Source organism: Enterococcus ureilyticus (genome assembly GCF_001730315.1).
Classification (GTDB): Bacteria; Bacillota; Bacilli; order Lactobacillales; family Enterococcaceae; genus Enterococcus_L; species Enterococcus_L ureilyticus.
Genome location: NZ_MIKC01000039.1, coordinates 173015 through 225960, shown reverse-complemented (window position 1 = coordinate 225960; position 52946 = coordinate 173015). Strand labels below are relative to the sequence as shown.

Genomic DNA, 52946 nt, shown 5'->3' with positions numbered 1-52946 from the left:
CTTCTTTCCCAAATAATTGATAGGAGTGTTTCCAATTGTAAATTAAGGCATTTGATGGGAGTCCGTATTTTTTAGCCAAGGCTCGTCCGCCCAGAGGGCCTTCTAGGTACTCTTTCACTAGCTTTAATTTGAATTCTACCTCATAATAACTCATAAAAAATAACCTCCAAAAATTGTATTTTCCACGTACAACTTTTGGGGGTCACATCAGGAGTGTTTAATCCCGAGAAATAAGAAGGAATTCACGAAAATTGCTCTTCAAATTTTTGTGAATTTCAGCTTATTTCCGAAGCCTTCAAATCTTAGTGCTTTAGCACTTAGAATTTGATGTGATCGAAGCGAAGCGTAGTGATTGCTTCTGCTCCCACCGTTTATACGGATTCCTTGAGTCTGAGAGATAACTCGTAGAGCTATGTCCCAGACTCTTTTTTGTTACTTTTTCAACTTAAACGTCATCTCAACTGGATTATGATCTGAGTTTTTAAATTCAGCATCTATTACTTTCCCATCAATGTTTTCGACATTATCTGAAATGATAAATCCATCAATCAACGCTACAAATGACTCTCCTTTTTTATAAGGTTTATCTAAATTACGAACAGATGGTACTGGCGTTTTTCTTTCACTTAATGCCGCGACTTGTAAATTTTCTGGTAGTTCTTTTTTAGGAAAAGGTTGTAGCCATGTGTATTCTGCTGTTGTGTCATTTTTAAATGTCTCACTCGAAGAATTTAGTAGATCATGATTAAAATCGCCACCACAAACGACATAATTTCCTTTTTTGTATTCATTTTCCATATGATCGAATAATTTATGCACTTGCTCATTTTGGATTTTTTCGTCTTTGATGTAGGCCGATAAATGAACATTATACAGCATTAGATATTTACCGTTCTCAACTGGAATCTTTGATACAGTAAACGCACGATCTAAATCAAAAAATTTATTGAAATTCGTCTCGATTGGTAAACTATAGCGTGTGCTTGTTTCAATTTTGTTATTGCTTAAAGTCAAAATACCTGATTTGGATTTACCAATTGGATCTAGCACGGGATACATTAAGAAAGCTGAATCATAATTTGTCGCAAATACGCTAGAATAATTGGGAAACGCTTGATTGATTTGTAGTACTTCATCAACACTGTGACTGCGAGTCGCTTGTTTATCAACTTCTTGAAATAAGGCAAAATCTGGCGCTAGCTTTTTTGTCAGTTCATTCACACCGGAAATATTATCGATAACACTCTCTTTGCTCACAGCTTTTGACTGCTTACCGCCGTCCATGAAGAAAGTATAGTCTGGTGTATAAGAACCATAACCAACATTAAAGGTTGTGATTTTGTATGCTTTATTGGTAGATGCTTGATTTATTTCTGCCTTTTGAACGATTTTGACAGCTAACTCATCAGTGATTCTAGAATAACTAAAATAAACATACCCCACGTACGCTAAAATAATGATCATCAATATAGATAACATACTCAGTAAAATCTTGATTTTTCTCTTCATTCTTTCTTTTCCTCTTTCTTTTACGATAATCATTAACTAGAAAATAGACTGTACTCATTATACAATAAAATGAGTATCAGTCTATTTTTTAATGTGCTACTTTTTTTCGTGTTCTCTATTCATCTTATTGATCATTGCTGTTGTTTGAGGCAATAATTCATTGTAATAATCATCTAGCTTCCTATCGATTGTGGTCAATCGTTCCTGAAGTGATTCAATCTTTGCTGTGATTCTTTCCTGTTCTTCTTTCAACAAACATTTTCTGGCTTCGATCGTACTATCACCCAGATTCGCTAAACGGACGTACTCGATGATCATTTCTAATGTCATACCTGATGCCTTTAGTTTTAAAATCGACTGGACCCACTCAAGATCGATTGCGTCATAATCGCGAACGCCATGGATCGTTCGCGTCACAGAAGGAATCACACCGATTCTTTCATAATATCTTAACGTGTCCGCAGAAACACCTACTAATTCTGCCATTTCTTTAATCGTCATATTATTTCCTCATTTTTTTAAAATCAACTGATTTTGATAATTCTTTATATTTTTCTGTTATCTGAATTTTTTGATTCGACATATTTAATGCTAATTCATATGCATCACTTCCAACCATCAACTCTAAAGGCGGCTCCTCCATTGCAACAATTTCCATATATAAGTCAGCAACTTTTTCTGGATTTCCCGCTTGATGTCCATTCATAGCAGCAACAAATCCAAGACGCTCTTCTACAGATTTTTTATAAGGTTCGCTGATTTCTTGAGATATTGAATAGGAATTATCAGATAGAAACTCAGTGCGTAAATAGCCTGGTGCAGCATTGATTACATGAATACCAAAAGGTTTGATTTCTTCTGCAAATGCTTGAGTGATCCCATTGATTGCAAATTTCGTTCCAGCATATGTTGATTCAAAAGCCCCTGCGTAAAGCCCTGATATTGATGAGGTATTGATAATATACCCTGATTTTTGCCTTCTCATAATGGGCGCAACCGCTCTGAGCATGTTCAATGTACCAAATACATTAATATCAAAACAGGCGCGAACTTCTAAATCTGTTAAATCTTCAACAGCTCCCGCTACCATATAACCAGCATTGTTTACCAAAACATCGATTTTGCCAAACTTTTTGACAGCTAATCGAATTACCCGTTCAATATCTGCTTCATCTGTCAATGATAAATCAACTGGTAAAAATGATGCACTTTCAACTCCTATTTTTTGGATCAATAGTTCCTTTGTTCGGCTCGTTGTGACTACCTGATGGCCGTTTTCCAAAAGTTTCCTTGTCAAAGTCACCCCTAAGCCTTTAGAGCCACCTGTTACGAACCAGACCTTTTTATCCTGCATACTTACTTTACTTCCTCTCTGTTTTCTGTTGTTTGATCGATCAACAAGGAAAGTATAAACCTTGGAGGTACCTCCAAGACAAGCATTTTTTCAATTATATTTCTTTATTAATTCTGCTAACTTATTGACCGTATTCGCATTTCTGATTGTCACTCTTTCATGATACGCAACTTTTTCATATTCCACTTTAGCTTCGCTTACAGATACAAAGACTTCCTCTTTAACGTCTCCTAATTAACCTGTTTACATAGATTATACCGTACTAAAAAGCTATAAAGAAAAGAATAGAACACTGAACACACACCTTATCTAATTTCTCTAAAGTAAATAGTTTCTTCAAAGGTCATCCTATATTATACTAAAGAAAATTGCAGCAATCACTTGCAGGAAAGAGGCAGTAAAATGAAAGATCTCAATGAATTTTTCTCAAGTACCAGTAAGCCTGAACATCGGTTTCGTTTAGAAGATCTCTTTGAATGGACTAAGCAAAATTATCCCCAATTCAACGTCGTGATCAAATGGAATCAACCGATGTTTACAGATCATGATACCTTTATTATCGCTTATAGTTCATCTAAAAAACATCTTTCCGTTGCTCCTGAGACTGTAGCGATTAGTGCGTTCAAAGAAGCTATTGAAAAAGCTGGCTATCAGCATACGGAGAATATCATAAAAATAACCTGGGACCAAGCTATTGATTTCGAGCTATTAAAAAAGATTATTGATTACAATGTTCAAGAAAAAATTGCCTATACAAAATTTTGGCGTGAATAGTCTGGAGTAGTTCACTAACCATTCAAAAAAGTACTATCGATAAGAGTTTATTGAAGTAGCATTTTTAGACTAAATCTATTATGATTTAGTCATAAGAGTAATGTGTTTATCTTCCCCAAAGATAAATCAAAAATTGATCCCACCTCAACTGAGGTGGGATTTTTTAGACAAGACATTTTTTATGGATTAAATTTTTCTATCATTACAACCATCAATTCATTGCAATATTCCCTGTGTTTAATACATCAACTGACTCTTGGTTTTCAATTTCAAATCTTAGCTTACCCTTCTACTTCTCATCTTTTTATTGAAGTTTATTTTAGTTCATAATCATTTTAAGACAGATAACGATATATTTATGTGCTTCACTTAGAATTGATGAGCCTCTTTCTAAAATACGAACACTTTATTCTAAAATCGTTGTATATACAGGAATCATGTAAGAGAAACGATTTCTGAAAAACGAACAAAAGATTAAGAATTTCTTTAGTGTCAAATTAAAAAGGCTCCTAACTATCAGCTTTCCTTTTTACTCACTTCACATTTTTTTTACTATTTCTAAAATCCCATTGACTGTACTCCTATCTTTAAGTTAAGATAATATTACAAAATCAAATAAAAAAAGGCGCTCTGCAGGAGGACAGCAAATCATCCCGCAGAGCCCTGTATTATCAGCCAGAACTAATAATACAAGTGCCTCCGTCAATAGTTTATTGACTATTTTCATTGTACTAAAAGTAAGAAAAGATTACCAGTCTTTTTTGTGCAATAAGTGAATTTAGTGAATATTTATTTAGCGAACGCTCATGGTATTAGTTGCTGACTAATACCATTTTTTGATTTTCACATTGCTATTGGTAATTAGAACGAAAAACAAAATAAACAGGCACTCTGTAAGAAGACAGCAAATCCTCTAACAGAGCCCTGTATCGTCAGCCAGAACTGACAATACAAGTTGCCTGAGTCAATGTACATTGACTTATTCATTTTACCTAAAAATTGTAAGAAATACTAGTGTTTTCTACAATTTTTAGTAATTTAGATAGTTGATGGGTATTTATTGCACTCTTGCGCGGTATTGGTTGGTGACTAATACCGCATTTTTTCGTTCTTTTTATAAATAGTAAATACCAAGTTCTCCTTTTTTCTTGACACGATTTTTCTAAAATCACTTGGTATTTACGAGCTGACATTACTAGCATCAATCACTCACCAGTTTTTTCATTCAGTCTAAAAAGGTTGCCGAGTCAATGCGTACAAAAACAAATAATTTCTTAGATCTACAACACTGAATGTTAAAAACAATGAAAGATGCCGTGTGTGTCAGTAATAGTTAGAATTTATCTGGCGGAGGAGAATTCTAACTTCCTAAAAAATAACAGGTTAGCAGAGTCTGTTATTTCAATCAGCTATTTATCAATCATGCTATTCCTTTTTAGTAAATAACAAACCCAACCATTTTACCAACATAATGATAAATAGCTGGTTGTTTTATACTTATACTCATATTTGTAGCTCCTCTATAAAATATTCAGGATAGTTTTCCCAATAGTCTTGATAGACTCTTTCTTGATCATCATCGAAATTTAATTGGTACAATCTAAATGTGACACTAATATTTTTGGGTTGCCATTGTTCTACGTAGGAATACTTGTAGCTCATTCCAATTTTTCCCATGACCTTACCACTGGCGATGTTATGAATATCGTGGGTAGCCGTAACATACTGCCATCCCTTTTCTTTTAAAAAGTGAACAACTGCAAGACTAGCTTCTGTTATCAGCCCATTTCCCCAATACTCTTTTAACAAACCACAACCAAAATCGTGACTGTCATCCTCGCTCACAGAGATATAACCAATTGTATGATTGTGTTCTTTAAGAATAATCATAAAATGATACCCATTATTTTTTTGCCATTAAGATTAATCTTAGCTTTGTAAAACTTTTTGGTCTCTTCTATATTTTTTACTGGATATCATGGAAGATACTTATTAACCGTTTCATCAGATAATATCTTGTACAATGCTATCATATTAACTTCAGTTTCTCTAATCTTTCGGATAGCCAAACGCTTGGTTTCTATCATAAATATTCTCCTCGTTTACGATTTCTCTGTTCTAATCAGCAAATAATTTGTTTACGCTTGATACCTAATCGATTATGATCTTTAAGCTTCTGTATTTTTGTGGCAGGATCAGGTAAGCGACATCCTCTTGTTGCCAGGGTTATTTCGATCTCTTTTATATCTGCAGCAGTTTCTAATGCTATGTCTGTTAAGTTTGTATAGTAGCTGCCTACGTAAATAATAAATTGATTCATACTGTATCTAATCTCATTAGGAGCCGTATGGATTTCTTTTTTTAACCGTTGCAAAAGTTGTTCAATCTCCACTTGAGCAATTTGATCATCGGACTGGATGGAAAGGTATTTTCCAAATGTCAGCCAACCAACATTTTGCGATTTTGAATCCGACATAGCTAACCATTCTCGCGCAAGCTCCAGGGCAAAAGGGCTTTCTGCAGCAACGCCAGCTACAATTGTCTCATCAATTGCTGACCAGCTACTTTGCCTTAACCATGAAGTGATTTCCACCTTTGTCATTTTTTTTGAATCAATTGCAAGGCCGGCTAAATATTGCGCATCTGAATTTCCAGTAGCGAAAAGTTCTAAGCAAAGTTCATGATGATCCTTTACTTTTTTTAGCAAATATTTCTTAAGATCACCAATTTTAACGCCGTAGCAATTGGTAGGTGCACCATGTGTTCTGAACGTTTTACGTGTTTGGGCCGTTCCAAGTTTTTCTAATTCACCCATTATTTCAACCAAAGACATTTTCTATCATCTCCATTATTCATTTTTCAAGAGTGTAATTACTCCAAATTTTCCTTCAAATAATCAATCATTCATATTTACTCTCTTCAGTGTCACCAAAATTCTTCTGAATTTTTGGTTAATTTAACTTTTTCCATTAATGTGATACTAGACTTCCTGATTATTATATCAATTTTTCTGAGTAATCGCTTTTTCTTGCTCCAAGATGAAATGATTCCCTCTGTATGCTTGTATTCATTGGTTTGATAATGAATCAAAAGTCAGGTTTATCTAACTGTAGATAAACGCATATTATTTAAACTAAAGTAACAGCTTGTCTTTATAAAAAATTTTCATATACTCGTTTCAAGTAAACAATTGCTTCCATCTGATCTTGCTGATTCGTTCCTAAGACTATTGAATAAGGATCCGCACGTTTAAAAGACAGCTTTTTATAGTAAAACGTTTCATAAAGAATATCTTTTCTTTGTGTTTCATTAAATACTTTAACCTGTAGAACATTTTCTAAACTACTAAACTTAGCAACCTCGACAAATTTGCTTTCTTTATGATAATACTGGTATTCTTTGACCGTTTGATCAATGCAACTGATCTCAATTCGGTCCTCATAATACAAAGCAATCGGGTGTTTTGTATAGCTGCACAACTGGATTACATCTGTTAATTCCTCTTTAGGAAGGTAACTATTTCGGAGTATCTTATCTTGTAAAATTATTTGTTGTCCATTTAAACAGATGAATGTGTCCAATCTTAAATCAATTGATTCTTTTAAGAGCACATAAGGTAATTTACTAATAACTACTGGTAATGATTGTTGTTGCTCGAATAAATGATCAATTTGCACTTCTCGTTTGAATAGAATAGATTCATCGATAAAAATAAGTTGTTTGTTCACTAAAGTCCCACCCTTCTTGTTCTTTCAAGTTAGGATAGCATTTGAAGTGCACTCCAAGTCAACTGAAATTGAACATAGCATTAATTTTCTATTTGACCTTGAGTCGACTCTAAGTGGTAAAATAAAGGAAATAATAATCAGAGAGGATTTTTTTATGACGTACAAAATCCACGAATTTTCAAAAATGACTGGCCTGACACCTTATACTTTGCGCTTTTATGAAAAAGAAGGCTTGATCACAGTGAATCGCGATCAGAATAATATTCGGATTTATGATGATCGAAACAAAGAGTGGATCGACTTTTTTCTTCATTTGAAAAAAACTGGAATGACGATCGAAGACTTGAAACAATATTTAACTTGGTGGTATGAAGGAGATTCTACGAATCAGAATCGATTAGATTTACTACAAAAGCAAAAGGAACTTGCTCTGAAAGAGATGGAACAAATCCAACAAGGAATTGAGGTTCTTGATTATAAAATCGAGGTCTATAAAAAAAGAGTAGCCGACCAAAAGAAATAACTTCAAATCACTTTAAATACAAAAAGAACCCGAAACAAAATGATTATTTCATTTTGTTTCGGGTAATAGTTCGTATAGAGCTAAAAAAAGCTCCTTCAGTTAGAATCAGTTCGTTATTTATTATAAATTTTTGGACCTTTACGCATATTTTTACGGTCATTTTTTGGCGTCTCCATTTGTTTCGAACGACCACCGCTTTGTTTTTTCTTGATTAGTTCAAGCATTTTCTTTTTTGTATCCATTTTACACCGTCCTTGTTAACAAAGTGACTGACTCGATATGAGTTGTTTGCGGGAAATTATCCACTGGTTGGACTTCTTTGACTTCAAAGCCTCCTTCAACAAGTAGGGCAAGATCACGTGCTAATGTTGCTGGATTACAGCTTACATAAACGATCCGTTTGGGCTTCGTTTCGATCAACGTTTCTACCAAACTTGCTTCTAACCCTTTACGCGGAGGATCAACGATGACAACATCTGGTTTGATGTCATTTTCGATCATTCGCGGTAAGGCTTCTTCAGCTAACCCTGCTGTAAATGTCGCATTTGTGATGTTGTTTAGTTTTGCATTGCTTTCAGCGTTTTTTGCAGCTTCTTCAATGACTTCCACACCATAAACATGTTTAGCATCTTTCGCTAAAGTTAGTCCAATCGTACCAATTCCACAATAAGCATCAACCACTACTTCTTCACCCGTTAATGCTGCGTATTCTTTGACTTTATTGTACATCACTTCTGTTTGTTGGGGATTGACTTGGTAGAATGAACGAGAAGAGATTTCAAATTTCAAATCAAAAATCGTATCGATCATCTTGTCTTCTCCGTGTAACAGAATCGTCTCATCTCCAAAAATCACATTTGTCTTTTTGGAATTGACATTTTGAACAATGCTGACAACTTCTGGCAAGGCTTCTAAAATATCAGGAATGATTTTACTTGTTGGGAATAATTTAGCGGTTCTCGTAATTAAAACGATCATCATTTCTCCCGTATGGTACCCACGACGAACAACGATATGACGCAAGTTACCAGTATTATCAGATTCGTTGTAAGGTTTAATACTATAACGTCTCATGATATCACGAATCTTGATGACTGCTTCATCAATGCTAGGATCTTGGATGTAGAAATGTTCTAAGGGAATCAAATCATGGCTATTTTTTCTGAAGAAACCAGTTTGCAGCTTGTCATCGATTTTTCTGACTGGAATTTGTGCTTTATTACGGTAACCCCATGGATTATTCATACCTAATGCATCCAATACTGGAACGTCTGGTAATTTTGCTACACGTTGCATCACGTTTTTCACTTGGTCTGTTTTAAATGTCAATTGAGCACCATAGGCTAAATGCTGTAATGGACTGATCCCAACTTTAGTAAAATTTGCGTCTTTAACTGGTACACGATCTTCACTTGATTTTAAGATAGTCAAAACTTTCCCATAGCCGAAACTTTTACCGACTTTCAAGACTTTGATTTCGATTTTTTCACCTGGCAAAGCATTTTCTATAAAAAGCGGGTAGCCATCAACTTTGGCAACACCCATTCCTTCATGTGTCAGATCAATAATATCAACTTCGATTGTTTCATTTTTGTTCACTGGAAAATTATTCATAAGTCGCTCCTTCTTTAATGCACTTCTCTCATTCTAATGAAAAAATGCTAGAAAAGCAATAGAGAGATTGTTTCTACAATGAAAAGAGTTAAAAATTAATCTTTCCATTTAATTGATTTCAAGAAGTTTATTTTCGATAAGCTGGATCACCTGTTTTTTGGCTGTTTCACTCTCGATAAAATCATACTTATCTCCATCAATTTGGATTTTTGGGCTCTCATTGTATTCTTCAAACCATTTTTCATAACGGCTATTTAATTCTTTATAGTAATCATATAAAGCGGGATCTTGTTCAACTTGCTCATAGGGACGTCCACGTCTTTGAATTCGCTCCAACATTTTAGGAAACGATATTTTAATGTGCACTAATAAATCAGGACGTTTTTTATTTGCTGCATAAGGTAATTCTTGTAACATATTCTCTAATAAGGAATCGTAAACTTTTACTTCTGTTTCATTTGCTCTACCTAAATCAGCATTTAAATGAAATAATAAAGAATCTTCGTAGATTGAACGATCTAATACATTATTTTTATGAGAAAGTGCTTGTTTAATACTATCAAACCGTTTATTTAAAAAATAAATTTGTAATAAAAAAGCATATTTTTTAGGATCTGCATAAAATAGAGGTAATACTTCATTATCATCAACTGATTCATAAAAAGCCTCTGATCCTAAATGTTCTGAAATGATTTCTGTTAAACTAGATTTTCCTGCACCAATGGTACCTGCTAAAACGATCACTGCCATCGAACTCCCTACCTATTGTTAATTATTTTCAGCCAATAAATCGTAACTCCTATCAAATGAAAAACCTGCTTACCTTGTTTATCATTTTTTGAGAGATGCGACTTATTTAATTTACTCTTATTTCAATTACAAGTCAATGTGAATACATCTCATTAATCGATTATGAGACATTTTTTATACAACATATCGTTTTTTTTGATTACTAAACACTATATACAGTGTTTAGTATTTCATTTCATGATTCTTCTAACAAAAATATACGTAACCCTACTACAACAAAAAAGTATCTAAGACGCGTGTCTAGATACTTTTTTGCAGTTATCATGAATCAACCGATTTTTCCATTATTATCAATGTCTTCTTCGGTCAAACGTTCTACTTCTTTGACGAATTCTTTACTAGTTTCATGATATTCGTCCTCTTCATCTGAAGTCCCATCATAATCATCCAAGACAGAACCCATGATTGCATTAGACGGAATCGCATCAGCATTGGCAAACATTTCAATATGCTGATGTAAATTAGTGAATTCCATTGGTGCGTCTCCACCATATTCACCATCTAAATTGATCATCATACGACTATTTTCTTCAAGCGTCTGAGCATGCAGATGACTAGTTTTTGTATAGATCAAGCGATTGTCTTCTATGTGTTTTCCACCGTTAAGCATCAAGGCAGCTAAATGGAGAATTTCAAAAACATTCGCAGTTTTCACAATAATCAAAGAAAATTTTCCGTCATCTAGCTTGGCATCTGGCGCGATTTGTTCGAAACCGCCAACAGAATTCGTCAAACCTAAGAAAAACATTGATGCATTGCCTTCATAGATACCTTCATCATATTCCATTCGCATTTTGATTGGTTTGACCCGCGGCAGCATTTCAGCACCTTTTGCCAAGTATGCAAGATACCCAAAGATACTCTTCAGCTCTGAAGGAACCTCATATGTCAGTTCAGTTAAATGGCCCCCGGCAGCTATGTTGATAAAGTAACTATCTTTTGCTTTACCGATATCCATTTTAACTGTTTGATTTTTTTTGATTACTTCTGCCGCTTTGACGATGTTATCTCTAGGGATTTTTAATGCTCGTGCATAATCATTGGTTGTTCCAGCTGGTATAATCGCCATAGACGGTCTTTTTTCTAAAGGAGCAATACCATTTACGACTTCATTGATGGTCCCGTCACCACCGGCGGCAACAATTAGCTCAAAACCTAATTTTGCCACTCGACGGGCTTCATTCTTAGCGGAATTTTCAGCTGGAGTTGTCGCAAAAGCACTCGCTTCATATCCGCACTCTTCTAATACAGAAAGAATATCAGCTAGATTCTTTTTGACTAGCTCTTTACCTGAAGTTGGATTATAAATCACTCTTGCTTTTTTCATCATCATCTGCCGCTTTCTAACGTTTTGCCAATTCTTCTTGTAATAATTTATTCACAACGCCTGGGTTGGCTTGGCCTTTCGTTGCTTTCATGATTTGACCGACTAAAAAGCCAACAGCGCGGTCTTTCCCGTTTTTAAAATCATCGACAGATTGTTGATTATTATCCAATACTTCATTGATGATCGGTAATAATTGTGATGGATCTGATAATTGAACTAAGCCTTTTGCTTCAACGACTTCTTTGGCATCTCCACCATTTTCGATCAGCTCTTTAAAGACCTTTTTAGCGATTTTAGAACTGATTGTACCATCTGCAACTAATGTAATCATGCCAGCTAAATTGGCAGGGGTCAATTTAGTATCTGGTAATTCGATTTTTTCACTGTTCAAATAAGCAGAAACTTCACCCATCAACCAGTTAGATACTTGTTTAGCATCTGCTCCTTCATTTAGAGCGGCTTCAAAGAAATCAGACATTTCTTTTGTCAGTGTTAGAACCATCGCATCGTATTCTGGTAAACCGAGTTCTTTGATATAACGAGCACGACGAGACGCTGGCATTTCTGGTAAGCTGTGACGAACACGTTCGATCCATTCATCATCGATCGCAAAACGAGGAACATCAGGCTCTGGGAAGTAGCGGTAGTCACTTGAACCTTCTTTAACACGCATCAATAATGTTTTGTTTGTCGTTTCATCAAAGCGACGTGTTTCTTGTTGGATTTCGCCACCAGATAACAACACTTTCGCTTGACGTTTTTCTTCAAAAGCAAGACCTTTTTTGACAAAACTCATTGAGTTTAAGTTTTTAAGTTCAGCTTTTGTTCCAAATTTTTCTTGCCCATATGGACGTAAAGAGATATTGGCATCACAACGCATTGAACCTTCTTCCATTTTCACATCAGAAACGCCTGTAAATAAAATGATTGAGCGGATTGCTTCTAAATAAGCATAGGCTTCTTCTGGTGAACGCATATCTGCTTCTGAAACGATTTCGATCAGAGGTGTTCCTTGACGGTTTAAATCAACGTATGAATAACCACCATCACCGTGGATATTTTTTCCAGCATCTTCTTCTAAATGCACACGTTCGATACGGATGCGTTTTGTTTTGCCTTCCACTTCAATATCGATCCAGCCATCATGACCGATTGGTTGATCAAATTGAGAAATTTGGTACGCTTTCGGATTATCTGGGTAGAAATAGTTTTTACGGTCAAAATGCGTATCTTTCGAGATTTCACAATTTAACGCCAGTGCTGCTTTCATCCCAAATTCAAGAGCTTGTTTATTCATAACTGGTAATACGCCTGGATAACCCCAATCAATCACGTTTGTATTGCTGTTTGGTTCTGCTCCAAAGTGCGCTGGTGCAGGTGAAAAGATTTTAGAGTTTGTTTTTAATTCTACATGGACCTCAAGTCCGATGACAGTTTCAAAGTTCATTAGTCATTCCCCCCTAAGATCACAGGTTTTTTCGTATGGAAATCCGTTGCTTGTTCAAATGCATAAGCCGCTTTGTACATCGTACTCTCATCAAATGGTTTTCCGATGATTTGCAAGCCGACAGGCAATCCTTCTGAAAATCCAGCTGGTACTGACATACCAGGTAATCCAGCTAAGTTAACTGGAATCGTTAATAGATCGTTCATATACATCGTGATTGGATCGTTGATGTTTTCACCTAAACCAAATGCGACAGTTGGTGAAGCAGGACCAATGATAATATCATATTTCTCAAAAACAGCATCAAAGTCTCGCTTGATTAAGGTTCTAACTTGTCCTGCTTTTTTAAAGTGTGCATCATAATGTCCAGCACTTAAAGAAAATGTCCCAAGCATAATACGGCGTTTTACTTCTAAACCAAATCCTTCTGAACGTGAATTTACATACACATCTTCAAGATTTTTCACGTTTTCAGAGCGATAGCCATAACGAATACCATCAAAACGTTGTAAGTTTGAACTTGCTTCTGATGAAGCGATGATATAATACACAGCTACACCATATTTAGAATGCGGTAAACTAACTTCTTCTACGGTTGCTCCAAGTGCTTTAAAGGTTTCAGCAGCTTTAAGAACAGCTTCTTTAACGCCAGCATCTACCCCTTCCCCTAAATATTCTTTAGGTAAAGCGACTTTCATTCCTTTGATATCCCCAGTCAAACCAGCAGTAAAATCAGGAACTGAAGCCCCAGCCGACGTGCCATCTTTTTCATCAAAGCCACTGATTGCATTCAAAGCTAACGCATTGTCTTGTACATTTCTTGTCATTGGTCCAATTTGATCTAAACTTGAAGAGAATGCAATCAACCCAAAACGAGATACACGTCCATAAGTCGGTTTCATCCCAACGATTCCGTTAAAAGAAGCAGGTTGACGAATACTTCCGCCAGTATCACTTCCTAGAGAAACCGGAATTTGTCCTGCTGCTACAGCTGCTGCCGAGCCGCCAGAAGAGCCACCAGGTACTTTAGTGTGATCCCACGCATTTTTTGTTTTCTTGAAGTATGATGTTTCTGTACTTGCGCCCATCGCAAACTCATCCATATTCAATTTCCCAACAGGAATCATGTCTGCTTGATAGACTTTATCCATAACGGTTGCATCGTAAATTGGATTAAAATTGTGCAACATTTTTGATGCAGCTGTTGTTAAAATATCTTTGGTGACGATATTATCTTTGATCCCAATTGGAATACCCGCTAACGGATTAGATTCAGTGATTCCTTTCAGGTCGATTGCTTTTGCCAACTCTAGCGCTTTCTCTTCACTGATTGTAATAAATGAATCTACATCTTTTTCTGTTTCTTTGATCCGGTTTAAGGTTGCATGTGTTAAATCAGTTGCTGTGATTTCCTTTGAGACAAGTAAATCATGTAGCTCGGTTAAGGACTTATCATATAATTTTTCCATTATGCACCAGCCTCCCCATTGTCGATAATCGCTGGCACTTTAATATAGCCATTTTCTGATTCAGGTACGTTTTTCATTAATTCATCGCGATCCATACCTGGTGTCACAACATCTTCTCTCATTACATTGATCGATTGTGCAACATTAGAGGTAAACGGAACGCCTTCTGTATCTACCTCTTCTAATAATTCTACCATGTCGATAATTTTGCCTAATTGAGCGGTAAAGTCTTTTAATTCCTCATCGGAAAAAGACAATTTGGACAATTTGGCTACATGTTTTGCTTTTTCTTCACTGATTGCCATGGATACCCTTCTTTCCTTTAGAAAAACTCAGACAAGCTGTAGCCCTTTCAGTTGATCGTTTAAACAACCAAAAGACAGCTTAGATGAGTTCACTAGTTCATTTTTATACTGTTAAACGATATTTCTCGTTAAGAAAACAGCTTTTTTCTTATTCTATCATAAAATTCTAAGAAATTATGATAGAGATGAAAGAAAATAGTCTGTAAATGTAAAATTTGTGCTGAAAGTTCTAGATTGTTTCATTTTCAGTTGCTTCAATGGTCGTACTATTGTCTAATGCTGTGACCATTTGTTGTTCATCCCAGACTTCAATACCAAGGTCTTGAGCTTTCGTTAACTTACTGCCAGCTTCTTCACCAGCCACGACAATATCCGTCTTTTTAGAAACGCTCCCTGTTACTTTTCCACCTAGATTTTCGATCTTTTCTTTGGCTTCTTCTCTATTATAATGGGTTAGTTTCCCTGTTAAAACGACCGTTTTATCTTTGAATGGCGATTCAACGGCTGCTAATTGAGCGGTGCGGATTCCTTTGTATTCAAAATTCACGCCCGCTTTTGTCAATTCATCCATCAATTCATGGACTTCTTCATTTTCAAAGTAAGTGACCAAACTGTCCGCAATAATTTCTCCCATTGAATCCAGTGCCACAACCTCATCTTTCGTTGCTTTACTGATTGCATTTAGGTCACCAAAATGTTCAGCTAAAACTTTAGCTGCCTTAGACCCAACATGACGAATCCCTAAACCAAAAAGCAAACGTTCAACAGAATTATCACGACTAGCAGCAATCGCTTTGTATATATTATTTGCTGACTTTTCTTTGACTTTATCTAGCGTCATTAACTGTTCCTCTGTTAAAAAATACAAATCAGCGACATCAGCGACTAACTCCTTATCGAACATTTGCTCTAAGACACGAGGTCCTAAACCATCGATATTCATCGCATTTCTAGAGACAAAGTGATTTAACCCTTCTTTGATTTGCGCCGGACATTTTGGATTGATACAGCGCAAAGCAACTTCTTCATCTAAATGAACAAGCTCACTATCACAAACAGGACAATGGGTCGGGATTTCATATGGTTGACTGCTTTCATCCCGTTTTTCGGTCAAGACTTGGGCAACTTCTGGAATAATATCGCCAGCTTTATAAATAATCACGGTATCATTCAAGCGAATATCCTTCATTGCAATAAAATCAGCATTGTGCAAACTTGCCCGACTAACAGTCGTTCCTGCTACACGAACTGGTTGCATGACAGCCGTTGGTGTCACGACACCTGTCCGACCAATCGTCCATTCGATTTCTTCTACCACTGTTTGTGCTTCTTCGGGTGGAAACTTGTATGCAATCGCCCAACGAGGTGCCTTAACTGTAAAACCTAATTCATCTTGAATCGTAAACTCATTCGCTTTGATGACAATACCATCGATTTCGTAAGGTAAATCTGTACGCTTTTCATGATACTCTTCGATATACGCCCAAACTTCATCGATAGTTTGACATAATTGCTTTTCAGGATTCGTTCTAAAGCCAATTTCAGAAAGTTCATTTAAAGCATCAAACTGCGTCTGTGCCGTCATTGGACCAAAATCAGCTACTGTATACAAAAAGGTGCTGAGATTTCGTTTTGCAACCATACTGGTGTCCAATTGTCGTAGGCTACCTGCTGCTGCATTTCTTGGGTTAGCAAAAACATCTTGTCCAGCTTCTTCTCGCTCTTTATTCAAGTTAACAAATGACTGCTTAGGCATGTAGCACTCGCCACGCACTTCAACTGAAATCGGCTTTTTCAATTCTAAAGGAATTGATTTAACTGTTTTTAAGTTTTCTGTGATATTTTCACCCACAGTACCATCACCACGCGTTGCACCTTGAACAAATTTTCCATTTTCATATTTCAACGAAATCGCTAATCCGTCAATTTTCAACTCACAACAATAACCAACAGGCTTACCTGCTAATTTTTGAACACGTTCATCAAAATCATAAATATCTTCTTTACTGAAACCATCATTTAGACTGTACATCTGCACTTCATGCGTGACTTTTTCAAATCCTTGTAAAATCTTACCGCCAACACGTTGGGTGGGTGAGTCAGAAGTAATCAAATCTGGATATTCAGTTTCTATGTCGACTAATTCTTTGTACAAGCGATCATATACATAATCTTCTACAGTGGGTTGATCCGCCACGTAATATTCATGAGAATATTGGTTTAACTGCGTCCGTAGTTCTTTCGCTTTGTCTGTCGCTGCGGCTAATGTTAATGGTATTTCCGACATGATACCCCTCCTAAATTAAAAGTTGAAAGAGCTCTCTCATTTTTTATATTTTTTCTATCGGAGCAAATGCTGCTAATAAGCGTTTGATGCCTTTTTCAGGGAAAGCAACGTCTAGCTCTAAATCCTTGGCAGTACCGCCAACTCGGACGACTGTTCCTGTTCCCCACGCTTTATGTCTGACTTTATCGCCTGCTTGCCAAGCCATCGATTCACCACCGCTAGCCACTTTATCCGTAACTGGCTGTTTAGTCGGCTGGGAATAAGCAGGTTTAAATACTTTTGGCTCAAAAGTTCTACTTGGCGCTTTCGGTGCCGCGATTGAACCTTGTAAATCTAACAATTCTTCGTCTATTTCGTCTAAAAAACGACTCGGACGGTTATATTGTGTTCTACCATATAAGGTTCGAGAAAATGCGTTAGTAATAAATAGAATTTCCTCTGCACGAGTGATTCCTACATAAGCTAAACGACGTTCTTCTTCTAATTCGCTTTCTTCCAACATTGCACGAGACAATGGAAAAACGCCTTCTTCCATCCCAATCAAAAAGACAACAGGAAATTCTAGTCCTTTAGCTGCATGGAGTGTCATCAAAGTAACTTGAGAAGTGCTTTCTTCTAAATTATCTAAATCTGAAACAAGGGCTAGATCGTTTAGGAAGACTGCTAACTTTTCTTCTGGTGCATCAGCCTCTTCTTCTCCCTGACGTTCATATCGTTTGTCGAATTCTTGTGTAACCGTTAAAAATTCATCCAAGTTCTCTAAACGCGCTTGAGATTCCAAATTATTTTGTCTCACTAATTCATCTCGGTAACCGCTACGTTCTAGTACTTCTTTCACTAATTCAGTAATTGTCAGATATGGAATCATCTGAGATAGGTCTTGGATCATCATGCCAAAACTGCCTAACTCTTTGCCAGCTTTACCTGAAATATTAGCTAAGTCTACATTTTTTGAAGCTTCTAATAAAGACCAGTCGTGTATCTGAGAAAAGCTTCTTAATTTCTCGACCGAGCTTTTACCGATTCCACGTTTTGGTTCATTGACAACACGCTCAAAACTAAGCGAATCCATGGGATTTGAAATAATATTCAAATAGCCTAAGATGTCTTTAATTTCTTTACGATCATAGAATTTGTGTCCGCCAACCATCGTATAAGGAATATTGGATTTCAGCAACATTTCTTCCATTACCCGTGACTGAGCATTGGTACGATATAATACAGCGAAATCGCCATAAATTCGATCTTTTTCTCGAATTTCTTTTTGAATCTGCCCCACAATAAATTGCGTTTCATCTCGCTCATTATCGCCCCGATAATATACAATTTTTTCTCCATCTGTATTTTCAGTCCATAATTGCTTATCACGACGATTGCTATTATTTTTGATCACATTGTTCGCCGCGTCCAAGATTTTTTTTGTTGAGCGGTAATTTTGTTCCAACAGGATCACAGCAGCATCTGGATAATCCTTTTCGAAGTCCAAAATGTTCTGCATATCTGCTCCACGCCAACCATAGATACTTTGGTCAGCATCCCCTACAACACATAAATTTTTAAAACGCGCTGCTAACATATTTACTAATGTATACTGCGCATGGTTAGTATCTTGATACTCATCTACATGAATATAGTGAAATTTATTTTGATAATAGGTCAACGAATCAGGATGTTCATTAAACAATCGAATTGTATTCATAATCAAATCATCAAAATCCATACATTGGTTATTTCTTAATTCTTTCTGGTACATCTTATAGCATTTCGCAACAACTTCTTCATAAGGAGTTCCCTGTAATTCTTCAACTTTTGCTGGCGTCTGCAACTCATTTTTGGCGTTACTGATTGTTCCTAAAATCGAGCGAGGATCATATTTTTTCGCATCGATATTCAGTTCATTCAAAATTCGTTTCATCAATGTCCGTTGTTCAGAAGTATCAATGATCGTGAAATTACGATTATAACCGATCTGATCGACATCACGGCGTAAAATTCGCACACACATTGAATGAAATGTTGAAACCCAAACATCATTTCCGCCAACTTCTAGTAATTTCCCAACCCGCTCTCTCATTTCTTTTGCGGCTTTATTGGTAAAAGTGATTGCTAAAATATTCCATGGATTAACATCTTTTTCTTCAATTAGATAGGCAATGCGGTGTGTTAATACTCTTGTTTTCCCACTACCTGCGCCCGCCATAACCAGTAAAGGCCCTTCTGTATGTAAAACGGCTTCCTTTTGTCGTGGGTTCATACCTTGGATCAAGGCGTTTTCTTGTGCCATCATCAACGTCCTCTCTCTTTTTTCAATCTTATACATTATACCAAATATAGCTGGAAAATTCTTTAATAATGATGGAATTTATAGAACATATTTTCTTTTTTTAAGTTCGTATTTTAAGAGAATAAAATGATCGTGTGTTGCTTTTTTCTTTAGTGATAGACGCGTAAGTTAAATAAAAAAAATCACTCAATAAAGAGTGAGACATTTAGTATATTTTGAATGCAGATGGCATCCGATATTTCAATCCACTCACTCAATAAAGAGTGAGACGTTTTTGTTATTTTCTCTACCTCAATACCACTTTTAATTTCAATCCACTCACTCAATAAAGAGTGAGACGATTTAACAGAGCTAACTAACAAGGTAAATAATATAATTTCAATCCACTCACTCAATAAAGAGTGAGACAAGTCTTCATCGTCAAAATTATACGTATAAAGTATTTCAATCCACTCACTCAATAAAGAGTGAGACCGTGAAAAGACAGCAAATTTGTACCTATTTGCTCTTTTACACATTATAAATCACATTAAAATGTGATTTCGATGAGAAAAAACAACTATTTATATTGTTTTCCTCTCTAAATTTGGTGCGAATCTCCCAGAGATTTCATGCGCACTTATGGTTCGCACCGAATCTCAATGCGAACAAATGGCTTTTCACTTATATCACTTATATATAGTATAATCACAATCTTGTCATAAGTCACGCTCTATTTGGCTCCTAGCACCTTGATACTTATATAGATTCTTCCTTCCGATTAATCCCATTATCATACCCATTACGTAATCGTTCTACAATAGCTTCATTTACATAAATAGAAATTTCTCCACCATTCACTGGAAAATCCCCCGCACCTGCCTCATCTAAAATAACTTTTGTTGTATTATTTCCCAAAATATCAACAAATATCTTTCCAGCATGTACAGCGCTGATCGTCATCTTTTTTACACCTGCTTGCGCATTTGTCATAACAACCGCATAACCAGATTTTTCTCGGTCAAACGTACCTGTCCTAATCCAACCGATAATAGCAGGATCGTCAAAATAATCCATTTCACTCCCATATGCTAATTGTTCTCTAATTTTTAATAACAAGTCCAAATCTTCACCTACTGGCTCAACATTTTGAGAGGGAATCCCAAATAAATCGCCCCAAAAAACAATCGGTGTTCCAGCTTTACGAAGTAAGATCAGTGCGTAGGCATGAACTTTGAACCAGCCATCGACCCAGGATTCCAAGCTTTGTCCTTTTTGCGTATCATGATTATCAACAAACGTCACTGCCCATTCAGACCGTTCTTTCGCTAATGTTCCTTCAAATATATTTCGCATATCATATTGACCGTCAGAACTAGCAGCCTCGTAAAAATGATAATGTAGAGGAACATCAAATAAAGAAATCAATGTTCCAGAACTATCAATGTAATTGGTCAGTTTTTCAAGTTCCCCATTCCAATATTCACCAACGACAAACAACTCTCTTCCTTTTTCTTTTCTTCTATTTAATAACCATTCAACAAAGTAATTAAATTGAATATGTTTAACTGCATCTAAACGGTATCCATCAATATCTGTTAATTCTTGGTACCATTTTCCCCATTTATTTAACTGCTCAACGGTTTCAGGATACTCCATGTCCAAATTGCAACCCATTAAATAATCATAATTGCCATTTTCATTATCAACTTCTTGATCCCAGCCTTTTCCTTCAAAATTGAAAATACCATGATCCTTTCGTCGATCATCAAAATCAACCCCTGAAAAATTTTTCCAAGTCCAAATATAGTCATTATACTTCTGCTTTCTTCCTAGAAAAGTAAATTTTGTCCAAGCTGAAATTTCTTCTTTACCACTTAATGTTTCATTTCGGTTCTCTGGACGAGATTTAAAAGCTACAACCGTTTCTTCTTCATCGGCGCCCATGAAATGATCAAAAACAATATCTCCATATACCTCTATTCCAGCTTTCTTAAAGGCTTGAATACAATTAAGATAATCAGTTTTTGTCCCATATTTAGTAGGGATCGTGCCTTTTTGATCAAATTCGCCTAAATCATACAAATCATAAGGAGCATACCCCACATCTTCCAGTCCGTTTGCACCTTTATATGCTGGTGGAAACCAGATGCCATTGATTCCCTTGTCGTGTAGTGCGACGGCCAATTTTGTCAGCCGTTGCCAATGTTTCCCATCAGCTGGCAGATACCATTCAAATCCTTGTAATATTGTACGATTATTCATGCAGATCCCTCCGATTTTACCTACCTACATTAAGCCAAAAATTAAACAACTTTGCAAATAATAAAATTTGGAAGATCGGCTGCTCAAAAATGAACGGTTAAAAACGTTAATGATCGTTTATGAACGTTTTTGATTGCATAGTGAAATAAGATGTGCTATTATATTCAATGAAAAGAGGGTTGAAAATGCTTACAGAAGAAAGACATCAAGCAATTTTACATTTATTAGACCAACAATCAGTTGTGAAATCTCAAGAATTAGCTTCACTTCTAAACGCTTCTGAATCGACGATTCGCCGTGATTTACAAGATTTGGAAGATGCAGAATTACTTGAGCGAGTTCATGGCGGAGCAAAACGAATTCTAAATTTAGGCTTTGAACAAAATATGACCGAAAAATCAAGCAAAAACACGCAAGAAAAACAAGCAATTGCTTCATTAGCCGCTCAATTTGTTCACCATGGGGATGTTATTTACTTGGATGCTGGATCAACTACTTTAGAGATGCTGCCATTCCTATCAGGTAAAAATGTTACTGTTGTCACCAATTCTGTGCATCATGCTGCAAAGCTTGGTGACCTTAATATCAACACTATGATTCTTGGTGGGGCTTTAAAGTTATCGACAAAAGCAATTATCGGTGCAACAAGTATGGAACAACTGAGTCATTTTCGCTTCAACAAAGTTTTCATGGGGATGAATGGAGCACATCTTGAGTTTGGGTTAACAACACCTGATCCAGAAGAAGCAGCATTAAAACGTTTGGCCATTACCCAAGCTGAAGAAGCTTATGTTCTGATTGATCAAAGCAAGTTGAACAAAGTAACCTTTACAAAAGTTACAGATCTTGAAGATGTCATACTTCTCACCAACCATTGTTTACCAGAATTACTTGAACAATTCCAGAAAAAAACAACTATCAAGGAGGCAGCGCAATGATTTACACTGTAACACTAAATCCTTCAATCGACTATATCGTTCATGTTGAAGAATTAAAATTAGGAAACTTGAATCGGATGACCAACGATTTTAAGTTACCTGGTGGTAAAGGCATCAATGTTTCCCGGATCTTAAAACGAATCCAAACAGAATCTACGGCTCTTGGTTTTTTGGGCGGTTTTACTGGCTCATTCATTTCTGACTGGCTAACCCAAGAACGGATTCAAACTAATTTTACTAAGGTCCGCGAAGACACACGAATCAATATCAAACTGAAATCTAAAAATGAAACAGAAATCAACGGTTTAGGTCCTGCGCTCAGCAATGAAGAACTGCAAGAATTAAAACAAGCACTAAGTTTGGTTTCAGCTGGTGACATCGTTGTTTTATCTGGAAGTACTCCAGCAACATTGCGAGAAGGCTTTTATGAAGAGCTGATTCAAATTATTAAAGATAAACAAGCTGAATTTGTGATTGATACCACTGGAAAAGATTTACTCAATGCTCTTCAAAACAAACCATTGCTTATCAAACCGAACAATCATGAATTAGCTGAATTATTTGATGTACGTTTCCAAACAGTGGATGATATTCTACCATTTGGCAACCGTTTATTAGAAGATGGTGCTCAACATGTGATCATTTCCATGGCAGGTGATGGCGCATTATTGTTTACCAAAAATGGTGTTTATCGTTCAAATGTTTTAAAACGACCATTGAAAAATTCAGTTGGTGCAGGAGACTCGATGATTGCCGGATTTGTTGGGACATTTTCTAAAAGCAATGATCCTGTAGAAGCGTTTAAATGGGGCGTTGCTTGCGGCAGTGCAACAGCATTTTCAGATGACTTGGCAACCGCTGATTTGATCAATGAATTAATTGCAGAAGTCATTATAGAAAAAATCAGCTAACTTTACAGACTTGCTTTTCAATAAAAGAGCAACAAGTCTACACAGCTTTAAATTAGGAGGAAAAACAATGAATATCAAAGACTTATTAGTCAAAGACGTTATGATCATGGATTTGCAGGCTACCGATAAAAAAGGGGCAATCGATGAAATGGTTCAAAAAATGTATGATGGCGGTAGAATTTCCGATATAGATACTTATAAGAATGGTATATTAGCTCGCGAGGCACAAACTTCAACTGGTTTGGGTGATGGTATTGCTATGCCACATGCTAAAAATAGTGCAGTTAAAGAAGCAACGGTTCTATTTGCCAAAAGTAATTCTGGTGTCGATTATGAAGCGTTAGATGGTCAACCAACCTACTTATTCTTTATGATTGCAGCCCCAGAAGGCGCAAACGATACGCATTTACAAGCTTTAGCGGCCCTTTCTCGTTTATTGATCGATCCTGATTTTGTCGCCAAGTTAAAAGAAACTACAACCCCTGAAGCTGTTCAAAATCTTTTTCAATCAGCTGAAGAGGCAAAAGAAGCAGAAGAAAAGAAGGAACAGCAGGAGCAAGCCGCTGTAAATACTCAAGATAGCACCCGAAAATTTGTAGTAGCTGTTACCGCTTGTCCAACAGGAATTGCCCACACTTATATGGCCGAAGACGCTTTAAAGAAAAAGGCCAAAGAGCTGGGGATCGATATCAAAGTAGAAACAAATGGTTCTGAAGGAATCAAAAATCGTTTAACAGCTGAAGATATTGCTCGCGCTGATGGCGTAATCGTTGCAGCGGATAAAAAAGTAGAAATGAACCGATTTGATGGCAAAGAGCTTGTTAACCGCCCAGTTAGTGATGGGATTCGTAAAACAGAAGAATTGATTCAGTTGGCCACAAGTGGAACGGCTCCGATTTTCCATAGTTCTGAATCAGATAATAGTGAAGAAGATGCTTCAGCGGATGGTTCTATCGGTTCAAGAATCTATAAAGATTTAATGAATGGTGTGTCACACATGCTACCATTTGTTATCGGCGGTGGTATCGCGATTGCTCTGTCCTTTATGATCGACCAATTTATTGGCGTTCCACAAGATCAATTAAGTATGCTTGGAAATTATAATGAAGCCGCTTCTTGGTTCAATCAAATCGGCAGCGCAGCATTCGGATTTATGTTACCCGTTTTAGCCGGCTTTATTGCTTCAAGTATCGCTGATCGTCCAGGTTTGATCGTTGGTTTTGCAGCAGGTGCTTTAGCGAATACAGGTGGTGCAGGTTTCTTAGGGGCACTGATTGGTGGTTTCTTAGCTGGCTACGTCATTGTTTTCTTGAAAAAACTTTTCAAAGGCTTACCTAAGTCACTAGATGGTATCAAAACTATTCTATTTTATCCTGTTTTCGGATTGTTGATTACTGGCGGGCTGATGCTTTTAGTTAATGTTCCGATGAAAGTCATCAATGATGGGTTAAATAATTTCTTGTTAGGTTTAGATGGTACAAACGCTGCACTTTTAGGCGCCCTACTTGGCGGAATGATGGCGATCGATTTAGGTGGTCCGATTAATAAAGCTGCTTATGTTTTTGGTACTGCCTCTATTGCAGCAACCGTGACAGAAGGCGGAAGCATCATTATGGCTTCTGTTATGGCAGGTGGTATGGTTCCTCCTTTAGCAATTTTTATTGCAACATTACTGTTTAAAAATAAATTTACTCAAGACCAAAAAGATGCTGGTTTGACCAACTTAGTAATGGGTCTCTCCTTTGTAACAGAAGGTGCAATTCCTTTTGCAGCAGCTGATCCATTACGTACGATTCCAAGTTTTGTTGTCGGTTCAGCCTTAGCTGGCGGTTTAGTTGGCGGCTTTGGAATTCGTCTATTAGCGCCTCACGGTGGAATCTTCGTTGCTTTATTATTAAGTCATCCACTTCTCTATTTAGTCTTTATCGCACTTGGTGCAATTGTTTCAGCTGTAATTTTAGGTATTGTAAAAAAACCAATTGCACAATAACTGGCTTTATCTAACCTCAAATGATCGAGATTTCTTCTTGATTATTTGAGGTTTTTTCTATACAATAATATTTTTGGTCTATATCATTAGCGTAAAAAAAATATCTATATTAAACTACTATATAAGAGATACCTATTTTTTACAGGTTTAATATGTCTTTACTAGAAAGGATAAGGATAACGATTATGACATTTCATTGTAGCAGGTTTTTGTATGAATAGACTATTAGGTAAGGTAGTGTTGGTCACTGAAGCTCAAAGCAGTATTGGCGCTGCAACAGCTAGACTTGCTTCAAATAATGGAGCGATCGTTGTTTGTACCGGCAAAAGTTTAGATAAACTTGCCACTATTGTTTCAGAAATCACCCAAAAAGGGGGGACTGCTGTCTCGTTTGAACATGATATAAGTTCGTTTAAAAGTTGGCAAAAAGTAATTGCTAGGACTATCAAAAAATATGCCAAAATTGATGTTTTAGTCAATAATGCCGGGATCTCTTCTCCAAAGATACTTTTAGAGTTGTCAGCTGAAGACTGGTACAAAATCCAAACGATCGATTTAAATAGTTTTACATACGTTTTAAAAGAAGTTCTCCCGATTATGAAGAAAAATGGTGGTGGATCGATTGTCACTGTTTCTTCACTTCAAGGATTAGTAGGACTTCCAGAAAGTAGCCCTTATGTCGCAGCCAAAGATGTACTTCGCTCTCAGACCCTTGATGCAGCATTTGAATACGCTAAAGATAACATTCGCATCAATTCAATTTGTCCAGGTGTTATTCATACACCGTTAATAGAAACAAGTTTCCCAAATATCAAACCTTTGTATAAAAAATTCGTACAATTTCCTTATTTAGGAAAACCCGAAGATATCGCAAATGGAATCATTTATCTCGCTTGTGATGAAGCTAGTTTTGTTACTGGTGCTGAAATTGTGATCCATGGCGACCGAATCACTAAGTAATGAGCAATCATTTTCCACTTGACTAATCGTAGGAAGGCGTGGGACAAAACTAAAGTTCAGTTTTGTTTCACGCTCTAAATCCAAATAAACATTAAAACAAAAGCGTTTAGCTCCTTCTCATTTCTCGGAGCTAAACGCTTTTGTCGCGACTTCTTAATTATACCTCTATTCGCTAATATCTATCGTCTGATTGACATTCTCTAAATAACTAGCATCTAAAAAAACAACACGTAAATGATTCTTGGCCTTTTTCAAGTCAAACCGCGTAGATGATTCTTTCTGTTTCAAATTACTAATATTGACATCAAATAGCTTATCCCATAATGCTTCTAAAGGAATTTGCTTGATTGCTTCTTTTGGCAGATAAAAACGCAACACCGAAACAAACTCATCATATTTTTGATCTAAAACTTCAATTTCTAAAAATTGCCGGATGTAAAACTCATACGCCAAAAGTCCTTCATCAATCGCCATTTCAGGATCCACTACACGATAATTCATCATTTTTTGGCTCTTCTCATCGATCCAAGGGAAATACGCTTGTGCATTCAAGATGCCTCTAGTCCGCTTCACAATATTTTTTTGTCGAAGATTGTCATAGCTTCTAGTCACGAAATACGTTGCCTGTTTCTTTTCAACAGGTTGATAATAACTATTTTGGTATTGAACAGTTTGAACCACCTCTTCAACAAATGCATACTCAATAAATGGCGGCCTCAATACTCCAGTTCCATTGTTCCAAACCAATTGGTCATAGCCCATCTGATCTCTGAACAAACGCTGATATTTTTTATTTATAGGCAAATCCCAATTAGAAGGGTGATTGAACAAGGTTATTTTGATCAGTTGATTATCCAACTCCTCTACAGACTGCACCTGCTGTACTTCCAAAAAAATCGGTTTTGGAATAAATTGATAATACAAACTGGAATAATACATTTTCCAACAGGAAGTCAAGCATAAACCTTTAAAATAAATATCATAGCCAGCTAATTGATTACAATCAACGATCACGGTTTTATCGCTATTATATCGCTTAGGTAATTGAGCAATTTCACTCTCTGTCTCAAAGTTTCTTTTTTCAATCGTTTCAACATTATTATACAAGTACTCATCTAAGGAACGAATATATCCATAGATACCATTTTTAACCATTCGAGTATCACAATAATTTTCAATCATTTTTTGCTGTGATAAAAAAATAGAGCTATCTAAAATCGTTCGTTCGTGTATGCTTAATTTTGAGATATGGAGTTGGAATTCTCCACCTTGAGCATTCACTTTGATCCATATATTTTCTTTTTCAGTAAGCATTTGGATTCGTTGTGTGAACGTCAATAAGTCAAATACCTCTGCTACTTCATCGCCAAAGCAACAGCTTTCAGGTATTGTCAGTATCCGTAAAAAACTTAACCAATCAAAAATAGCTTGCTTCAACTCTTCTAAAGAAAAATCAGTCCGAGCAGCAACTATATACATTTTATTTGTTTTTCCCATTTGCCCACCTCGTTCCTTAAGATAAGTATAACGAAAATAAAGTCAGACTTCATCTAATATACTTCTAGAATAGAAAAAAAAGGGATTCTTAGACTTATTCTAAGGAAATGGAGGCTCTATTTTAGTAAAATAATAGAAAAAAAGATTTTTCAATACTATAATGACAATTACATCATCGAACCGAATCAAGTGACTAAAATGCCTCGCACAAAAAAGACAGGAAAATTGCGATTTCCTGCCCTCAGCTTATTCTAAAACTAGTTATTCATATGCTCACTTTTTGATAAACTCACCGATAAAATCCCTTGAAACGCCTGATTCTTTACTATAAATCACATGTCCTCTTAAAATTGTTTGGATTACTTGGGCACCAATCTTACGGCCAATATATGGGCTGATTTTATTACGATATTCCAATTCTTCCGCTTTTAAGGTATAAGGAGCATTTGGTTTGATCAGAACAAAATCGGCATCTTTACCAAGACTGATCCGTCCCTTTTGTGCCAAATCATAACGAGCTGCTGGATTTGCCGCAATAATATCTGCAAATTGTCGCAATGACATCCCTCTTTTTTGAACCCCTTCATCAAAAAGAACATCCACGTTATTTTGCACACCAGAAATTCCGCCCCATGCTTCAAAAGCATTGTCTTTGTCTTTTAAATCAGGTGTACATGGAGAATGATCCGATGTTACAAAATCGATTTCACCTGCTAAAAGTTTTTCCCACATCCCATTTTGATTTGCTTTGTCACGAATCGGCGGTGAACATTTGACTACTGGACCGATTGCATCTAGTTCGTCGGTATCAAAATAAAGATAATGCGTACATGTTTCACACGTAACATCAACTCCTGATTTTCTTGCCTTAGTAACTTCTGCCACGCCTTCTGGACAAGCAATATGGCAAATATGAATCCGACAACCCGTTTCTTTAGCAAATAGAATTGCTCTTCGAATCGGTTCAACTTCAGTGAAAACTGGTCGGCTAGCTACATAAGCTTTCAAAGTCGTTTCGCCATTTTTATAGGCAATTTCTCCTAATTTATCTGTAATTGCGGCATTTTCCGCATGTATAGCTAACACTTTTCCAGTCTTAGCCACTTGTCTCATTCCTTCATAAAGGGAATAATCATCTACGTTCATAAAATCGCCATCAATACTGCGATCACCGCACGTTGCCATGAAACACTTGTACGCCGCAACGCCACCTTTATGTAGTTCTTGAATTCCGCCACTTAAATTAAACGGAACTACTCCTCCAAATGATCCAACATCTGATTTTAGCTTGCCGACTCCTGCATGATACTTTATTTCTAATGATTGACCATCGACAGTTGCTGGTACTTGATTTAAAGGCATCTCCATAAAAGACGTTACACCACCTTTAGCACAAGATGCCGTTCCAGTAACATATCCTTCCCATTCATCTCGATAACCGCCCCCTGGATCAGTGATATGCACATGAGCGTCCACCATACCAGGACTAACAACTAAACCTGACGCATCAATAACCTTTTCAGCCTCTCCAAGTTCACTGCCGATTGCCACGATCACACCATCTTTGACCGCAACATCTGTTTCAACCTCCCCTGAATCAAGAATAACTAAACCATTTTTGATTATTAAATCATAACTCATTTACTTTCCTCCTAAATAAAAAATGTGCGAGCTCATTCATTCTTTTTTCGCTATTTAACAAAAAAATTTCTTAATAATAAATAGGCTCCAAAAGCTGATATAAACCCGGAAATCCAAGAAATATCGGAAATTACTTTTAATGCTGGAATAAAGTTACCACTTAAACAAATGACTAAAGCTAAAACAGTCGCAACATAAGCTGGTTTATTTAACCCTTTATAGATATTATGACGATTATCTGCCTGTTGATCCATATATAACTGATCCAAATCAATCGTTTGATGCTCAACAAAATAGTAGTGTGCAATCATCGTCCCTGCAACAGGACCGAGTACAGCGCCGATCGTATTTAGAAAAATAAAAATACTATTTGCATTTTCCATCAATTTCCACGGCATGATCATGAAACTGATGACACTCGCAAGTAAGACACCTTTTTTATAATCGATCCGTTTAGGAAACAATGCGCTCAACTGATACGCTGCTGGAATGATATTTCCAGTAGCATTTGTTGAAACCGTCGTTAATAAGAATACTAGCATTGCAACAACAATTGCAAATGAATTATCCCAGCGATCCACAATATTCAAAATATTCCATTCTTGAATACCATAACGAATCGAACCACCGATCAAAATGACAACACTTGAAAATGCGAAAATCCCATAACCAACTAAAAAACTAGCTGTTTGACCAATTGTTTGATCCTTAGTTGATTTTGCATTTTGAGTAAAATCCGCCACACTTGCACCAGGTGCAGCCCACACAGCTAAAACAGAATTAATAATCATAAAATAAACAAAGACTGGCGAAATATTATGGACAGCACCGGCAACGTCATAGGATAAAATTGCTCCTAAACCGCCTGCAGCACTGATCGCCCAAATAGCCATCCCACCAAAAACTATGTAAATCAGTGGACTTAGAATCGCTGTGAACTTATTTAAAATCTCACCACCACCAAAACCAATCAGCACATTTACTACCCAAAAAATTGTAAATGCGATTAAACCTGGCATAGAAATCCCTAAAATCATTGTATTTCCGCCTAAGGTCAAAAACTGCGGCCAAATTTTACCAATTAAAATCAGTAAAGCTAATGAACCAGTATAATTCTGCAAACCAAACCACGCAATGGCCGCGACGCATCCTCTAAGAAAGCCTGGTAACTTCGCACCCATGACGCCATAAGTTGAACGTAAATGTAGTGCAAATGGAATGCCATATTTTGAGCCAGCACGACCATTAAGTGTCATAAACAAAGCCACAGCCGTTGCACTTAACATCAATGCCAACATTATATTAATAGGAGATAGTCCTAAAAATAAAAATCCTCCTACAGCAGTATAATTCGGAATATTGTGAACTGAACCCATCCACAGTGTAAAATAATTCAATTTTCCCATCATTCTCTTTGATAGTGGCTTTGGAAGTAACGCTTCATTGTACCCACGCTCTCGAAAAGATTGAAGCTCTTCTTCTGTAATTTGATAATCTTGATTTTCCATTCATTCGCCTCCTTTAATTGGTTTTACTGCTTAAACTTAAATATTGAAAGAATCTTTTCTACTAGTATAAAATAACCCTTGAAAATTGGCTATTAACTCTAACTTTCAAGGGTTTATTTCATTTTTAGTACTATTGATCTTGTCTTTTTAAAGGTTACGAGTTAAAGATCTCATAATCTAATTCTTTCTCATCAGCTGCAATGATCAACGCGACGGTTGTATCTGCATCAACATTCAGCAATGTCCTAAACATTCCAGAAAACCAGTCAATTCCTGCAAGTAGTGCAATACTTTCAGTTGGTAATCCTAGCATCGGCATAACTGTAGCTAGTGCCACTAAACCACCACCAGGCACCACCACTGTACCTAAACAAGCTAAAGTTGATAATAGAACAGCCTTAATTAATTCCCCAATCCCCATTTGAATATTATAGAATTGAGCAAATGTTACGATAGCTAGCGATAAAAACATTGCCAGACCATTACTATTCAAAGTCATCCCTAAAGGCAGAACTAATTTTGAAATTCGATCACTAATTCCCAATTTGTCTCTACCGTCTTCGATCTGAATAGGTAAAGTAATCGCTGAAGATGTTGTTGTAAACGCAACAATTGACATTCTCCACATATTTTGTGCTAATTTTTTCACACTAACTTTACAATAGAAAGCTGTTATTAATAACCAAACGATTAAAAATAATAATGCGCTGACTGCCAGTGTTAGTAAAAATTTCATCAAGGTTATCAAAACACCTGTGCCAATCGTCCCTATCACTGGAGCAATCAAGCAAAAAATACCAATTGGGGCAAGTTTCATGATCAATGTTACCATTTTCAAAATAACATTGTTAAATGCTGAAACACCATCCAGTAGAATTGAATTTTTATCTTTGTCTTTGATTAAACTCAATGCTAATCCAAATAATAAAGAAAAAATGATTACTTGGATCATATTCGCTTGTGCCATTGCTTCAATAATGTTTTTGGGAATAAAATCAATAATGATTTCTTGTAAACTCTCCGTACTCGCCTTGATTGATCCTGCTTCAAAACCACTAACTTCTAATCCTTTTCCAGGTTGAATCAATAAGCCAAACAAAACACCAATAATTGCGGCCAAAATAGTCGAACCCATAAACCAGACAAATACTTTCAAGCCAATTTTTCCAAGTTCTTTTGCTTCTAAACTACCAACTGCTTCAATAACTGCGCCCATGATCAAAACGACCACAGACATCTGAATCAATCGTAGAAACACATCCCCGATGACTTTGAATGATTCGACTTTTTCTTGAAAGATGATCCCCACTATAACCCCTAATATAGTGGCGATCATCACTTGATTTGTCATACTTATGTTGCGAATTTTTTTCATAACTAGGTTCCTCACTTTTAAGATACCAACTGATGACTTAAGACATAACTAGTTATTAGACATCATTTCGAGTTAATTTTTTTGTTTCTTATTTAAATTTGCTAATAAGAATAGAATTGTCCCAACTACCAATAGGATAACTGAAATATAAAAGCCCATTACTTTTGAACCAGTTGCATCTGAAATAGAACCTGTTAATGTTGGTGCAATAACGGATGACATCATTCCGAAAAAGTTGAATACGCCAAGTGTTGTACCAATACCGACTTTAGGTGCATTCTCACCAAGCCATGAAATGATAATTGGTTCTACTGCAAGTTTTCCTAAAAATCCGTATAAAATCAAACTAATCAATAAAAACGTTGAATTAGTCGCTTGAACTGTAAATAGTAACATTGCAGCAGCTAAAAGTTCTAAAATTACAATAAATTGAACTTTTTTATGCATGTATTTATCTGCTAAACGACTAAAGAATAAAGCGCCAGGAATTGAGGCAAACGCCACTAATGAGGCAGAAAAACCAATTGCGGCACCTTCAAACCCACGTTCTGTACCTAAGAAATTTGGTAACCAAGTAACAGTCATATAGTAACCATAACAAGTTGCAAAGTATAAAATATAAGCAAATAACATTTTTGGTGCAAATAATTTTTTAATCGATACATTTTCTTTTTCTAAAACAGCTGCTTCTTCTGTCACTTTAGCAACTTCTGCCGCTTCTGCTGCTTCTGATTGTGCTAAAAATTCAGCATCTTCTTTATTATTACGAATAATTGCAATAAACGCTACTAACATCACAGCAATCAAGGCTACTGAAATATACATCATTGTTTGCCAAGGGAACTGTAATTGAACAACTAAGAAACTAGATAAAATCAATCCTAATCCTGAACCAACTGCTGAACCACTGTTTACAATAGCAGTAGAAAAGCTTCTTTTTTCTTTAGGAATATTTTGAGATGTTAATGAATAAGCTGAACCATAAAATGATCCACAACCTAAACCAGCTAAAACACTCCCAACATATATCATTGAAATGCTTGTCGCTTGCGAAATCAACAAAGCGGCTAGTCCAAAAACAATAAAGCCTGGAATTAAGACTTTTTTCTTTCCGATCTTATCAACTAAAAATCCTGCTGGAATTTGCATTGCAACATACCCGAAGAAGTAACAAGTTGAAATAAAGCCTAGTGCTGTATCCGAGATACCTCCACCAAGTGACGCATTGATTTGTGGATAGGCAGGTGATAAAGCTGAACGATATACCCAGATCGTTACCCAACCAGCACATAATAAAATGACGATTTTTTTCCAATAATCCATTCCCGAACTCTTAACTTTTGCATCCATGTCTTTTCCTCCATTTGTTATTTTTTATATAGGCAACGATAAAAATGTTTGTGCATTTTATTCTAAACTATATAAACAAACAACTTCTTAATTCATTTCAATTGTAAGCGGTAGCAAACTTTCAAGCATCATTGTTTTTCACAAACTTGTCAAAAAGTTTGTGCAAAACGAACAATCACTTGTTCTTTTACACAAACAATTTACATTTATTTCTAATTTTTATAAATCATTAATGCAGCTTTAACGGCTTCACCTTTAACAATATCCGCACCATAATAATTAAGCGCACCTTCTAAAGCCGATAATACATGAAGTACATTCGCTTTTCTGCTGCTATAGCCCATATTGCCGATACGCCAAACTTTCCCTTGAAGCGCACCAAAAGACGATGCAATTTCTACTTCGAATTCATCTAGCATCAATGAACGAACTTTTTCACCATCGATTCCTTCTGGAATCATGATTGGTGTAACTGTAGGCATTTTTGTGGATAAATCTCCATAAAAACCTAAACCCATAGCTTTGATCCCCGCAATAATTGCTTGATCATTCTGAGCATGACGAGCGTATACCTGATCCATTCCTTCCTGAATCATCATTCTCAATCCTTCATGTAAGCCGTAAATCATGCTTGTCGCTTCAGTATGATGATTGATTCGTTCTTCACTCCAATAGCGTTGTAATTGACTTAAATCAAGGTAATTACTGCTGATATGATTATCATTGCGGATGTCTTTACTTAAACCTAATTCTTTTTGATAGCGACTAGTCAATACTTTTTCTACGCGGTCGTTATAAGTGATCAAAGACAAACCAGAAGGCACACTCACACATTTTTGCGTTCCTGCAATTGCGATATCAACGCCCCACGCATCCACTTCAATAGGAACGCCACCGTAAGTTGCCACCATATCTACAACGAAGAAAACTTCGTTTGCTTGGCAATATTGTCCGATTTTTTCCATTGCTTGCATTTGTCCATTTGCAGTTTCTCCATGAACCATTGCAACAATTTTTGGTTGGAATTTTTCAATTTCCTTAATCACCGTCTCTTGATCGAATGGTGCATCCCATTCTTTTTCAAGATAATGGATTTCAGCCTGAGCTCGCTCACAAATTTCTCCTAAAAGATAAGCAAATCTTCCATAAACTGGAATCAAAACCTTATCTCCTGGTTCGATCAATGCAATCAAAGCAGCTTCTAATCCAGAACGTGACGTGCCATCAACTGCAAAAGCTTGCTTATTTTTAGTACCGAAAGGAATTTTGATCATTTCTTTCACTTCATCCATAATTTTTAGAAAAGCTGGATCAAACTGTCCTAAAATCGATGCAGACATTGCTCTTAATGCCACAGGATGAGCCTCGACTGGTCCTGGTGTCATGATTGTTCTATTTGGTACTGATATTTCTGAAAACATAACTATTCCTCTTTTCCGTTTTAATTTCATCCTACCTTTATATCAAAAAAAGTCATTGGCACATTTGAATAAAAAAATTGAATTTTCGGTCATTTCGTACAAACCTTTCTTGAATCTGCATACGCTATCATTTAGAATAAAGATAGACTAAAAATACAATACGATATAAACTGATAGTTAACGTAATTTATTGATGTCATATCTAGCTTCAAGAATCACTCTATCGAAAAAAGATGAAATACGCTTGTGTCAAAAATCGACACATTCGTTTTTCCCTATTTTTCAGTCGAGTCTTTACGAGCTCATTCAGCTTTTATATTAGGAGGAAATCCATTGACTACTTTAGAAGATTTATTGAAAATACCAAGATTTTCCGATCTAAAATTATTAACACATCCGACAAAAGCTAATACGATTGTTGAAAGTATCGAAATTTCTGAAACGCCTGATGTGGCAGGTTTTATTCCTAAGAAAATTTTTCTTTTAACAACTGCAATGGTCTATAAAGAGAATCAAAAAGAATTGATCACCTTGATTGATTCTTTAAAAGAACAGGAAGCCGCTGGGATTGGTATTAAAGTCGGTCGCTTTATCGAAACAATTGATCCTGAGGTGGTCGCTTATGCAAATGAAGTTGATTTTCCAATTGTTCAAGTTCCAAGCACTCAGCCTTTAGGTGGTCTATTACATCAATTGCTAAACTATTTGTGGGATACAAAGACAGAGCAATTAAGCTACGCTTTAGATATCCAAAAACGCTTTTCTAATCTATTGATTCATGATGTAAGCATCGCACGTTTTGTCGCAGATTTTGGAAAAATGATCAATACACCAGTGATTTTACTTAGTCCTTATCGTAAAGTTATCGCTCATTCGAAGCACTTTACGCAAACATCAAAACCTGCAGAGTATTATGTTGAACAGCTTATTAACAAATATGATTGCTGGAGCGAGGACAGTCATGCTTCATTTGTGATCAAAGATTTAAACCAGTCTACCTTGCAGATTGCTGGATTTCCAGTGACTGTAAATAGTTATTTCCCGCACTATCTGCTTGTTCTAAACCCCGAACAAGTGCCCTATCCAATGTCAGAATTTGCAGTAGAACAAGCTGGTCTCGTTTTATCCTTTATGCTGTACAAAAACCAAAAAATCCAAGAATCGCTTGATTTTCTTAAAAGTGATTTTCTAGCTCAGCTGGTTGAATACCAACAGACACCTCATCAAACCAGACGTGATTGGCTTGATCTTGGAGCAAATTATGGTTTAAAGAAAAGTACGCAATATCAAATTGTATATGCAGTTTGTAGTCAAACTACAACAACTGCTACCAAAATCAAATACCAACAAGAAGAAAGCGATGTCGCTTTTCAATGGTTGCAAGAGACATTACCATTAAGAATCAAACATATTAGTATTTTCAAAGTAAAAAATACGAACCATCTCGCGATTCTAATTCAAAGTAGAGTGGATGATTTAGAGGAAATTTTACAAGAATTATCTTTAGAATTATCTGAAAAATTGCCCATTACTTTAACATTTGCTTTAGGAAATTTATATGAAACGATTGAACAGATCGCTAGTTCCTTTATCGAAGCCAAAACAGCCTATGAAGAAATGCTGACGATGACAAGCAGCATACTAACGCACCGCTATCATCCCAAGGGAATGAAAAGCTTATTTGAAAAAATGAGTTTAGAAGATATTCATTATTTCTGTGAGAGTACTTTAAAAGAACTGGCCTATCCTGTTGAGGATTCGTTCATTGAACTTCGTAAAACATTACAATGTTACTTGAGTTTTCAATGCGAGATTTCAAAAACGGCGAAAGAAATGTATTTACACCGTAATACCATCAAATACAGAATCGATCACTGTGCTAAACTCCTAGGTAAAAGTATTCAAGATCCAACAAATAGCTTGAATCTACGCTTAGCGTTAGAATTGTCCGAACGATCAAATCAGCATCAATAACGAAAATAGAAGTTGGAAGAAACCAGATGATTTCTTCCAACTTCTATTTATATTTTTTTATCCTGTGATTCTTGTTCCCGCTCTACCTAATAACGCTTGATCAGCCTCTTCCAATGAGCAAATAATCGCAGTTTTTCCTTGTGCAGCAAAACCAATTGCAGCTTCCATTTTTGGTCCCATGCTGCCATCAGCAAAATGACCTTCATCCATATATTGTTGTGCTTGTTTGACAGAAATCGTTTCTAGTTTTTCTTGATTTTCTTTACCGTAATTGATATAAACATTACTCACGTCTGTTAGCATCATAAAGACATTGGCATCAACTTGTTCTGCTAGCTTTTTACCTGTACGATCTTTATCAATCACCGCTTCGATTCCTTTTAACAACCCATCTTGATCACGAACAACGGGAATTCCACCGCCACCACCTGCAATCACGATTGTATTTCGGCTTAATAAATGAACGATTGCATCTACACCATGAATCGCTTTTGGTTGCGGTGAAGGAACGACACGACGATAGCCGCGACCAGCATCTTCCATCATTACCCAGTTTTTTTCTTGTTCCATTTTTTTCGCTTCTGCTTCTGAATAAAAAATTCCGATTGGTTTGTTCGGATTATTAAAAGCTTCATCTTCAGCTGAAACCTCAGTTTGAGTAAGTAATGAGATGACGTTACTTGTTAATCCTTTTGTTTCCAACGAATTTTTCAAACTTTGTTCTAACATATAACCGATAAACCCTTGTGATTCTGCATTACAAACGTCTAAAGGAAACGGTGGAACGATATCTTTGGCTTCTTCATTTTGTCTTAAAATATTCCCAACCTGTGGACCATTCCCATGTGTTAAAACGATTTCATAATCAATTTCTTCTATTTTTGCTACCAGCTCAGCGCTGACTTTAACATTCTCTAATTGTACCTCAAGTGTTGCCTCTTGATTTGGTTTTAAAATTGCATTGCCTCCCAATGCGATCACGACACGATTTGCCATAAAAATCCTCCTTCAATTAATGCTTAGTAATTTGATTGTAGTGATTAAGCCTGCTAATAAATCAACACCAGACGTGTGTCCGACTGACAGAATTGCTCTAACGTTCTTTTCAATTTGTTCTTCGCTGCTATCGATCGTTAACGAGCCAACTAAATGAAGAACAGGTTCACTAAAACGAGCTGATAATGCGCATAACAAATAGTGCTTGCTGATATCTGTTGTTAAAGACTGTTCTGACAACAGTTCAGTAAGTAATAGATTATTCAAACTATCATTTTCTTGTTCTAATAAAAATCTTGCAGCAAGGTGGCCAACAATCATATCATCGCCAGAAGGCGTTAAGCCCATCCCTCTACCCAAAAGAAATTCTAATCCTAACTTTTGTTGTGAATCTGCTTTTGAACACAGCTGTTTTACAGCCTGGCTAAATGGCTCTTTTGCTGCTATAAACGCAACTAAAGTATTTTGACTGCCCGTTTTTTCTTCTAATTTATCTACACATGAAAATAGCTTTTCTTGACTTTCAATTCGCATATCTGCTGATTTTTGCATAACAGAAGAATAGCGCTTAGCATGCATCAAGAATAAATGATTGCGGGAAAATTGAAGTGTATTTTGACGCCAACTTATTCCTTCTCCAATGTCAATCGCTGCCAATAACGCTAAAAAGTCAGTTTTTTCTATATAAATACCATTTGGCATAAAAGGATAGTCAGTGGTCGTAATGACCACTAACTGTTTTTTCCTTTCGTCTTGTATATTGAAGCTATTTTTGTATTTACTGTGAACCTGCCATTTTTCTTGTTCAGCGTCACCTGTCACCAAGAGCGCTTGATCTATAAAACTAGCATTAATAAACAATTGTTTTCACCTTTTATTCTGTAAAACCTAATTTTTTCGCATAGGCTAAAACTGCTTTTTCAAAACAGTCGATTGGCGGCGTTACAGTGCCTGCTCCGATTTGACCTAAGCCTGCTTTTTTATTGGCGATCCCTGTATTGATTACGGGAAGAATTCCTGTTTCTACCACTTTTCGTGCATCGATTCCTAAACAAATTCCTTTAAAGTCCCATGTTGGAACTGGGAAATTTGGATTTGTATCAATACAAATTTCTGTCATCTCATTACTAGTATTCAATGCATCGTAGAATCCGCCTGAACCTACAAAACGAGTTACAGCAGGTGCTGCGATCATCGCCATACCACCAACACCAAACGTTTCAGTGATAGCACTGTCTCCCATATCAGGAGCCGCATCTGCTTCACTAAATCCAGAGAAATATAAGCCTTGAGGTGTATTGACTGGTCCTGTAAACCATTCATCCCCCATACCAGCAATACGAATACCAAACTCATATCCATTTCTACACATTGCCGTTACGATTGTTCCTTCTTGAATTTGTCTTGCACCATCCATGACAGCTTTCGCTGATGCCATCATGATGTTTAAGAAGAATTGATCGGTATCTGCTAAAAATTGAACAACTTCTTCACGCTTCGTTTGGTCAATTTCAGTCAACCCAACGATGATTGGGGCCATTTCTTTCAAGAATGCTAATGATGCCGCAATGTTACGTTGATGGAACTCATCTCCCATAGCAATTGCTTTGGCAACTAATACATTGATGTTTAAGCCATCTTCTTTTGTTTTCAATGCTGCACTTAAAACAGGAGCTAAAGTATCTCTCATCCATCTTAAACGAGTGATTACTTCGTCAGAATATGCACCAAAACGTAGTACCGCGCCGATTCCTTCGTTCATTGTACAAAAAGCACGGTTACCGTCAGTTTTATTTTCAACAACTAAGACTGCCATGTTTCCTGAAGTGATACCACCCATTGGTCCAACCGCATTTACGTGATGACACGGAATTAATTTTACTTCACCAGATTCTAGCAATTTTCTGGCTTCTTCTTCTGTTTCACACCATTCTTCAAATAAAACTGCACCTACACAAGCGCCTTGAATTGGATCGACCATTTTATCGTAAGTAATTGGAGGACCTGCATGTAATAGGACTTTTCCTTCATTCAATTCTTCGATCACTGAATTTGCTGGGACTACATCTAATAAGAAAGGAGAACCAGCAACGATTTTTGCTGCTACCGCTTGGTTTGCCTCATCGATTGTTTTATATGCCATTTTGATTTTCCTCCGTTAAAAGCTGAATGAGCTTGATCAGCTCCGACTGAAAAATAGGAAAAATAGAATGTGGTGCTTTTTACCACAATCTAATTTTATCTTTTTTCTGAGGAGCTAGCTCAGTAAGCTGGATAATTTATTTAGCTAATGCTACTTTATTTAAGAATTGTAATGCTTTTTGCAGTGTAATGTTTCCGCCTGCAACTGGTTGCCAATCATATTGAACTACTTTACCACCATGGTTGATGATGGCTTCTGAGAAGCTACGTAGGCCAACGTTGATAAATCCTTGATTTGTTAATAAGGCTAACATCGCTTCTGTTGGTTCAATTGCAACTGGATTCACTGCCGGTGCTGCTTCGATTGCTTTATCTGTTTGAGTCAATGGATGATCTAAAATAGCTAATGCTAAACGTACTGCTTGTGCATTACTATCGCAAAGGATCACACCAGCCTCTTTCATGATCGTTTCTTGTCCATGAATATTTTGAGGATCTTCGTCTGTCCCTACAATCGTACCGATCACAAATAATTCTCTTCCATCAGAGGCCGCTTGAGCTTTGATCTCTTTGATGGTTGGTGCTAGTTCTTGCGCCATGTTGGCATGAGAACCATAACCTAATACAACATCTAAAAGAATGATTGCCGTTTCAGGATCTTGGCCCGCTTCTTCTAACATTTCTTTGCGTTTTGTTGGATCGATCATTGGATGAGGTTTTCCTTGTGTATAAACATCGTCACCTAAGTCAATGATTTCATGACCTTGATTTTGTAAGATAAAGCCTTCTGGTGCATGTTCGTCACCTGTTAATGCTAAACCTTCTTTGATCAACATTGCCGCTTCATAAGCAAGCGTTCCGCCAGAATATAAACCTTTAACATATTTTTGTTCAGGTTTGAAAGAATGAGCAGGAACAGTTAGTGTTTCTTTTACAGTTGTAACCGTTTCTTTATTTAATAATTGAACAGCTGTTTGAGCGGCTTCTTCTAATGTATAGGCACGATAAAGATTTTCTTCATGAGATGTTGGTTTTTCGCCTAGGAAAATCGTTACAGCAGGTTTTGAGATGCTTCTTAAAAGATTTAAGACTTCATCACGAACTTCTGGTGCAGGTGGTTTAGAGATCACAACAACCACTTCTGTGTTAGGGTCTTTCTCTAATGTCATAATACTGTCTTTTAAAGTGATTCCGCCAATTTCAGCTTTTAAATCACGTCCGCCAGTCCCGATTGCATTCGTCACACCGCCACCTAATTTGTGGATGATCGTTGTTACTTCTTGAATCCCTGTTCCAGAAGCACCAACAACACCGATTTTCCCTTTACGAACAGCATTTGTAAAGGCTACAGGAATACCATTGATAATCCCAGTTCCGCAATCTGGTCCCATTAATAAAAGACCTGCATCATGTGCTTTTTCTTTTAGACGTTTTTCATCTTCAATAGCAACATTATCACTGAAGCAAAAAACATGTTTGCCTTCATCCAAAGCTTTTTCAATTTCAAGTGCTGCATGTGTTCCTGGAATAGAGAAGACAACCACGCCTGCATCTTTCCCAAGTTCAAAAGCTTTGTCCCAAGTTTTAACAACTTCTTCACCTGAGGCATCGCCGCCACCTTTTGTTTGTTCTTCTAAAAATACATCGATTTCAGTTAAAACTTGGTCGATCAATGAATCATCTTCAATATCTAACACGATTACCATGTCATTTGAAGAAGCTTTTTCTAACTCATCTGTGTATAAACCACCTGTTTTAAAGATGTCTTTATTTGCAGGTGTCCCCATCATAACGGAAACATTGTGAACACCCTCGATTGTATTTAATTTGTTGGTTAATAGCATCAATACGATTGAATCTTGATAGCTATTTGCTTTAATAATTGTATGCAGCATTGAAATTCCTCCATTTGATTAAAAGTGTAACGGACTTACTATGTTTCGACTGAAAAATAAGAAAAATCGACTATGCCGTTTTTTGTCTCATTCGGTTGCTATCTTTTTTTGCAAAAAGATTATTCCGCAAACTTATTTTTGTGATCATAACGATCATAATGAATGTCATCACTGACTAGATATTCGTAAATATCATCTACGATTTCAATTCCATTTTCTTCATAATTTTTTTCACGTGCGCGCCCTCGTTCACCTGGATAATTAACCTCAGTAAAACCAGGACTCGGGCTGATTTCTTTTAATTCATCTAACATTGTTGAAATATTCTTTTTAAATACATCTAAACCAATGAAGAAATCTGGATTGATCACAATATGAAGCTGGCCTAGTTCACGACCTTTCGATAAATCATGATACATGGAAGAAACGTGTTTGCCAAATGGCACGCCCAGTAGAATACCAGATAAAACATCTACCATCATCATCAAACCATAGCCTTTAGGTCCCGCAATTGGTAATAAAGCATTCACAGCTGTCGAATCTGTTGTCGGATTCCCTTTAGCATCTACTGCCCATGTATCTGGTATAGCTTCTTTTTTAGAACGAGCATGTAAAATTTTCCCCCATGCTTGAACAGTTGTGGCCATATCGAACGTTATAACACGGTCATCATTGCTAGGTGCTGCAAAGGCAATTGGATTTGTGCCAAAGTAAGGTTCACTTCCTCCAAATGGCACAACCATTGGGTCAGATTGGCAAACAGAAAGAGCGACCATATCTTGTGCTGCGGCCCTTTCTACATAATAGGCAAGCGCTCCGCTATGAGAGATGTTACGAACTCCTACAACAGCGACACCATTTTTCTTGGCCATTTCAATCGCTAAATCCATTGCTTTTTCTGCTGCTACAAAACCAGAACCGTTATCGCCTTCAAACATACCACAGCTAGGAGCTGTTTGGTTAAAAGAAAAAGTAGGATCATTCGTGATACCGCCTTTTGCTATTCTTTCCGAATAATATTCCACGCGCATTGCACCGTGGGAATGAATTCCTCTAGCATCTGCAAAGGTTAACACATCACTTACGATTCCTGCATGTTCCTCTGATAAACCAGCTTTCTGTATTTTATCTTTGATTAGTTGATGTAAATCCGCTTTTTTTACTCTCATTTTAAAACGCCTCCTTTTATTATCGGTAACAACGTTGCGCTTCGCTACACCTTGTACTTTTTAACATAAGTTCATTTCATTCACTGTGTTTCAAAGCAAAAGCGAAGCGGGCTCGTTCAGCTTCGACAGAAAAATAGGAAAAATTGACTGAGGTGCTTTGGGCCTCATTCAATTTTTATCTTTTTTCCGAGAAGCTAGCCCGCGTAGCTAGATACCATACGACAACAATTCTCCGCTTCGCTAATACTTATACAAACCAAACAACATTTTCGTGAAGCATCATAGTTCAACAAATTTTATTTTTTCTCACCAAATGCATTTGTATTTTCATATCGATCAAAATGAAGAGTATCACTCTTTAAATAGTCGTAGATATCCTTAACGATGTCGATACCATCTGTCATTGATTTTTCATAATTGAGTTGATTGATTTCTCCTGGATAATAGACTTGTTCAAATCCATCAGCTGCGGGAATTTCATGTAACTCTTCTACCATACCGTTCACAGATTCTTTGAACATCTCTAAATCAGTGAAACGTTTTGGATCGATCAAAATATACATTTGACCCACATTACGTCCTTTGCTTATATCGTCATACATTGAAGAAACGTGTTTGCCAAATGGTAAGCCTAAAAGCATACCAGATAAAATATCTACCATCATCATCAAACCGTAGCCCTTTGGTCCAGCAATCGGTAATAAGCCATTGACTTTGTGGGGATCAGTTGTTGGTTTACCGTCTTTATCAACTGCCCAGGTATTTGGAATATCTTTATTTTTAGAACGGGCATCTAAAACTTTTCCCCATGCTTGAACAGTTGTTGCCATATCGAAAACAACTGGATCATGACCTTGCCTAGGTGCTGCAAAGGCGATTGGGTTTGTCCCAAAGTAATTTTCTTTGCCACCAAATGGGACAACCATCGGATCAGATTGGCACATTGCAATAGCTATCAAATCTTGTTGCGCTGCTTTTTTTACATAGTAAGACAGTGCTCCGCTATGGCTGATTTTAGAAATCCCAACAGCCGCAACGCCAGATTTTTTTGCCATATCAATCGCATAGCCAAGTCCCACATCCGCAACAAATTGCCCTGCACCATTTTTTCCATGAACGATTCCTGAACTTGGTCCAGTTTCTTCAAACTCAATCTTAGGATCAAGCGTTACGCCGCCTTTATCGATTTGTTCTGCATAATATTCTACCCTAACGGCGCCATGTGAGTGGATGCCGCATGCATCTGCAAATACCAAATGTGTCGCCACTTCATCTGCATGTTCTGGCTTTAAGCCAGCTGTCATTAATTTTTTTTCAATCAAATCATGCAATTCTTCTGGTTTCACTACAACAGTTTCATTCATTCTTAAACTTCCTCTTCATCAAATTAAATTTCTGGATCACGGTTGCAATCTTTTGAATAAACATACATTAAAGGTTCATCACGTCCTACTGCGTAAGCTGCTTGTTGCACGTATGAACTCATAAAGATATAATCTCCTTTTTCGACTGGCATCCACTCATTATCTAAGTTATACATGCCTTGTCCAGAAAGTAAATAGGCGCCATGTTCTTGATAATGCGTTTCGATATAGCCGTGACTTGCTCCTGGTTCAAATGAAAGGATGTGGAAGTTCATATCAAAACCTAGATCTTTCGGTAAGAAATCCCATAAAAGAACGTCTTTCATGCCTTCGTATTCGATTGGCTCCATGTCATTTACATTGCCGACTACTTTGTGTGCTTCATAACCTTCTAATGGTTGGTAACGTTTTTTGTATAAGAAAATTTCTGTATCAGCATCTTGACCATTTTCTAGATACATTAACGTGCTGGCTGGTAAATATGCATAGCCGCCTTTTGTTAGTTTGTGTGTTTCAGTACCATCATTGACATTTAAAACACCGTCGATCACATAAACAATTGTTTCAACACCTTCGCCACCGAAGCCACGTTGATTGTTGCCATCTTTGTGTATTGTAATGATATAATCAACAAAATTGGCTCCTAATTGTTTTGACCCTAAAATCGAACAATCACAATTTTCAAAGCCAGGAATCACATTATTTACTAACCCATCATGTGGAATCAATGCATAATTATTTTTTTTGATAACGGCTCTAGATGATAATAATCCATCAAGATAGCCCGTTTGATTATTTTTATAACCCATTTCTATTTCTCCTACTTTCTCTTATTTATAAGCTAATTCATATAATGTGCTAGCCAATACTTTTACACCATTGACTAAATCATCAATATCAGTAGCTTCAGCTGGATTATGGCTGATACCATTGATACTTGGTACAAAAATCATTGCTGTCGGAAAGTTTGGCGCGATGATTTGAGAATCATGTCCAGCTCCACTATGCATTACTTTGTATTTCATATTTTCAGCTTTAGCTGCCGTTTCGATTGCCGTTACGATTTCTTCATTCATTGGAACTGGCGCTTCATCCATCCATAAGTCAATGTCGATTTCTAAACCGTGTTGCGCTGCAATATCTTTCATCAATTGTTCAATTTCTTGGGTAAAGGCGTGTAGCTCACCGCTGTCTGTATGGCGGCAATCCATTGTAAATAACACTTCACCTGGAACCACATTTACTGTATTTGGTTTGGGTTCAACCTTACCGAAGGTCAATACTAACGGATCCCCCACTTCTAAAGCACGATCGATTGCTTGTGAACAGATCTTCGCAAAAGCATACACTGCATCTTTACGATACCCCATTGGTGTTGTACCAGCATGGTTTGCTTCACCTTTTAGAACGATCGTATAACGTCTTTGACCCGCGATGTTATTAACAACACCGATTTGTAATTGTTCTTTTTCAAGGACAGTTCCTTGTTCAATGTGGATTTCTACAAAAGCTTTGATATCATCTCTAGCTGCTTTGCTTTCATCTCTAAAGTCAAAACCGTGACGTTGCATTTCTTCTACAAATTTCAACCCTTCAAAATCAGCGATTTCAATAACGTCTTCTTTTTTCGCTTCTCCGACAAAGTTTTTACTACCCCAGAATACTGTTGGGAAACGACTGCCTTCTTCTTCAGCCATTGAAATGACTTCTAAAGAACGTTTCGGTTTACCATGTGTTTCTAATAAATATTGGATTGCAACGTACGCTGCAATGACCCCAAATTGACCATCTAAGTTACCACCGTTCACAACGGTATCAATATGTGAACCTGATAAAATGGTTTCTTCTGGATGCTCTGTACCTTCTACTCTACCAAAGAGGTTACCGATCTCATCAAATGAAGCGGTCATGCCGATAGCTTCCAATGTTTCTTTCACAGATTTTTGTGCTTCCAACCAGGAATCAGAATACAATAAACGGGTCATTCCGCCTGTTGGGTCGTTGCCAATACTAGATAAGTGATCGATATTTTCTTGTAAAACTTTTTTTAAATCCATTTGATACATCTCCCTCTTTTATTATCATAACCATTGTAAGCGGTTGCCAGTTTTCATACACTATCCACATTTCACAAATCAGCTCCTATCTTTGTGCGCTTTAAACATAAAGACTAGAGCTATTTGGGTTAAAATAGAAATAAGTTCGTGAAATTTTTAAAATTTACAGGTTAATTCTTTGAAAAAATGATAAAATGCCCTTAAGAAAAAATACCTATTGCTGCAAAACAAACCTGTCCAATTTTTAAATGAGGAGGATCATTATGTTAAAACAAGAATTTTGTTATAGTCAATTCGATAATTTGAAATTATTTATGACCTATTACTCAGCTCAAAACAATTGTCAAACAAAAGCTACATTACTTTACTTCCACGGTGGTGGCTTGCTTTATGGACAACGAGATGATTTACCAGAAGTTTATTGTCAGCTTTTAACAGAAAATGGTTACAACGTATTGACCATTGATTATCCATTAGCACCTGAAGTCAAACTGCCAACTATTGTTAGTTATTTAAAAGAAGCAATTGATTGGTTCTTGAAGCATTATCAAACGACACTAGGTCTAGAACATTCGGATTATTTCTTGTTTGGACGTTCGGCTGGTGGTTTTCTGTCCTATCTATTATCTGCTCGTTATCCTTTCCCAGAGCAAAAAGGACTGATTAGTTTTTATGGCTATTATGATCTGATGAGTCCTTCATTTAGTCAGCCTAGCAGTTATTACAATCAATTTCCTAAAATAGCCCCTTTGGCTGCCCAAGAGTTGATCTATCCTAACCCAATCGCAGAAGTTTCAATTAATGAACGTTTTTCACTTTATTTATCTGGTCGGCAATTTGGTAACTGGTTAAGTTATCTCGTCAGCTCACCTAGTGAAAAAGAAACATTCAGTTTAACTGATACTGAGCTTGCTGAACTTCCACCGGTATTTTTGGCTCATAGTTCAGCGGACCAAGATGTCCCAGTTGAACTATCACGTATTGCTAGCAGCAAAATCCCTAATGCCACTTATGAAGAAATTGAAGCTCTTCCTCATGATTTTGATGGAGACATTACTAAAAACGAAGGATTGCAAGCTTATCAAGCGTTAATCCTATGGCTAGATAAAACATTGAGCACTACTTAATTTTAACATAATCGTTTCATTCTTTAACTTAAAAAAAGACATTCCCGATCATTCAGGAATGTCTTTTATTGTACATTTATTTTTCAGTTGCAGTTTCAGTGATTACTTCTACTGCACGTTTCATGCGAATATCATGTTTTAACATGTCTTCTGTTAAGACTTTTTTCACTTGATCGATCGGCATGTTGTATTGTTCTGATAAATCTTTGATTTCGTTATCCATATCTTCTTGAGATACTTCAATATCTTCTGCTTTAGCGATCGCTTCGATTACAAGGTTTGTTTTCGTACGAACTTCTGCTTCTGCTTCAAATTGTTTGTGCAAGTCAGCTTCTGTTGTTCCAGTTAATTGATAGTACATATCTGGAGCGATTCCTTGACGTTGCATGTTGTTTAGGAATTCATCCATTGAACGGTGAACTTCGTCATGTACCATTACATGTGGAAGGTCAACGATTTCTGCATTATCAACAGCTTGACGGATTGCAGCTTCGTCTTTTGCTTCTGTTGCAGCCGCTTCTTTAGATTCTGTTAATTCTTTACGGTATTTTTCTTTTAATTCGTCTAATGATTCTACTGAGTCATCAACGTCTTTTGCGAATTCATCATCTAAAGTTGGTAATTCTTTTGCTTTTACTTCATGAACTTTCACTTGGAAAACAGCTTCTTTACCAGCTAGATCTTCTGCTTGGTAATCTTCTGGGAATGTTACTTTTACTTCAACTTCTTCGCCAGCTTTTTTGCCAACTAATTGTTCTTCAAAGCCTGGGATGAAAGAGTTAGAACCTAATTCAAGAGAATAGTTTTCACCTTTTCCGCCTTCAAAAGCTTCTCCGTCTTTGAAACCTTCAAAGTCAATAACAACAGTATCGCCATCAACAGCTGCTTCGTCTTCTTTGATGACTAGTTCAGCTTGGGCTTCTAATTCATTTTGGATGCGTGCGTCTACGTCTTCGTCTGTAACTTCACGGTCTTGTTTTTCAACTGTTAAGTTTTTGTATTCGCCTAATTTAACTTCAGGTTTTACAGTCACTTCAGCAGTTACGACCCAATCTTCCCCTTTATTCATGCTTTCAACATCAATTTTAGGTTGTGATACAGGATCGATTCCAGCTTCTTTAACAGCTGCTTCGTAGACTTCTGGTAACACTGCGTTCAAAGCATCTTCATATAATGCTTCTTCGCCGTACATACGGTTGAATACTTGACGTGACACTTTTCCTTTACGGAATCCTGGTACGTTAAGATTTTTTTTAACTTTATCGAATGCTTGTTTCAAGCCTTTTTCAATTAGAGTTTGATCAACTGAAAAAGTTAACACACCATCATTGGTGCCTTTTTTTTCAAATTTCGCAGACATTTGTTTCCCTCCGAATAACTTAATTTTATACATGAATTTATGTTATGCATACCTTTAAATAGTACACTATCACTGGATAAATGTAAACATTTTAGGTGAGAAGATGGAAAATAAAGCCATTTTATAGACTATTTGAAGCGTCTCTTTTTAATTTTAACCACTTTTAAGTTCTGTTCATTGGTTTCTATGCTCTTTAGATGTGCTTTCTATATTTCAAGATAGTAACATGTTGACATTTAAAAGCAAATAAGGCCGAGACAAATAAAGATGTTCAGCTATTAAAAGCTCAAACATCTTTACCATCTACTAATTATCTTCTACCAATACACGAATTAAGCGTTTCGTTTCTTGAAATGCATGAAGTGCAGCTGTATCTAAATGTGTATCAAAAGACTCAGCAGCTTCAATCCCTGCAATGTCGGAAATACCGCGAATATTTATTACAGGAATAGCATAAAAACTCGCAACTTGTGCGATTGCTGTGCTTTCCATATCAGAGGCTTTCGCTTCTGGAAAACGCTCTTTCACCTGTGTTACAAACTCCGACTCACTCATAAAGGAATCGGAAGTGACGATCAATCCATTATGCAAACCATAATCTCTAGTTTTTTCCAAAGAATCAACCATTTCTAACCATTTTTGACTTAACTGGTAGTCTTTTGGCATTTGTGGCACTTGCCCAAATGCGTAATCAAAACTAGTCGCATCCACATCACTATAAGTGAGCCTTGTGCCATAAATAACATCACCAATTTCAACCTCACCTAAAAAGCCACCCGCAGAACCTGTATTAATGATCACATCTGGTCGAACTGTTTCACAAACTAAACTAGCTGAAGCTGCTGCATTGGCTTTACCGATCCCGGTTTCCACTAAAAATAAGGAATAGTCTGGCTGATCTAATACTTCCTCGATCACAGTTTTCCCTCGTTTTAAAATAGAGTGCAATTGATAAGAACCACGAAATGGTTCTAACTCTTCTTGCATTGCTGCTGCTATGACGATTTTCATTTATCTGCCTCCCACAGCTTGCCAACATCTTCTTGCACATCGACTTTTGTCCCACCAAAATGTTCTTGGATATAGTCTTTGACTGCTTGACTATGATATAGATCTGCTAGTTTTTTTAACGCTTGATCCTGTTGGCGGTCTGCTGTTGTGACTAAAACATTGATGCTTTGCTGCGTATGTTCATCGATTTCTTCTTTAAACAAAGCATCTTTCAAAACATTTAAACCACCTTCAAACGCAATTGTATTACTGATCAAAGCTAGGTCAACATCTTGCAATACTCTTGGTCCCGTCGTATCATCGATCATTTTAAACTCTAAGTTTTTAGGATTTTCAATAATATCAGACGGCGTTCCTGTTCCGTTGTCAAAATTCTTGGCTAGTTTGATCAAACCAGCAGTTTCCATCAATCTTAAGCCACGCGCCGTATTTGCTGGATTATCAGCGATTGCAACGACAGCTCCCTCTTTAATCTCCCCGACTGATTTGTATTTATCTGAATAAAGCCCCATCGGCTCCATATAGGTTGTTGCAATTGGTACTAATTTTTGGTCGCTATCTTGATTGAAACTACTTAAATACCCCAATGATTGAAAAGCATTCACATCGACCTGTTCTTCAACCGTTGCATTATTTAGCTGAGGACCGCCATTGATCTCTTTGACCTCTATGGCTAATCCCGCTTCCTTAGCTAACTCTGAGTCTGCAATAAAGCGCCAAATATCGGCATCACTGTCAACTGAACCTAAAACGATTTTGGTCGCTTTATGCTGTTCTTCATTTGCCTCCGCTTTATTTTGACTGTTACAACCCGTCACTAAAAATAAAGCCCCTAAAATGCCAAATCCAATCCACTTTTTCATAACAGCCTCCTTCAAATATTACTATGATTCGCCCTAGATTATTTCTCGCTCAAAAGCAGAGGTACTGATTCCTTGATTTAACACTACTTTCGCCCATTCTTTTGCGGAAAAAAGAGAGTGATCTTTATAATTCCCACAGCTTTTTGCATCTGTTCCCTGAACATCAGTCCATTGAATTTCTTCTACGATCTGACCCAATGTTTCTTTCAGAGCTTGAGCAACCTCTTGGGCTGGATAATTCCCCCAAACAATCAAATGAAAGCCTGTTCGACAACCAAATGGTGAAATATCAATAATACCGTCCAAACGATCCCGCAATAAATCAGCTAATAAATGTTCTAACGTATGAAGCGCAGCTGTTGGAATTTCTGCCTGATTCGGTTGGGCAAAACGCAAGTCATAATTCGTGATTTCGTCCCCTTTTTTCCCAACTTCTGTTGTAATTACTCGAACGTACGGCGCAATCACTTGATTATGATCTAATGTAAAACTTTCAACTTCTGCCATGATTACACACATCCTTCCAACTAATTATTTTGTTGAACCCCAAACCTCATTTGCTACATCAATAACTAACGCCAACTTTTTCCACTGGTCTTCCTCGGTCAAAACATTGCCTTCTTCTGTCGAAGCAAAACCACATTGAGGACTCAAACTCAAGCGATCTAATGGGACAAACTTACTTGCTTCTTTAATTCGCTTCACTAATGTTTCCTTCTCTTCTAACGTGCCGTCCTTACTTGTAACTAAGCCCAAAACCACTTGTTTATCTTCTGGAACAAAACGTAACGGCTCAAAATCACCTGAACGCTCATCATCAAACTCCAAGAAAAAGGCTTCGACATTTTGATTGCCTAACAACGTATCAGCAACAGGCTCATAGCCGCCAGAAGTGGCCCACGTTGAATGATAATTGCCACGACAGACATGCGTCGTTACATGTAAATCTTCAGGTAGATCAACGATTGCATCATTATTTAAACGTAAATATAACGCTTGTAATGCCTTGGTATCATATTCGCCATTAGTCATCGTGGTCCAAAAGTTCTTATCCACTAACATCCCCCACGTGCAATCATCCAATTTAATATCCCGACAACCTAAATCATATAAGGCTAAAATTGTTTTCTGATACGCCTTCGCAATATCTTGATATAATAATTCCCGATCAGGATAAAATTCATTAACCTTGTCTTCATTAGAACTGCGAACCAACTCCGCTAATAACTGGGCAGGTGCAGGAATACTTTGGCGAACAGGCGTTCCGTCTGCAATTTCCGTTAAAAATGTGTACTCTTCAAAGACCGGATGTTCTGGATTAAAGCTTATTTTTCCTGTTAAACGTGCTGAATCCGCTCTTGTTTCTTCTCCGTGAAATAAATAGCCTTGATCCATTACATTATGCTCAATTCCATTGAAGCCCCAGAAAAAATCAAGATGCCAGTAACTACGGCGAAACTCCCCATCACTGATAACGTTTAAGCCAATTTCTTTTTGTTTAGCAACTAAATCCCGAATGGCTTGATCCTCAACTACTTTTAATTCATCTCCAGAAATCGTACCAGCTGCAAACTCTTCCCGCGCTTCTTTCAACGCTTCCGGACGTAAAAAACTGCCGACGATTTCATAATGATGTACTGAATTTTGACACATAATTAATTTCCCCCTCATTTTTTAAATAGAAAACAAAAAAATCCCTAGAAAAGTCAAAGACTCTTCTAA

General features: G+C 36.8%; 43 protein-coding genes and 1 other annotated feature (1 of these 44 cut by a window edge). Of the genes, 8 read left to right on the top strand and 35 right to left on the bottom strand.

The features are described 5' to 3' along the window. Positions 1-432: 432 nt before the first annotated feature. The 3 genes from BCR24_RS13670 to BCR24_RS13660 all read right to left on the bottom strand — a co-directional run bounded on the left by BCR24_RS13670 (position 433) and on the right by BCR24_RS13660 (position 2863). Positions 433-1509 (bottom strand): exonuclease/endonuclease/phosphatase family protein, encoded by a 1077-nt coding sequence (locus BCR24_RS13670; protein ID WP_069641067.1) that lies wholly within the window; start codon positions 1507-1509, stop codon positions 433-435. A gap of 96 nt (positions 1510-1605) precedes the next feature. Then, a complete protein-coding gene (locus BCR24_RS13665) occupies positions 1606-2010 on the bottom strand; it encodes a MerR family transcriptional regulator (RefSeq protein WP_069641066.1) in 405 nt (134 codons plus the stop codon). A 1-nt stretch (position 2011) separates the two neighbouring features. Next, entirely contained in the window at positions 2012-2863 is an 852-nt protein-coding gene (locus tag BCR24_RS13660; RefSeq protein ID WP_069641065.1) for an SDR family oxidoreductase, read from the bottom strand. A 402-nt stretch (positions 2864-3265) separates the two neighbouring features. Between BCR24_RS13660 and BCR24_RS13655 the strand changes: the two genes are divergently transcribed. Further along, the gene (locus BCR24_RS13655) at positions 3266-3637 is read left to right on the top strand and encodes an iron chaperone (protein ID WP_069641064.1); all 372 of its coding nucleotides are present in this window, start codon (positions 3266-3268) and stop codon (positions 3635-3637) included. Positions 3638-5140: 1503 nt separating this feature from the next. Here the strand turns inward: BCR24_RS13655 and BCR24_RS13650 are convergent. The 3 genes from BCR24_RS13650 to BCR24_RS13640 all read right to left on the bottom strand — a co-directional run bounded on the left by BCR24_RS13650 (position 5141) and on the right by BCR24_RS13640 (position 7365). Further along, the gene (locus tag BCR24_RS13650) at positions 5141-5527 is read right to left on the bottom strand and encodes a GNAT family N-acetyltransferase (protein WP_239574116.1); all 387 of its coding nucleotides are present in this window, start codon (positions 5525-5527) and stop codon (positions 5141-5143) included. 232 nt (positions 5528-5759) lie between these two features. Next, on the bottom strand, positions 5760-6470 hold the full coding sequence (locus tag BCR24_RS13645; protein ID WP_069641063.1) for a DNA alkylation repair protein: 711 nt from the start codon (positions 6468-6470) through the stop codon (positions 5760-5762). A gap of 319 nt (positions 6471-6789) precedes the next feature. Further along, complete coding sequence (locus tag BCR24_RS13640) at positions 6790-7365, bottom strand: HAD hydrolase family protein (RefSeq protein ID WP_069641062.1); 576 nt, start codon at positions 7363-7365, stop codon at positions 6790-6792. Between the two features lie 154 nt (positions 7366-7519). Here BCR24_RS13640 and BCR24_RS13635 point away from each other — a divergent pair, with 154 nt between their 5' ends. Continuing rightward, positions 7520-7888 (top strand): MerR family transcriptional regulator, encoded by a 369-nt coding sequence (locus BCR24_RS13635; protein ID WP_069641061.1) that lies wholly within the window; start codon positions 7520-7522, stop codon positions 7886-7888. A 113-nt stretch (positions 7889-8001) separates the two neighbouring features. Here the strand turns inward: BCR24_RS13635 and BCR24_RS17315 are convergent, their stop codons facing one another. The 10 genes from BCR24_RS17315 to BCR24_RS13585 form a co-directional block, all read right to left on the bottom strand. Then, complete coding sequence (locus tag BCR24_RS17315) at positions 8002-8130, bottom strand: hypothetical protein (protein WP_010765698.1); 129 nt, start codon at positions 8128-8130, stop codon at positions 8002-8004. A gap of 1 nt (position 8131) precedes the next feature. Next, complete coding sequence (gene rlmD, locus BCR24_RS13625; RefSeq protein ID WP_069641060.1) at positions 8132-9502, bottom strand: 23S rRNA (uracil(1939)-C(5))-methyltransferase RlmD; 1371 nt, start codon at positions 9500-9502, stop codon at positions 8132-8134. A 108-nt stretch (positions 9503-9610) separates the two neighbouring features. Then, the gene (locus BCR24_RS13620) at positions 9611-10252 is read right to left on the bottom strand and encodes a deoxynucleoside kinase (protein WP_069641059.1); all 642 of its coding nucleotides are present in this window, start codon (positions 10250-10252) and stop codon (positions 9611-9613) included. Positions 10253-10580: 328 nt separating this feature from the next. Continuing rightward, complete coding sequence (locus BCR24_RS13615) at positions 10581-11639, bottom strand: diacylglycerol kinase (RefSeq protein WP_069641076.1); 1059 nt, start codon at positions 11637-11639, stop codon at positions 10581-10583. Positions 11640-11655: 16 nt separating this feature from the next. Beyond that, positions 11656-13086, bottom strand: a complete 1431-nt coding sequence (gene gatB / locus BCR24_RS13610; RefSeq protein ID WP_069641058.1) for an Asp-tRNA(Asn)/Glu-tRNA(Gln) amidotransferase subunit GatB — start codon at positions 13084-13086, stop codon at positions 11656-11658. Beyond that, positions 13086-14555, bottom strand: a complete 1470-nt coding sequence (gatA, locus tag BCR24_RS13605; RefSeq protein WP_069641057.1) for an Asp-tRNA(Asn)/Glu-tRNA(Gln) amidotransferase subunit GatA — start codon at positions 14553-14555, stop codon at positions 13086-13088. The genes gatB and gatA overlap by 1 nt, the downstream gene beginning before the upstream one ends. Continuing rightward, complete coding sequence (gene gatC, locus BCR24_RS13600; RefSeq protein ID WP_069641056.1) at positions 14555-14860, bottom strand: Asp-tRNA(Asn)/Glu-tRNA(Gln) amidotransferase subunit GatC; 306 nt, start codon at positions 14858-14860, stop codon at positions 14555-14557. The genes gatA and gatC overlap by 1 nt, the downstream gene beginning before the upstream one ends. Positions 14861-15089: 229 nt before the next feature. After that, entirely contained in the window at positions 15090-17147 is a 2058-nt protein-coding gene (gene ligA, locus BCR24_RS13595; RefSeq protein ID WP_069641055.1) for an NAD-dependent DNA ligase LigA, read from the bottom strand. 43 nt (positions 17148-17190) lie between these two features. Further along, positions 17191-19431: a DNA helicase PcrA gene (gene pcrA, locus BCR24_RS13590; protein ID WP_069641075.1), complete on the bottom strand. Its 2241-nt coding sequence runs from the start codon at positions 19429-19431 to the stop codon at positions 17191-17193. Positions 19432-20169: 738 nt separating this feature from the next. Beyond that, positions 20170-21675: an alpha-amylase gene (locus tag BCR24_RS13585; RefSeq protein WP_069641054.1), complete on the bottom strand. Its 1506-nt coding sequence runs from the start codon at positions 21673-21675 to the stop codon at positions 20170-20172. 185 nt (positions 21676-21860) lie between these two features. On the opposite strand from BCR24_RS13585, the gene BCR24_RS13580 reads away from it, so the two are divergent. The 4 genes from BCR24_RS13580 (at position 21861) to BCR24_RS13565 (ending at position 26474) form a co-directional block, all read left to right on the top strand. Further along, positions 21861-22613, top strand: a complete 753-nt coding sequence (locus tag BCR24_RS13580) for a DeoR/GlpR family DNA-binding transcription regulator (RefSeq protein ID WP_069641053.1) — start codon at positions 21861-21863, stop codon at positions 22611-22613. Continuing rightward, positions 22610-23524 (top strand): 1-phosphofructokinase, encoded by a 915-nt coding sequence (gene pfkB / locus BCR24_RS13575; protein ID WP_069641052.1) that lies wholly within the window; start codon positions 22610-22612, stop codon positions 23522-23524. The genes BCR24_RS13580 and pfkB overlap by 4 nt, the downstream gene beginning before the upstream one ends. 67 nt (positions 23525-23591) lie before the next feature. Continuing rightward, positions 23592-25514 carry a PTS fructose transporter subunit IIABC gene (locus tag BCR24_RS13570; RefSeq protein ID WP_069641051.1) on the top strand — a complete coding sequence of 641 codons (1923 nt, stop codon included), beginning with the start codon at positions 23592-23594 and terminating at the stop codon, positions 25512-25514. Positions 25515-25727: 213 nt separating this feature from the next. Next, positions 25728-26474 (top strand): SDR family NAD(P)-dependent oxidoreductase, encoded by a 747-nt coding sequence (locus BCR24_RS13565; RefSeq protein ID WP_069641050.1) that lies wholly within the window; start codon positions 25728-25730, stop codon positions 26472-26474. A 165-nt stretch (positions 26475-26639) separates the two neighbouring features. On the opposite strand, the gene BCR24_RS13560 is transcribed toward BCR24_RS13565, so the two are convergent. The 6 genes from BCR24_RS13560 to BCR24_RS13535 all read right to left on the bottom strand — a co-directional run bounded on the left by BCR24_RS13560 (position 26640) and on the right by BCR24_RS13535 (position 35266). Further along, positions 26640-27971, bottom strand: coding sequence for a hypothetical protein (locus BCR24_RS13560; RefSeq protein ID WP_069641049.1), 1332 nt, complete (start codon positions 27969-27971; stop codon positions 26640-26642). A gap of 273 nt (positions 27972-28244) precedes the next feature. Continuing rightward, entirely contained in the window at positions 28245-29612 is a 1368-nt protein-coding gene (allB, locus tag BCR24_RS13555) for an allantoinase AllB (RefSeq protein WP_069641048.1), read from the bottom strand. A gap of 50 nt (positions 29613-29662) precedes the next feature. Further along, a complete protein-coding gene (allW, locus tag BCR24_RS13550; RefSeq protein WP_069641047.1) occupies positions 29663-31120 on the bottom strand; it encodes an allantoin permease in 1458 nt (485 codons plus the stop codon). Positions 31121-31274: 154 nt separating this feature from the next. Then, complete coding sequence (locus BCR24_RS13545) at positions 31275-32495, bottom strand: dicarboxylate/amino acid:cation symporter (RefSeq protein ID WP_083244411.1); 1221 nt, start codon at positions 32493-32495, stop codon at positions 31275-31277. A 72-nt stretch (positions 32496-32567) separates the two neighbouring features. Next, complete coding sequence (locus tag BCR24_RS13540) at positions 32568-33845, bottom strand: MFS transporter (RefSeq protein WP_069641046.1); 1278 nt, start codon at positions 33843-33845, stop codon at positions 32568-32570. A 212-nt stretch (positions 33846-34057) separates the two neighbouring features. Continuing rightward, on the bottom strand, positions 34058-35266 hold the full coding sequence (locus BCR24_RS13535) for a pyridoxal-phosphate-dependent aminotransferase family protein (RefSeq protein ID WP_069641045.1): 1209 nt from the start codon (positions 35264-35266) through the stop codon (positions 34058-34060). Between the two features lie 333 nt (positions 35267-35599). Between BCR24_RS13535 and BCR24_RS13530 the strand changes: the two genes are divergently transcribed. Next, positions 35600-37240 (top strand): PucR family transcriptional regulator, encoded by a 1641-nt coding sequence (locus BCR24_RS13530; RefSeq protein WP_069641044.1) that lies wholly within the window; start codon positions 35600-35602, stop codon positions 37238-37240. Between the two features lie 57 nt (positions 37241-37297). Here the strand turns inward: BCR24_RS13530 and arcC are convergent, their stop codons facing one another. The 8 genes from arcC to allC all read right to left on the bottom strand — a co-directional run bounded on the left by arcC (position 37298) and on the right by allC (position 46863). Further along, positions 37298-38236: a carbamate kinase gene (gene arcC / locus BCR24_RS13525; protein WP_069641043.1), complete on the bottom strand. Its 939-nt coding sequence runs from the start codon at positions 38234-38236 to the stop codon at positions 37298-37300. 12 nt (positions 38237-38248) lie between these two features. Further along, on the bottom strand, positions 38249-39097 hold the full coding sequence (locus tag BCR24_RS13520; RefSeq protein ID WP_069641042.1) for an oxamate carbamoyltransferase subunit AllH family protein: 849 nt from the start codon (positions 39095-39097) through the stop codon (positions 38249-38251). A gap of 13 nt (positions 39098-39110) precedes the next feature. Next, positions 39111-40379 (bottom strand): YlbE family protein, encoded by a 1269-nt coding sequence (locus BCR24_RS13515; protein ID WP_010765722.1) that lies wholly within the window; start codon positions 40377-40379, stop codon positions 39111-39113. A gap of 136 nt (positions 40380-40515) precedes the next feature. Next, a complete protein-coding gene (fdrA, locus tag BCR24_RS13510) occupies positions 40516-42273 on the bottom strand; it encodes an acyl-CoA synthetase FdrA (RefSeq protein ID WP_069641041.1) in 1758 nt (585 codons plus the stop codon). A 119-nt stretch (positions 42274-42392) separates the two neighbouring features. Next, entirely contained in the window at positions 42393-43442 is a 1050-nt protein-coding gene (allD, locus tag BCR24_RS13505; RefSeq protein WP_069641040.1) for an ureidoglycolate dehydrogenase, read from the bottom strand. Between the two features lie 296 nt (positions 43443-43738). Beyond that, positions 43739-44806 (bottom strand): ureidoglycolate dehydrogenase, encoded by a 1068-nt coding sequence (gene allD, locus BCR24_RS13500; RefSeq protein ID WP_069641039.1) that lies wholly within the window; start codon positions 44804-44806, stop codon positions 43739-43741. Positions 44807-44829: 23 nt separating this feature from the next. Next, the gene (allE, locus tag BCR24_RS13495; RefSeq protein WP_069641038.1) at positions 44830-45615 is read right to left on the bottom strand and encodes a (S)-ureidoglycine aminohydrolase; all 786 of its coding nucleotides are present in this window, start codon (positions 45613-45615) and stop codon (positions 44830-44832) included. A gap of 21 nt (positions 45616-45636) precedes the next feature. Then, positions 45637-46863 (bottom strand): allantoate deiminase, encoded by a 1227-nt coding sequence (gene allC / locus BCR24_RS13490; protein WP_069641037.1) that lies wholly within the window; start codon positions 46861-46863, stop codon positions 45637-45639. Positions 46864-47126: 263 nt separating this feature from the next. Here allC and BCR24_RS13485 point away from each other — a divergent pair, with 263 nt between their 5' ends. Continuing rightward, positions 47127-47990 carry an alpha/beta hydrolase gene (locus BCR24_RS13485; RefSeq protein WP_069641036.1) on the top strand — a complete coding sequence of 288 codons (864 nt, stop codon included), beginning with the start codon at positions 47127-47129 and terminating at the stop codon, positions 47988-47990. Between the two features lie 76 nt (positions 47991-48066). Here BCR24_RS13485 and tig read toward each other — a convergent pair whose 3' ends face one another. From tig to BCR24_RS13460, 5 genes are all read right to left on the bottom strand, one after another. Further along, a complete protein-coding gene (gene tig / locus BCR24_RS13480; RefSeq protein ID WP_069641035.1) occupies positions 48067-49350 on the bottom strand; it encodes a trigger factor in 1284 nt (427 codons plus the stop codon). A 306-nt stretch (positions 49351-49656) separates the two neighbouring features. Beyond that, complete coding sequence (locus BCR24_RS13475; protein ID WP_069641034.1) at positions 49657-50361, bottom strand: 5'-methylthioadenosine/adenosylhomocysteine nucleosidase; 705 nt, start codon at positions 50359-50361, stop codon at positions 49657-49659. Then, on the bottom strand, positions 50358-51224 hold the full coding sequence (locus tag BCR24_RS13470; protein WP_069641033.1) for a MetQ/NlpA family ABC transporter substrate-binding protein: 867 nt from the start codon (positions 51222-51224) through the stop codon (positions 50358-50360). The genes BCR24_RS13475 and BCR24_RS13470 overlap by 4 nt, the downstream gene beginning before the upstream one ends. Positions 51225-51257: 33 nt before the next feature. After that, entirely contained in the window at positions 51258-51731 is a 474-nt protein-coding gene (locus BCR24_RS13465) for an S-ribosylhomocysteine lyase (protein WP_069641032.1), read from the bottom strand. Positions 51732-51755: 24 nt separating this feature from the next. After that, positions 51756-52877 carry a 5-methyltetrahydropteroyltriglutamate--homocysteine S-methyltransferase gene (locus BCR24_RS13460; protein ID WP_069641031.1) on the bottom strand — a complete coding sequence of 374 codons (1122 nt, stop codon included), beginning with the start codon at positions 52875-52877 and terminating at the stop codon, positions 51756-51758. 64 nt (positions 52878-52941) lie between these two features. After that, positions 52942-52946 (bottom strand) — a binding site (T-box leader) (it continues 252 nt past the right edge of the window).

What these genes read in the sequence shown, in the direction of transcription:
- BCR24_RS13670 (WP_069641067.1), bottom strand. Translation starts at nt 1,509, where the DNA reads ATGAAGAGAAAAATCAAGATTTTACTGAGTATGTTATCTATATTGATG.
- BCR24_RS13665 (WP_069641066.1), bottom strand. Translation starts at nt 2,010, where the DNA reads ATGACGATTAAAGAAATGGCAGAATTAGTAGGTGTTTCTGCGGACACG.
- BCR24_RS13660 (WP_069641065.1), bottom strand. Translation starts at nt 2,863, where the DNA reads ATGCAGGATAAAAAGGTCTGGTTCGTAACAGGTGGCTCTAAAGGCTTA.
- BCR24_RS13655 (WP_069641064.1), top strand. Translation starts at nt 3,266, where the DNA reads ATGAAAGATCTCAATGAATTTTTCTCAAGTACCAGTAAGCCTGAACAT.
- BCR24_RS13650 (WP_239574116.1), bottom strand. Translation starts at nt 5,527, where the DNA reads ATGATTATTCTTAAAGAACACAATCATACAATTGGTTATATCTCTGTG.
- BCR24_RS13645 (WP_069641063.1), bottom strand. Translation starts at nt 6,470, where the DNA reads ATGTCTTTGGTTGAAATAATGGGTGAATTAGAAAAACTTGGAACGGCC.
- BCR24_RS13635 (WP_069641061.1), top strand. Translation starts at nt 7,520, where the DNA reads ATGACGTACAAAATCCACGAATTTTCAAAAATGACTGGCCTGACACCT.
- BCR24_RS17315 (WP_010765698.1), bottom strand. Translation starts at nt 8,130, where the DNA reads ATGGATACAAAAAAGAAAATGCTTGAACTAATCAAGAAAAAACAAAGC.
- rlmD (WP_069641060.1), bottom strand. Translation starts at nt 9,502, where the DNA reads ATGAATAATTTTCCAGTGAACAAAAATGAAACAATCGAAGTTGATATT.
- BCR24_RS13620 (WP_069641059.1), bottom strand. Translation starts at nt 10,252, where the DNA reads ATGGCAGTGATCGTTTTAGCAGGTACCATTGGTGCAGGAAAATCTAGT.
- BCR24_RS13615 (WP_069641076.1), bottom strand. Translation starts at nt 11,639, where the DNA reads ATGAAAAAAGCAAGAGTGATTTATAATCCAACTTCAGGTAAAGAGCTA.
- gatB (WP_069641058.1), bottom strand. Translation starts at nt 13,086, where the DNA reads ATGAACTTTGAAACTGTCATCGGACTTGAGGTCCATGTAGAATTAAAA.
- gatA (WP_069641057.1), bottom strand. Translation starts at nt 14,555, where the DNA reads ATGGAAAAATTATATGATAAGTCCTTAACCGAGCTACATGATTTACTT.
- gatC (WP_069641056.1), bottom strand. Translation starts at nt 14,860, where the DNA reads ATGGCAATCAGTGAAGAAAAAGCAAAACATGTAGCCAAATTGTCCAAA.
- ligA (WP_069641055.1), bottom strand. Translation starts at nt 17,147, where the DNA reads ATGTCGGAAATACCATTAACATTAGCCGCAGCGACAGACAAAGCGAAA.
- pcrA (WP_069641075.1), bottom strand. Translation starts at nt 19,431, where the DNA reads ATGGCACAAGAAAACGCCTTGATCCAAGGTATGAACCCACGACAAAAG.
- BCR24_RS13585 (WP_069641054.1), bottom strand. Translation starts at nt 21,675, where the DNA reads ATGAATAATCGTACAATATTACAAGGATTTGAATGGTATCTGCCAGCT.
- BCR24_RS13580 (WP_069641053.1), top strand. Translation starts at nt 21,861, where the DNA reads ATGCTTACAGAAGAAAGACATCAAGCAATTTTACATTTATTAGACCAA.
- pfkB (WP_069641052.1), top strand. Translation starts at nt 22,610, where the DNA reads ATGATTTACACTGTAACACTAAATCCTTCAATCGACTATATCGTTCAT.
- BCR24_RS13570 (WP_069641051.1), top strand. Translation starts at nt 23,592, where the DNA reads ATGAATATCAAAGACTTATTAGTCAAAGACGTTATGATCATGGATTTG.
- BCR24_RS13565 (WP_069641050.1), top strand. Translation starts at nt 25,728, where the DNA reads ATGAATAGACTATTAGGTAAGGTAGTGTTGGTCACTGAAGCTCAAAGC.
- BCR24_RS13560 (WP_069641049.1), bottom strand. Translation starts at nt 27,971, where the DNA reads ATGGGAAAAACAAATAAAATGTATATAGTTGCTGCTCGGACTGATTTT.
- allB (WP_069641048.1), bottom strand. Translation starts at nt 29,612, where the DNA reads ATGAGTTATGATTTAATAATCAAAAATGGTTTAGTTATTCTTGATTCA.
- allW (WP_069641047.1), bottom strand. Translation starts at nt 31,120, where the DNA reads ATGGAAAATCAAGATTATCAAATTACAGAAGAAGAGCTTCAATCTTTT.
- BCR24_RS13545 (WP_083244411.1), bottom strand. Translation starts at nt 32,495, where the DNA reads ATGAAAAAAATTCGCAACATAAGTATGACAAATCAAGTGATGATCGCC.
- BCR24_RS13540 (WP_069641046.1), bottom strand. Translation starts at nt 33,845, where the DNA reads ATGGATGCAAAAGTTAAGAGTTCGGGAATGGATTATTGGAAAAAAATC.
- BCR24_RS13535 (WP_069641045.1), bottom strand. Translation starts at nt 35,266, where the DNA reads ATGTTTTCAGAAATATCAGTACCAAATAGAACAATCATGACACCAGGA.
- arcC (WP_069641043.1), bottom strand. Translation starts at nt 38,236, where the DNA reads ATGGCAAATCGTGTCGTGATCGCATTGGGAGGCAATGCAATTTTAAAA.
- BCR24_RS13515 (WP_010765722.1), bottom strand. Translation starts at nt 40,379, where the DNA reads ATGGCATATAAAACAATCGATGAGGCAAACCAAGCGGTAGCAGCAAAA.
- fdrA (WP_069641041.1), bottom strand. Translation starts at nt 42,273, where the DNA reads ATGCTGCATACAATTATTAAAGCAAATAGCTATCAAGATTCAATCGTA.
- allD (WP_069641040.1), bottom strand. Translation starts at nt 43,442, where the DNA reads ATGAGAGTAAAAAAAGCGGATTTACATCAACTAATCAAAGATAAAATA.
- allD (WP_069641039.1), bottom strand. Translation starts at nt 44,806, where the DNA reads ATGAATGAAACTGTTGTAGTGAAACCAGAAGAATTGCATGATTTGATT.
- allE (WP_069641038.1), bottom strand. Translation starts at nt 45,615, where the DNA reads ATGGGTTATAAAAATAATCAAACGGGCTATCTTGATGGATTATTATCA.
- allC (WP_069641037.1), bottom strand. Translation starts at nt 46,863, where the DNA reads ATGGATTTAAAAAAAGTTTTACAAGAAAATATCGATCACTTATCTAGT.
- BCR24_RS13485 (WP_069641036.1), top strand. Translation starts at nt 47,127, where the DNA reads ATGTTAAAACAAGAATTTTGTTATAGTCAATTCGATAATTTGAAATTA.
- tig (WP_069641035.1), bottom strand. Translation starts at nt 49,350, where the DNA reads ATGTCTGCGAAATTTGAAAAAAAAGGCACCAATGATGGTGTGTTAACT.
- BCR24_RS13475 (WP_069641034.1), bottom strand. Translation starts at nt 50,361, where the DNA reads ATGAAAATCGTCATAGCAGCAGCAATGCAAGAAGAGTTAGAACCATTT.
- BCR24_RS13470 (WP_069641033.1), bottom strand. Translation starts at nt 51,224, where the DNA reads ATGAAAAAGTGGATTGGATTTGGCATTTTAGGGGCTTTATTTTTAGTG.
- BCR24_RS13465 (WP_069641032.1), bottom strand. Translation starts at nt 51,731, where the DNA reads ATGGCAGAAGTTGAAAGTTTTACATTAGATCATAATCAAGTGATTGCG.
- BCR24_RS13460 (WP_069641031.1), bottom strand. Translation starts at nt 52,877, where the DNA reads ATGTGTCAAAATTCAGTACATCATTATGAAATCGTCGGCAGTTTTTTA.